Below are 57,671 nucleotides of genomic sequence, written 5' to 3' on the forward strand. Positions count from 1 at the left end.
TTTATATTGTAGCAGAAAACGTCAATATTTTTCTGATGTTTTTTATAAATAATTAATTTAAAAATAAATTTATATAAATGAATAATAAAATTAATTTTTGTTAAATATATAAATAATAAGTTCCAAAATAGAACTTTTATCATATATTACTATTGAACAAAGAAAAAATGTTCTATATAATTTAAAATATAGGAGTGATATATAATGAATAAGTACACAAATATTGGGGATGTAATAACTACTTTAAGGAAAGAAAAGGGGTTAACTCAAGAAGGACTTGGTGAAAAAACAGGATTAAGTAGAACTACTATAGTTAAAATAGAAAATTCGCAAAGAGCACTTTCGCTAGATGAAGCAATAAAGATAGCTAAAGTATTTGACTTAGGTGTGGATACTATGTATTCATATATTAAAGATCAAGAAGATAATGATTATAAGGAAAGCTTTGTTATAGCATTTAGAGCGAACGGTATGAATTCAGAGAATTTAAATGAAATAAAACGTATTGAGCTTTTAGTAGATGCATTATTTACACAAAGCGAAATTAGAGGTGAATAATTTGGATGATTTAAAATCCCTAGCATATGAACAAGCGATAAATTTTAGAGATAAGCATTCATTAGGTAATTATTGTGCAAAACAATTAATTGAAATTATAGATTTACTTCAAATAACTGAGAGAGTTCCTATTAAAATAATAAGAACAGTATTTGATAATGAAAATCTATCTGGTTTTATTGGATTTAAAAAAGGAACTTTTATTATAGTTACAAATACTAACCATAAGTTAGGTAGTGAAAGATTTACTATTGCACATGAAATTTGTCATTTAATAAACAATAGAACTTCAATTAAAAAAAATCCTATAATTGAAGTACTTAGTTGTGATAATAATGATCCAAAAGAAATTAGAGCTAATGCATTTGCTGCAGAATTACTTATGCCAAAAGATGATATAAAAGAACAATTAAATACTCTTACTAAAAATATGAATAAAGATATAACTTCAAGTATTATAGTTCAATTACAACAAAAATATGGAGTAAGCTATATAGCAATTACAAAAAGATTAAATGAAATAGGAGTAATAGATAATAAAAAGCAAAAAGAACTTGAAGAAATTGATTTTGATTCTTCAGCATTAGAAAATTTAACTAAAAATTTAGGATATACTAATGAGTTAAATGTTCCATCTAAAGAAATGTATATATCTCCAAAAGATTTAGAAAATATAAAGGTAAACTATGAAAAATGTCATACTACTTATGATGATTTAGTTAGAATTTTTAGTTATTTAGGATGTGGTCCTGAAAAATTTGGATATGAAAATAATCTTCAAATAACAGATAATGCAATAGAATTTATGAAAAGTTTATCTAAATAAGTGAGGAGATGGAACATTGTCACGAGTAAAAGCAATATTTGATGCTGATATTCTAATTCACTTAGTAAAAACTAATGCTATAGACTTTGCAATAAATACTATAGACTATATATACATTAGTGAATGGGTTTATGAGAATGAAATAAAAAAAACTACAGCAGAAGGAAAAACAATTAAAAAATTAAATAATGTTGGTAAAATAAAAATATTAAAATATGATAAGCTTACTAGTCACCAAAAGATAGTTTTTAAGGAAACATATAAATTACTAAAAGATAAAAATACTAGTACTAATCATGATGATAATTTTATTAATGAAGGTGAACGAAGCACAGCTAGCTTTGCAAAGGCATTAAATATTTACTATTATATGTCAGATGATAATAGGGCAGCACCTCATATACGTTCATTAGCAGCTATAGATATTATAAATTATTGTGATATACTTTTCATATATTTATATGCATATGGTAATATAGCTGAAAAAGATAAATTAGAAAAGTGTTATCAAAATTATATTAAGTTGTATGATGCTAATAAAATTCCCAAAATCCTTAGAAATAAAGATACTACTTATACATTTATTGAAATTATAGGAAGATGTTTTTCTAGATTTGAGCAAACACCGAATTTGAAAAAATTTTTAGATGATGTAAAAGAAAATATAAATAGAAAATTGGCAGTAGATGAATAAGCTTCTAGTTTTAGAAGTTATTAAAAAGAAATAAAGTTTATGCATTTGTCACGTGTTACATGAAAAGCTTTAGTAACGACAACAAATGCATGAACTTTATTTTTCATAGTTCTAAATTATTAATATATAATCACATTTATTCCAAATCTTATAATGAGAATTTTTCAACATGTTCAAATATAAAACTCTTTATTTTTTTAACTAAGTTTCTCTTTTTAAGAAATGGTGCTGTTATATCATCACTTATTTCTTTTTGATTTACTAGACCTGAATATTCATATTCTGATAAATAAGATTTTATATTTTCCTTTTCTAATCCAACTTTACTTGCAAAGTCTTCAACTTCTTCTTCTCTCTTTTCTTCATGATATTTACTGTAAGCTTCATCTATTGAATCTTCTGGTAAAAGGGTTGGAACTACTTTATTTAGGAAAGTTTTTAATAACTCTACCTTTAATCTTAGTTCTTCATTATCTGCTCTATCTAATTCTTTTAGAATATTTTTTACATCCTTATCTCTTTTCTCTTTATCTGAAAGATCTATATCCCTTATTAAATTCATTATATAACTAACATTAATTTTATCTGTATGCATAAGCTCAATACCAAAATCAATATCAGCTAATATAGAAACCTTATTTCCTTCACCTTTTTTAACAGAATCATAAATTAAAAAGTATTTACTCTTAAAATCTTGATAAGTTTGTTCGCTTATACCTAAAATATCCTCTTTAAATTCAAAATCAGTAAAAGTCTGCAATTTAACAAGGGCTTTTGATAATTCTCTAAAGCTAATTATAAATTTTTTCTTATCTTCTTCAGATTCTAATAAATCAACATCCTCTGGACTTTTTGTTAAGGTAAATAATCCCTTAAGTTCATTTTTAAATCTATCTAAGTAATATTTATAGCTTTCCATAAGTACTATATCAGTATTATGTGTTTGTGAAAATAAACCTATAGCAGCATCAGTATTCTTTTTCAAATTTCTATAACAAACTATATTACCATAAGGTTTAGTAGCTTTTTGTACTCTATTTGTTCTAGAAAATGCTTGAATTAAATCATGATACTTTAAGTTTTTATCAACATAAAGAGTATTTAAAGTTTTACTATCAAATCCAGTTAAGAACATATTAACTACAAGAAGTATATCAATTTGTGCTTTTTTTACTCTTTTAGATACATCTGAAAAATAATTAGAAAAAGTATCTGTAGAATAATTTGTATCAAAAATGCCGTTATAATCACTTATCATTCTTTCTAAGCTATCTCTAGAATGTTCATCTTTTCCCTGAAAATCCTCATTTGCTCCATAAGTAAATATACCTGCTATCTTTAAGTTATGATTTAATTTTTTAAACATATCATAATACTTTACAACCATTTCAATACTTTGAACAGTAAATATTGCTGTATATTCCATATTTCTAGTTTTAGCTGGATGATTTTTAATAATATGTTCTGCAACTAAAGAAATACGTTTATCATTCATAAAAACTTCATCTGTATCAATAGCATTTACCTTTGTATCATCATTTTCGTCATAATATCCATCAAAAGTCTTTATGTACTCAACTGAAAATCCTAATACATTTCCATCATTTATAGCATCTTTAATAAGATATGTATGTAAACATTTCTCAAAAAGGTCTGCTGTTACTCTACCATCTTGACTTTTATTTTCTTCAAATCTTGGTGTTCCTGTAAATCCAAAATATTGAGCCTTAGAAAAATGCTTATTTATAGCTTTATGCATATCACCAAACTGTGATCTATGACATTCATCTATTATAAATACTACTTTTTCATCTTTATACTTGTCCATAATATTAGCATATTTAGGTGTCTTTATAGCATTGGCCATCTTTTGAATTGTTGTAACAATTAAAGGCTTGTTTATGTCTTTAATTTGATTAACTAAAGTAAATGTCTTATCTGTTGTATCTACTGAATCAGGCTCAAACTTATTAAATTCTGCAAGTGTTTGACTATCTAAATCCTTACGGTCTACAAGGAAAAATACTTTCTTTATGCTAGGTTCATTTGATAAAATTTGACTGACTTTAAAAGAAGTAAGTGTCTTACCACTACCTGTTGTGTGCCATATGTATCCATTATTATTAGTTTCAAGTGCTCTATTTATAAGAGCTTCAACTGCAAATATTTGATAAGGTCTCATTACCATCAATGCTTTATCACTTTCATTAATAACCATATATCTTGCAACAACCTTTGCTATATGGCACTTTTCTAAAAAGCTTTCTGTAAAATCATTAAGATTGCTAATTCTTTCATTTTTAACATCGGTCCAGAAGAAAGTTTGACTAAATAAAAGTTCCTTATCTGTATTTGCAAAGTATTTAGTATCAACACCATTACTTACCACAAAAACTTGTATGTACCTATATAATCCTTGATATGAGTGCTTTCTATATCTTTCAATTTGATTAAATGCTTCCTTTAAATCCAATCCCCTACGTTTTAACTCTATTTGAATTAAAGGTAGTCCATTTATTAATAAAGTAACATCATAACGATTAGTATATTTTCCAATGACAGTAGTTTGTGTAGTAACTTGAAATCTATTTTTGCACCAATGTTTTGAATCAAAAAATTCTATATAAACTTTTTTACCATCTTCCCTTTCTAAAATAAATTTATCCCTAAGTATTTTGGCACTTTGAAATACAGACTTTCCTTCAACATGCCTTAAAATACGCTGAAATTCCTTATCTGTAAATCTAACATCATCTAATTTATTTTTATTATGTAAATAAAGCTGATGTCTAAAATTTTCTATTAAACCATCTTCATCATCTATCTTAACTTTTTCATATCCTTGACTTACAAGCTGCTTTACTAAAAGCCTTTCAAGTTCTGCTTCACTTTGATATGACATTTTAATACCTCATTTCAATAAAATTTACTCTTTTTATTAAAGATATTAATTCAATAAAAATTGAGTATATTGTTTATTATATGTGAATATACCTTTATTTTCTATAAGTAAATATAAATTATATGTTTAACGAACAAAGTGGCTGCGCCACGTTTTTTAGTTGAGAGTGGATAATTGAGAATTGAAAGTTTTGGTTGAAAATCCTAAAGATTTTCTAAAAATATATACTTTAAAATTTCCTCTAGGAATTTTTTCCTCAACTCTCAACTCTCCACTTTCCACTCTCAATTATCAACCAATATTTGCTTTAACTTAGATTTTATCAGCCTTTCAGACTTTGAAAATTCTATAATTTCCTATACATTAAAAAAGGATTACTAAATTATTAGTAGTCCTTTTTTAAAATATTATAAATCAATATAATAAATTAATATGGTTATCTAATATTAAATATCAATATTAAATATCTATGTTTAATATTTTTAAATTCCTTAAAGTTGAAAATCTTAATATAATAAAACTCCAAGTTTACTTTACTCTATACAGTAAAAGTTTTCTTTATAAGAATATATATTTATATCATGATAAAAAGATATATTTACATCATGATAAGAAGATAAGAATATATCATGATATACTGTTTCAGCTATTTTTAATTAAAATATAGTAAAAATACAATAAAGGAGTGTTAAATAATATGGCCGTTAAAGATGAAATTTGCTCTGTAGATATTATGAATGATGAAGATTTAGGTGAAGTGATTGGATTAGATGATGATTCAAATGATATTGGAACTGTTATAAATACTTTCTCCCTTGGAATCAATGATAATAATAATAGTAAAGACTTTGAAGTATCTAATGTAGAAAAAAATATACCAGATACCAATACTTTAGATTCTAAAAAAATAAACACTAACTCTTCCCCTAAAGGTCTTACAACCCCAATAGATGGAGAATTATTTAATATAAAGCGTAGTTATCAATTTAGAGCTTCTACTTTAAGAAAATTAATAGAACTTAAATCAAAAGATCCTGATATAAATATCTACTTAAATCAAATTATAGATAAAGCAATATGCTATTACTATGATAATATAAATAATAAAATATCCTAAGCTCTGCAAATAAAATCTATCCTTGCATATATATTTATAACTAAATGTAAGGAGGTTTTAAAATGGAAGATATGGTAATGTTAATAACTAATGTTGGATTTCCAATAGCTGTTGCTTCTTATCTTTTAATAAGATTTGAAGCTAAAATAGATGCTTTAACAATATCTATAAATGGCTTAACTAATGTAGTTTTAAACAAAGATAAAGGTGACGATAATGTTTGTAAATCTTAAACTAAAAAAATCCTTATGGCCATAATTAATTTTATAGCCATAAGGATCTTTTATATAACTTATATAAAAGTCTATTTCAGTTGACAATTTTAATCTGTAATTTCTAAATTATCTATACAATGTTGTATCATCATTACGATTAATTCATTTCTAGAATATTTTGTCTTTTTACATATATCATCTAATTTTTTTTGCATTGATCCATCTACATAAAGAGGAAATGATTTTCTAACACTTTTATCTTCTTTTTTCTTTCCAATTGTGAATTTTTTCATTGCTGTTTCATCTTCATTATCCTTAGCATGAGCTTTAATATTATTATCTACATTTAATGTTTTATTTTCCTTTTTAATATTATTTTTAATATTATTTCTTAAATTAATACTCATTTTAATATCACCCTTTAATATTATATTTTAATATACTATTCAGTATTTTATGCTGATATTAAATATTAATACTTAATATCGCTATTTATTTTATTATTTCATACGTTTAATTATCTCATAATATAAGTCTTTATAAGCTTTAGCATATTTATTATTGTACTCTTGCATAGTCTTATTCATTGTTGTAGCTTCTTTAAATTTAATACTATTATATATTATTGTTTTAAAAATATCGTCTTTAAATTCTTCTATAATAACCTCATTTATCTGCTTAGAAAATATAGTCTTTTTATCAAAATTATTTCTTAATATTCCAAGTAACTTTAAGCTATCATTTACACCATTTTCTTTTATGTTTTTAACCAGATTATCAACTAAATTTAAACCTTGCAGAGCACTTGTACTATTATCTATTACTTCAATATAATAATTACTTAAACACATGGCATTCATTGTACATAACCCTAAAAATGGTGAGTTATCTATTATAACTACATCATAATCACTTTTAAACCTTTGAAATTTATTTTTTAAAATAGTCTCTCTTGTTATCTTATTATGAAGCTCACTTTCTAATATGGCAGATTCAATTACGTTTGGAATTACATCAATCCATTCATTATATTGTGCTATACAATCCTCAAAATTTACTTTAGAATTAGAATATAAGTCATATAAATTATATTCAGATTCTACATTTAAAATCTGACTTAAATTAGATTGTGAATCGTTATCTATTAATAATACTCTGTGACCTTGCTTTGCAAACTGCCCAGCTAAATTAATGGCAGTTGTAGTCTTCCCTACTCCACCTTTAACATTAATTATAGATATAATATCACACATTTATATATCACCTCTTTATTAAATATGGTATTTCAATATCATTATATAATATTAAAATACCATATCAATTTAATATTGTAAACTATAATATTAATACTAAGTATTAATATTTATACCTTATAATATGGCTATGTTACCCTTTTTAGCTAAGAGTGAATAATTTAAAACTTAGAGTTTTGAGGTCAAAATTTATAATTTATAGTAACGAGTTTTGAGTTGAAAATACTAAAGATTTTCTAAAAATATATATCTTAAAATTCCCTAATGAAATTTTTCATTAACGATCCACTTTCCACCCTCGCCTCTCAACTAATATTTGATCTAACTTAGATTTTATCAATCTTTTAAATTTAAAAAATTTTATACTTTTCTAGAATATAAAAAGGACAATAAGGACATTTCACTATTGCCTTTTAATTATTTCAAATAGATATGTTATTTTCAAAATTGCTGTAGTAAATAGGCTACACCACCCCCCCTCCGTTAATATATGGTTGTATTTAATAATATTACTAGTTTTTAATATAAAAGAGAGTTAATAGAATTCTAGTGATCTATAATATTATTTTAGCATGTTTCTAAATTAACATTACATAATATTCCTAATGGAATAAATATGACTGTTACTGCTGTAAATTACACTGAAGTAGTCCCATTAGTTGACTATATAAAAAGCAAATATAATATTGAATTTGTTGCTCTCAATAGATTTATACCGAATAGTTATTTGCCTGAAAATATAAATAAAATGTTAATTCCAACCATAGATCAACTTGAAAGTACACTTTCTGATTTAGACATATTAAATTCAAAGTATCCAGATATGAATCTAAAATATGCTATTCATTTTCCACATTGCATAATAAAAAATGAGAAATTAAGAAAATATATTGGCAGATGTGGATTTGGTGAACATTATTGTAGTATTGATATGAATGGAAATATGCAAATGTGTTCTTATGGTGGACCCATATTAGGAAACGTATTTAGCGAAAATTTAATAGATATTTGGAATAATAATTCCACTTTAAATTCATACCGAAGTGAAGATTGGATGCCTAAAAAATGTAAAGATTGTACTTATAGAAATAATTGTGTAAGTGGCTGTAAAGTATCCAGTGGAATTGATCCATTTGCACCAGATATACTTTTAAATGCCTAAAGAAGGTAAGTCATATGATTAATATTTTAGATAAACCATATATAAAAAATTTAATTATTAGATTAGAGAATGATAATGAATATATTCTATTAAATTTATATGGAAAGCCATTAAAAATAAATGATATTGGTAAAAATTTCTTAGAACTATGTGATGGTTTAAAAACAATAGATGAAATAAGTTCTATAATTTGTACTAAATACAATGCAAGTAAAACCCTTGTTATAAAAGATGCTCTAACATTTTTCAATCAAATGGATATATGTAAAGTATTAAAATTTAATGAGGTATAAATAAATGTTAGAAATAAAAAATTTAACTAAGAATTATAAAAGTTTAAATGTACTTAATAATTTTTCTTTAACAATAAATAATAATGATTTTTTAGGTTTAGTAGGTCCCAATGGAGTCGGGAAAACAACTTTAATAAAATGCATAACTGGGATATGTAAAATACAATTGGGAGACATTTTAGTTGATAAAAAATCACTTTTTAAATATCCCTATGAAACAAAACAAAAAATCGGTGTTTGTTTCCAAAATGATACATTCGATAGATTTTTTAACATATATGATACACTAAAATTTAATGCTATGTATAATGGACTTTCTAAAAATGAAGCTATTCAAAGAACTGATGAAGTCTTAAAATTAGTTAAACTTGAAAATAAAGCTAAATGCTATGGAAATGAATTGTCAGGTGGTATGAAAAAAAGATTTCAAATAGCACAATCTATTATTCATAATCCTGAAATAATTATTTTAGATGAGCCTTCTGCCGGAGTTGATTTACAATTAAAAGAAGACTTATATCAATTATTATTAGATCTACATTCAAAAGAGAATAAAACTATATTACTAGTTAGTCATTATTTAGATGAAATCGAAAATTTATGTAATAGAGCTATCTTCATTAAAGATTGTAAACTATTTTTGGAATAGTGTTGGTGCTATAGAAAATTATATTTTCCATCCATTATTATATTTAAGTGGTAGCTTTTTTTCTTTACAATACGTGCCTAAATTTTTATATCCAATCTTCTATATAAATCCATTTTTTCATTTTACTAATGTATTAAGATATACATTTGGAAATGTATATGAATTAAATATTCTTTTATCATTAATAGTATCTATATCTATATTCTTTATTTCAACAATAAGTTGTCTAATTATATTTCATAAAGGATATAGATTATTAGAATAATATTCAAGCCCTATTAATGGGTTTGAATATTATTTATATTGCATTCTCCAAAAATAGTCTTCTCCCAATAAAGTATTTTTCTTATAAAAGCTAATTTTTTTAAATCCATTTTTAAGATAACATTTTATTGCACGTATATTAAATGAACGTACTTCTAATATAATATCTTTGTCACCATATCTTTTCTTACATTCGTCTACTAGCAATTTTACTAACAAATCACCTAAATTTTTTCCACATAAATATGGCTTTAATCCTAAACCAAGCAAAATAAAATTATCATCATTAATAAACCTTCCATATCCACATAAATTATTTGAGTAATCCACAACAGCTATAAATTGTTTTAATCTCTTTTTCTCATCAGTAATTGCCCATTTATCTTCTATCATTTTATCCCAACTAGGACAATTATAAACAAAATAAATATCATTATATTGCCAATTAGATAATTGTTTAGCGTATTCTTCATTTAAACTACTTAACTTTAAATTCATAAAATAATATCACCTCATTAATATATAAATTCTACCGACAAACTAAAAAAATAAACAGACAAAGCTCAATGTATATTCTATTAATTCCCAATTCTTTTACTACTTTATTCATATTATAACCTTTATTTATTCTTTCTTCTATGCTATTCATTTAGTTCTGTAACTCTATGGTAAGTATAAGAAATATGTTGATATAACTTTTTTCCCCCAAAAAAAGTAAATAGGCTAACTCTCCACTAATATAAGGATGTGTTTCATATTCCTTATATTTAGTATGATTTTTATATTATTATCTACATTTAATGTTTTATTTTTAATACTGTAGTTTTTAGCATGTATCTAAATTAATATTATTTAATTTTTAAATCATGTTATGGTATGAAATATGATAACATGACATTTTTATTAATTGTAATTTTATTGATTTTATAAAAAATAAAGAAATTATTCTATCTTTATTAATATAATGTTAAAATATACCATATAGGAAAGGGGATAGTCTTACATGGAAAAAAGACTTATAAAAAATATTGCATTCGCATTATTAATTGCTACAACTACATTATTAGGAGGAAATATTACACCAGCAAATGCTCAAACAATGGACAATGAAGTGAGACTGGAAAATAAAGTAGAAAATCAAATGCAAACTATCCACGTTAAAAACGTAATGGTATTAATGTTAAATGGGAGGTTGTGCGTGGATTATAATTTCATAGAAACAATGGATAAAGGTTATAATTAAATATGAGAAATAATAAAATTTTTCTTTTAAGTATATCACTAATCATTGTAACAGCTATTATGATTCTTTCTAATTGCTTCAGAAGTAGCATAAATAATAATACTTTTGATAATTTAATGATTATATCTGGAATATTATATGCAGGTATAATTATAGTTGCAATTATATTTTTTATAATCAAACATAATTAAGCATAAGACAAGCTGTTAGAATATACTATGTAGATTGTTTGTATCCCAACAACTTGTCTTAATATTTTTTATTTTTTAGTAGAATATATTTATACTTTAAAATTTATAATAAGAATTATTTTATGTACTTTTCATATTTATAAACCGTTGTATCACTAACATATTTCATATAAAAATCCACTAACCGAATTCTATTAGATTCCATTTTCATAATATGTTCTTTTGTTGTTTAACTTTTATCAATATAGTACTATATTAGTATATTAAAATTTTCTATTTAATTCAATTTAATGAAAATTGATACAAATAGTCACTGTTACTAATATTTTTATCCATAGATAAATTGTATTTTTAAATATAAAAATCAGTTTGAATAAAAAGGGTTATTTTAATAAATAAAGATAATATATATCCCTACATAAATTACTTACAGGTGGTGAAACTTACATGGAAAATAAATCATTATTATCAAATATAGGAAATAAAATCGGTATTATTTCCATTAGCATTCCCATAATTCTTCTTGCGCTTATACTAAATTGGTTTTTTCAAATAACACCCTATCAAAAATTAGAAGGGTTACCATTAATGATTACACCTTTTATATGTCCAATAGCCATTATTATCGGAATTATTTCAATAAAAATATCTCCTAAAAAATTATGGAAATGGGGTATTATTCTTAATATAATTTTATTTTTTGCTCCATATATATATTGGCATTTGGGAACACTTTTTTTTGGTGTTTAATATAAAACTTAGTTATGAATTTAGATTTTTTATTTTAAGAAAACTAATGGCCCTTAAATCAAATTACATTTAAATTTTTATAATATTTAATATTTCTTTTGGATTATTCAATTTTATTGTAGCATTTAGATCTTGGTTTTTTGCACCCCATAAGGCAAGTGCACAATCAATTCCAGCATTTTTAGCACATTGCATATCATAAATACTGTCACCTATATAAATTGTTTCAGAAGGAATTGTTTTTGTAAGCTCTAAGCACTTTAAAATAGGTTCTGCTTCTGGTTTATGTTGTACTGTATCATCAGCACAAACAATATAATCAAAGTAATTATTAAGCCCAAATGGATAAAAATCATCAATTAATTCCTGTTTTGTTTTAGAAGTTACTATACCCATTTTTACATTTGACTCATAAAGTTTTTCAATAACTTCCTTTAAACCATTAAAAACTTTTATATCACTATAAAATTCTTTTAAATATTCATTCCATTTTTTTGTTGCATTATCAATATCCAAAATATTAAGCTTTTCCAATGCAACAAATCCAGGAATGCCTAAAGCAAAGGATAATTCATCTGCTGGATATGTTGTACCTTTTTCCAGTTTTAATAACTTTTGTAGTGAATTAATTACAGCTTTTTCTGTATCAATAATAGTTCCATCAATATCAAATAATATACATTTATACAAATGCTAGTCCTCCAATCAATTTAGTAATTAACCAATATGAAATTAGAAATATTGGTTAATTTGTTATTTTTTCATTATTTTAGTTAATTAATTAATGATATTATAACATTACCCAACTACTTCTAAAATAAAATTTATTGTTGGATCTAGATTATTAATATTATGATTATTTTTCATTCTTTAGATTTTATTTCTTAACCTTTAAGCAAAAATATAATCTAAATTATTCACAGATTTTAAAAAATATAATTTTCTAAAGAATAAAAAAAGATACACAATAATATTATGCAGTGAGTTTAATACATTTTATGAAGCAAGATTTACTAAAGCATTTTTTTCTTCTTCTAAAAATTTATCAAGCAACATAATCATACGTAAGTTATTCTCCTCTACCGAATACTTTGTTGGGTCATAGCCTCCTTTTGGTGGCATATATGGTATGAACTCTTCCATCTCAACAGGATACCCAACATCAGCATAAACTTCGGATACTTTACTTAATAGTTCTTTATTATTGTTTATTGTATTTCTTACAACCCTAAGCAAACAATATCTTAGCTTTCTTAACTCATCATTCCAACTAATTGTACCTTTCTCTATTTCTTCAAAACCTAGCTTAATGGGCATTTTCGACAACAGTTCTTCTTTTGAGAATTCTCCTTCACCCCAAGTTAGTTCATTAATAAATTCATTGTCTATATAGGATTCATTAGACATTTCTTTAACAGAGTAATTAGCTAACGCTGAAGTATCAATAAAATTTAAATATAGAGCCACATAGAGAGTTTTCCAATCATATTTAATCTCGGCATCTTCTAATTCATTAATTTTAAGTAACATTGTACATACTCCTTATTTATAATCCCAAATTCTTCTGGTACTCCAAATCCGCCTTTTAGAGGTACAGTACTTTTAGTTCCCTTAAATCCCAAAATAGCGGATACTGTCCCCACACTATTTAACCAGTGTTCTTTTGATAAAGGATCTTTAGGAGATTATTTTTAATTTTTTACAATAACTCAACTCCAATTTGGTTTTTAAATTTAACTTTTATTATGCTTCTTTCTTTGTTATTTATCACCATTTCATCATTTACTTTATTAATGCTTTCTATATTTTCAATATTACAAGTAAAAACTGTTAATTGTTGATAAGTTATTGTTATTTCACATTTTTTTCTATATATATCCATAAACATAACTATTTCAAATCCCTTATTGTCCTTTAAAGAATAAATAAGTTCACCAGTTTCTAAATCCCCAATACTAACAGGTTCATTACAAAACAACTCTAATAATTCAAATTCATCATATTTAATATACATATTATTATTTCTCCACCTACATTTAGTTTTAATCCAGTTAGACTTGTAAGAGTTACCCCTGTTTCATCTTCAAAATTTATACTTAATGGGTCTTTACTTCCACCTTTTATATTTAAAGCTCCTGGAAGCATTGCTATTTCACTTCCATGCTCTGAAGCAAAGTATCTATTTGTTGTATCTGATGTACCTTTACAAGTATGTCCATTTTTTCTTATGCAACCTGTAACAATTGGTTCTCCTCTATTTTCCTTTGGAAAATAAAGCCTTGCCCTTTCTCCAACTATAGGCATTGAATACATTATGTTTACTGATGGTGGTGCATATCTAAACCAAAAAGCTTCTTCTTCACTTTGATTTTCGTCTATGTTTAAATGAAGTTTTATTAACTCTTATTTTTATTTAACTTATATCTTATATAAAAGTTACAGTGATTAATATTCTAAAAAATATTCATCTAAAAACTCTCCTGAAGAATTATACTCTATCTCATAGGTATACTTAGGAAGTTCATCTCCATATTCATACAAATAAAATTCTAATCTAAAAGAAGGCATGCTTCCTAAATTATTTATTAATAAATGTGTCCTATTATATTCTACTTTTAATTCTTTGAATGAATGAGTTTCATCTGTAACATCTTCAGCCAAAAAATTAGTATCACTTTCTAATAATATTTTTTCAATATATTGGGTTGCATCTTTTAGCAAATTATCAAAATCAAAAAGTTCATTAAATAATGCTTCAACTTTTTTTAAGTTCATTTGTATCCTTCACCTCACTTTTTTAGTATCAAATCAAATATTAGTTCACCGCTTTCATTAATACGTCCATATACTCTTGTATGTCCACCAGCTTTAGGTACTTTAATCTTGTAGACATATTCATATCCTCCTTTATTTACAATTTCATTTTCTGTTAACTTTATTATACCAGAAGTCCCCTCTCTTCTAGGAGCTAAACCTTTATTCATAGCATTATTAAACTTTTTATCAAGTCCCATTTTTTTTAATTCTTTAAGAACTTTACTATCTATACTTCTAGTACTGGATAATCCAGCACCAGTCTCCCCTTTACCTAAATTTCCAATACCACTTCCAGCAATAAATTCACTCTCAGAATTAAAATTACCCGATATTACGTTTTTAGCAGATTTAATACCAGTGATTGATACTGTTAATCCCGTTTCAGCCAACATTCCTACTGAAAAATCTCCATAAAGTTCTGCATATTCTGGAGTCAAACCATAACAGTTAGCAACAAAAGTCATATGTTCCTTAAATGGTAACGAAAACCTATCATAAACGCCTTTAACTAAATATTCAAGTTTATATTCTCCAGGTAATTTGTGAAGATTTATATTATCATTCATATATTCTGGTATTGGTTCAAGACCTGTAGTTTTTTTTGTTATATATGTTTCTCCAGAAATATATGTTTTTTTAGGAGGAACATATGTTTTTTCTAAAATATATCTCTTTTCTAAATTTAGATTAACTTCTTTAATATTTTCATATGAATCATCACAATTACTTTTTGTGTTTGGTAAACCTGAACCAAATCTTACGATAGAAGCTCCAACCAATAATTTAAACTTCTCCTCTAAAAACTCCTCAGCATCATCAATGTCAAGTTCTCCATCTTCGTTAACATCTACAACTCCAAGTGCAGCCATAGCCCCAGAAAGAGCAGGTCCAACCGCTCCGGCAACTGATGAAAACATTCCAGAAATTCCTGATATTGCAGAGTTTACTGTATTAACTACAGCCGTTGCTACATTTGCAATTGCTCCCACAGCACCACTTATTAAATTTCCAATACTAAAGTCCATTTTATACTCCCCCTTCTTAAAAAGGAGCATAAGTTTTATCTTTAAAAGATTCATAATCCATATTAGCCTTTAATTCATAGCTATGTTCATGGAGTATTCCAAAATAAAACATATTATTCAAATTTATTATATCATAGTATAATTCTGAATTTAAATCACTTGCTATTCTCTTTAAAAAGTTCCAATCTGTTTCTTTATATTGAAATAATGTATTACCTATTTTAGTTTTATCGGTAACATTATCTTCAATTGCAACATCACTATATTTACTATTTTTTGGATTAAAAATATCACCATAAGTAATATTAAAATTTTGGAATGAACCATTGGTTTTTCTTATATCTATTAAAGATGTTTTATTTAAAGCTTCTATTTTTAGAGTTCTTACATGATTTTTTGCCTCTCTTTTTTCTGCTTCATTTATAAAATCTAATATCTTCTCATCTACTCTTTGATCCATAGTTTCCTCTCTTTCAAATATGTATATAAAAATCACTTTATATTTTACTTTTTTAATAAGTATTGAGTTTTATTTTACATAAAAACTATTATTTTCATATTATTACAACCATATTTATTACTATCGTATAATTTATGGATATATTTACTTTATTTATATTTAAATAAATAAAATGGAACCTATAAAAATAGTCTTTTTAACTGTCTATTTTTATAAATTCCATTTCACTTTTTGTAATAGCTTTCTTTTTTAAACCATTATCAGGTAATGCTTATCTTAATAATAAAATACCATATTAATGCGAATACATTTAAATATAAACAATCTACTCTCCATTAATATCAGAACGTGTTTTGTCTTCCTTATATTTAGTATGATTTTTATATTATACAACCCTTCCCCGCAGAAAAAAAAGGAAACAGGCTAACGCCCCATTAATATAAGGGACCATTTCATGGCACCAGTAAAAATTTATACATTCCAATATCTTTTTATTGTTCTAATACCTTTTCCTAACTCCTTTGAAACCTTACTTTGACTTAACCCTTGATTTTTTAATTCTTGTATTAATCTTATTGTTTCTCTTTTTTGTTGCTCTCTTTTAGTTAATCCATCTTCATTTCTTCTATCTATTTTTCTTTTATTATTTTTTCTTCTAAGTTTTTCACTTGATCCTATAATTGTTGTCATTAATTTCATTTCATCTTCTGTAATGTTTAATTTTTCTATTAATGTTTCATTTTTATAATTATAGCCACCACGCTTATAAACTCCGCTTGGACTATCTAATATCCACTCTTCATAAGCTTTTTCTGCTTGAATAGTTATTTTTTCTACTTCTTTACTGTCTAATGGTTTTTTAAATCCTTGATTAAACTCTAAAGTATTTTCTAAAGCTTGTTTAATATCATTAGAATAACAGCAGTTCCAATACCTATATAAGAAACACATAAATTCTCTCTGTCCAGTTTCAATAAGTATTCCATCATTGTTTCTACAGTATCCATCTCTAATCTCAAGTAGCTTTAATATATCATTAAGCCTTGCATAATGTAGAGAATATAAAGTATAAAAATTTACTATCTTAGCTTTTCTACCTCTCCCCTTATATGCAGGATTCTTAACATATGGAGTTAATTTAGGTAAATAATTCTCTTGTATATCTTTTAATGTATAAATTAAATTTTCATCATACATATAAAGCAGAGCTCTTTCTCCTGTTTTATGATTAATACTACCTGCAAGTCTCATTATTCTAGCTGAATCAATGCTCTTTGAATCTGCCCCCATATTCTTAAGCTTGCCCAAAAAATGTTTTTGAATTGCATTCCAAAGTGGAAGTACTTTTATTGGTACTGGTTCAATAAGCCAATATACTGCTAATCCCTGTCCAGTAAATACAGCAAAACTTGGTTCAGGAACATCATGTCCAAAATAATCGTTTTCTAAAATTACAAGTACTTTTTCATGATCATATGTCTTTAAATTTTCAATGTTATAATAATCTATATCTATGTATAATGCATTTAATTTTCTTATATTTTCAATCTTTCTTTTAGGAATAAAAAAAGAATTTGGTGTCATATATATATTTGCATTAAGACTTATAGCCTTTCCTATGTTATAAGTTAAATCATCAACTTTATAATGATACTGAATATATTCCTTCCCTTTTTTAGCAGCTATAGTAATAAATCCATCATCATTATTATGTAACATAGAAATATTTTTTACAGCTACTTCTTTATACTTAGGTTCAATAGTATCTTCTATATTTTCTGTCAATTTTCTAATTGCCCCAAGCAAGTTGTTTCCCCCTTTGTTTCTTATGCCATAATAAAAAACAAAAAAAGCTTATAAATGGCTATTAAAACAAACATTTACAAGCATATATTTAACTCAATTATTGACTTAATATGTCGCATATTGTATAATTCTTTATATAAAATCATAAAAAATTATTGAGTACTCCCTATAGTGTTTAAGTTTCTCAGGCTATGTACACTTTAGGGGGCTTGTTTTTTATATGGATTTATTTGGCTTTATTTGGCTTTTTATTAGTTATATAATACAATATTCTTTAATATTATACAAACTTTTAACCCCTTCTTTATCTTTAGTTCATCATTAATATTTACTTTAAAAATCATATTCCTTGAAACATAAAAAATCAGGAATAAACGGAAATAATTTATATTTTTATCCCATGTTTATCCAAAATCATTCTTTTCATTCCCTAAAATGTATATTTTATGCTAATATTATTGTAAATTTACTTATTTATTGGATTAGTAAATTAGAATCTAAATTCCATAAATAAAAAATGTAATAAATTAACCATCTTAACTAAAAATATAACTTAATTGCAAAAAAATAAGAGTCTAAACCAAACAGACTCTAAACTGGGAGTATAAATTTAAATATACAGATGACAACTTATCTAATGGATTAAAACCTCTAAATATTACTTAGCGTTGTTAAAAACCTTAATTATAGCGTCAGAAACTGCTTAGCGTTGTAAATCCGCATTTTGCTGACGCTACCCCTTTTAAAAAAATAATGGTATCATATATTTTAAATTTATTTAACAGCTGAATAGTCACCTATTAACTTATTTTTAATAATATGAAAAATAAGTTAATAGATTGAAGTAAAAAGTGATTAATCAACAATTGTGGAGAAAAATAAATTATTTACTTAATAATACTTAATTCCAAATTTTAAGTATATCTCTATAACTACTTTGGGCATTAAGATTCATTAAATATTTTCAACTAAATTGTGTATCCATTTTCTTGAAAGAAATCTACTTGATCCACTAACAAGTTTAACAATTTCTTCACTAATACCAAAAAGCATAACAAAATAAACAGGAAGATGACATACAAATGCTCCGATATATGTTAAAGGGACACCAAAAATCCACATTGCAATAAAACTTTGCAAGAAGGTATATCTTGTATCTCCACCTCCTCTTAAAATACCTTGAACAAGTATTATATTTAATACCTTTATACCTAGAACACAACTCATTATTATTAAAATATTGTGAGCATATTCATATGTTATTTTTGAAACTTTATAAAAAGATAAAATAGTATTAGATCCAAGTAATAAAAATACTCCCATTATAATGGCTCCCAATATTCCTAAAACAATATATCGCTTTCCATAATTAAAAGCTAAAACTTCTTCATTACTTCCTATTTTATTTCCAATCATAATATTACAAGCACTGGATATACCTATAAATACAACAAATGCCAATCCTTCTACCGTAGATGCAATATTAACAGCAGCAATTGATTCTGTTCCTATCCTAGCATAAATTATATTATATGTAGTTATTCCAAATGACCATAAAACTACATTACAGATAAGTGGTAATGTAGTTTTAAGATATTCTTTTAATATTTCTAAATTACACATAAAAAATTCTTTTATTCTAACTGCAAGAAGAGACTTGCTAATATAAACATACAATAATAAAATAATACACTCAACATATCTTGAGATACATGTTGCTACAGCTGCTCCTTTTGCCTCCATAATAGGTAGACCCCAATTTCCAAATATTAATCCATAGTTTAAAAATGTATTTAAGCCTAAAGCAAAACCACTTACAAAAAGAGGTGCTTTTACATTTCTAATACTTCTTAAAATAGCTGAATAAGGAAAAGTGATTGAAGTAACAATATAACTAAAACCCATTATTCTTAAATATTCGCTTCCAAAATTAATAACAGATAAATCCTGTGAATAGAACTTAAGAATAGTTTTAGGAATTAATATGGCTAGTATAGAAAATAGTACTCCTACTAATAAACATATATCTAAGCAAAATCCAAAAACTATTTTAATATTTTTTGTATCTTTCTTGCCAAAAAACTGAGAAGTAAAAATCGCAGCACCTCCACTAATTCCATTTAAAAGTAACGATAGTAAAAAGAATACTTGATTTGCTAATCCTACTGAAGCAATAGCAGTAGAACCTAATTGTCCAATCATCAGTGTGTCAACAACATTAAGTGAAGATGAAACCAATGTTTGAATAACGATAGGCGTTGAAATTTTAAACATGCTTGAAAAAAATTCTTTGTCATTAAATAATTTATGCATCTATTATTAATCCTTTCATTCATCTCATAAAACTGAATTTTATGAGATTTATTCATTCAGCTAACTTATAAGCATGTCTTATAACCACACTATACCACAAAATCCAATTATGCAATTATATATAACTTTCAATCTCACTTATATTATAGATAAAAATAGTCAAAGCTTTACTTATTCATGGTAATCTTTATCATAAGTAACTGATTTTTCAATACATCTATTTTTATTTAATTTATCATAAATAGTAATTATATCATTAAGAAGCTCTGTTATATTTACTCGTCCTTTATTACTAAAAATGCAATTTTTTAATCTAATCTATTCCATAGATTTTCTTGTGAATTCAAATCATGTGAATATGGTGGTAAATCTGCAAATTCTGGTCTGCTTACAGTATTTAAGACACTTTGATATTCTTCCTTAGAAAGCTTATTTTTAGGCACTGGTCTTATACATGTTTTTCTTTTATCTTCTTTCACCGAGCCGTGCTTGCACCATCTTTCAAAAGTTCTTTTGCTTATACCAACAACATCACAAGCTGGTATTAACCTAGCTCCATTTTCATTAGCTTCTTTTATCAGCTCTACAATAATTCTGCGATCTTCAATGCTGATTAATCTTCCTCGTTTTCCCCGAAAATCGCATCTAACTTTTTTCTAAGAACTAGTAATGCTGCTGTTTCAGCTAAAGCTTTTTCTTTTCTTCTAAGGTCTTTTTCAAGTTCCTTAGCTTCTCTTTTTCTTCTTTTGTATATTTTCTATTTTTACTATTATCTCTTGTCATAGATTATCTCTCCTTATTGTATCTCTTACGAGAATAACATTAATTACTCTCTACGACAACTATCTTACCACCCAGGGCCCCCTTTAACGTAAATATATTATTTATGTTTAATAATTAAATTCTCTATTTTTGAATATATATACCCCTATGAAATAGAATACAATTAAGTAAATTATTGATACCATATTAGAGATACACAACTGACTTAAATGTATATTAAGTGGTCTTATATTATCCATGATCCCCAGGATTCCAATTGGTGAAAAGTTTCTAGTATTTGTAATTCTATCTACCACAGTTAAAAGAATTGAACTTGAAATTCCTATTACTAAACTAACTTTTTTATTTTGTATATACATGGATATTAATCCTATAATCAGCGAAAATGTAACAACTGGAATAATAGAAGATAAATAAATAATTATAATTCTAAACAGTCCATTAAAGCTGACACTAAAAAATAATGAGCTAAGCACAAATCCTAAAATTATGTTAAGAGCTACTATAAATAGTGCATAAACAAATAAACTTAGTACCTTTGCAATAAAAATATTGATGCCCTTTTTGTCTATATTCATAAAAAACTTCATATTTCCGCTAAATAGATCAGTTCCAAAAAGTTCAACTGAAAATACAACCATAAAGAATATGAAATAAGGTACTATTGGTCTGAATACGAATTCTGTAGCAAATAATCTTAAATATGCAGCAGTATTCATATTTAGAATATCTTGCTTACGTTCTTCGCTAAGGTTTTGAATTTGAGGCATATTGTTTATTATGTTTTTTTGATTCATAAATGTTATATAGACTATAGATAAAATCATAAATATTAAGCAGCCTATTAATACATAATTTCTCTTTGAATGTGTCATTTTAATAAGTTCATTTTTTAAAAATTTAATTATCAATGTAGCATCTCCTTTTTAGAAAAAATTTTTAAGTTCAATAATAAGAATATTGCTAAATATGATATGAATAGAATTATTGAAGTATTGTCTATTGCAGTACCTTTAGTTAAAAAAACTCTAAAAAATCTTGTAGGAGTTATGTCTGCAATATATTTAACAAATAAATCTGACATCATTACTAATAGGAATATTAACAATGAAATAATCATACTATTTTTACAAATTATAGAAATTGAACAGTATATGAATATAATTGGCATTACTGCTAATATGAACAACAACATTTTTTTAGATATCGAAGGCACTTGATTACATAAATCACTTACCATTTGTGGATTTTGAATAATATAAACAATAGATAGTATCATAAATGAAGCAATAATCAAAATAGCTGATATTATTATCAAGGCAACAAGTTTAGATACAAAAACTTTCTCTCTTTTTTTATAAATCATAAAAAACTTCATACAGCCTAATTCATAATCATATGTGAAAACATCTGAAACTACTGTTGCTAACATAATTGGAATTACAAGTATTAATTCATCGTTCATGTTTCCACAAATAAAGTCATATGGATCTGTTATAATATTATCTTGAAATAGTACAGACGGTATTATTGTGAATATTGCCAAGAAACCCAAATATACAATAGCCTTTAGCGGTGTGAAAAATTTTATCAACTCATTTTTAATCATGTTATACCCCTATCTTGTTTAAAAAATAATTTTCTAATGAATTTTTATTTTTTGAAATAGTAGTAATATTAATGTTATTTTTCACTATTAAGCTATTAACTAAGTTAAAATCTCCTTCATTAATTTCAATTTTTACACCATTATCTATATCTATTATCTTTAATGCTACATCATCCAATATTTCTTTTACTTTGGTTTTTTCCTCAGTTATTATTTCATAAGACTCACTATTGCTATTTAATAAATTTGAAATCTCATCCTCAACAAGAATATTTCCTTTATTTATAATAGCTACTCTGTTACATAAATTTTGTACTTCATTTAAAATATGTGAACAATATATAAAAGTAGTATTGTTAACCTTAGCTAATTCCTTTATTAATTCTCTCATTTCCTTGACACCTTCTGGATCTAATCCATTTGTGGGTTCGTCCAATATAACAATTTTAGGGTTTGTTAAAAAGGCTCTTGCTACTGCCAATCTCTGTTTCATTCCCATTGAATAATTGCTAACCTTTTTATCTTTTGCATGAGATAGTTTAACTATTTCCAGAACTTCGTCTACTCTTTTTTTACTCAAGTTCAAAACATTTGCATACAACATTAAATTCTTATATCCAGATAAGTTTCCATAAAAGCTTGGATAATCTATCATTGCTCCAATATTTGCTCCAATATTCTTATCATTTACAACATTTTTTCCTTCTACATAGACCTCTCCATTAGATGGTTTTAATAAACCTAAGATTGTTTTTATAGTTGTAGTCTTTCCAGCACCATTAGGTCCTATAAAGCCATATATATCTCCCTTAAATACATTCATATTTATATTTTTTAATACTTCTTTATTTTTGTATTTTTTACTTAAATTTTTCACCTGTAAAATTGTTTCCATTTAAATCTCCTCCTTTTTAGCTCTGCCCTTTAAAATATCTATCATCCTTTCCTTTTTTAGCAGCTATAGTAATAAATCCATCATTATTATGTAACATAGAAATATTTTTTACAGCTACTTCTTTATACTTAGGCTCAATAGTATCTTCTATATTTTCTGTCAATTTTCTAATTGCCCCAAGCAATTTGTTTCCCCCTTTGTTTCTTATGCCATAATAAAAAACAAAAAAAAGCTTATAAATGGCTATTAAAATAAACATTTACAAGCATATATTTAACTCAATTATTGACTTAATATGTCGCATATTGTACAATTCCTTATATAAAATTATAAAAATTTATTGAGTACTCCCTATAGTGTTTAAGTTTCTCAGGCTATGTACACTTTAGGGGGGCTTGTTTTTTTATATGGATTTATTTGGATTTTTATTAGTTATATAATACAATATTTTTTAATATTATACAAACTTTTAACCCCTTCTTTATCTTTAACTTATTCTATTCTTATAACTAGTAACCTTTTATCATTACAATATAGAAAATTCCCTATTTTCAGGTTTTAATAAATATCATAATGAAATTAAAAGTGGAAAGTTTTTTCAGAAAGTCTTAAAGACTTTCTAAAAAAAATATCGCAGATCTATTCATAGCTAAAAATAGATTTGCGATATTTTTTAGTATTAAATTTTTATAAATCATTTTGTCAAAACAAACCTGTAACAAATTACAACAATTTAAATTTCTATTGTTAATTTTTCTAAATTTATTATAGCTTCAAGATTAACAAGAACATCTAATCCTATTAATCCATTTATTTCTCCACTATTGTCTATCAATCCAAAATCTATATCTATATTACTAATGCTTTTACTTCCGACTCTAATTTCATCTATATTTTTTACAAAAGCACTGTGAGTACTTCCTCCAACACCATAATACTCCATTATTCGATCATTCATTTCTGCATATACTCCAATATCATCTACACAATCAGGTGAAATAATAGAGCCTGATGCACCTGTATCAATAACTACATTATTAATTGTCTTTGACTGGCCTTTATATGTTATTTCTATAGATGCAAATAATAGTCCTTCTTTATAATCTAGTTTCATTATATTCTACCTCTATAAGCTCTAATATTTTTCACTTCAATAGTTATATTTTCGTTAGCTGTATGATAAACTACTGTTCCCTCACTACAATTCATAAGCTCTTTTGTTGCGATTTTATTATCATTTATAGCTTTAATAACTGCCATATCATCTATAATTTTATTAGTTCCTTCTAAATGCGAAGCTAATATTTGAAGCTTCACAAAGGTATTCGGATATGTTCTTCTAACATCTTCCCATTTCATAAACACTACTCCTTTCTAAAAAAACATTGAGCATATTTTAATTAAACAATTCATCTTTAAATACTCTTTTCATTAAGAATTAAAGTTATTTTCTAATTATTCTAAACTGTTTTATATTTTAAATTTCAATTTATATTTTAGCTAATTATAACATAAATTATAAATATCACACTATTCAATTTTAGTAAATAAAACATACTCTATTTTTATATTTGATTAAACAAAAAAAAGTATGGTTTATTGGTGCTAACCCTTCCCATACTTTTAAAAATTATTATTATATCAATCTGCTAGAATAAATGTTAAATTATCTGTAATATTTTTGTTTTTGCCTGTACAACTTACTTCAATAGAATGTGAGCCATCACTTAAATTACTTATTAGTGATTCATCTAAAGTTATAACTTGTGCACAAACATCATCAATAGGTTGATTTTCATCTATTTGTCCCTTGGCTACTAGAGCTGATTTTATTGCAACTCCATCTATTGATACTCCTGTTATCTCTCCATAACCTTCTTGGTAAGTAAGTATACTTAGTGGTAAATTACTCCTATGAATAGTTTCATTATAATCTTTATGAACAGTTCCATGTTCGATATAAGAATAAACACCAAATACTGTTAATTTAGGCTTTTGAGTAGTTATAGTACTAACAGTTTGATATTGTTTCTTCATATTTATTTCATTTAAAATTTTATTCATTTTTAGTTGTTCTGTTTTCATTGTTTGAGTTGCTCTTATAATCATATTAAAAGGATTACCTAATGATCTTTTTCTCCTATTATTATGGGTAGAAATATTACTTTTTTCTATATTTTCATTCATTTGATTTAAGTAATCACAGCTTGTTTCGTTGTTTTCTAATTGGCTTTGTAATTCTTTAACAAAAGAATTACTAGATTTAATATCTGCCGCAAATGCTGTACTAGTTAAAGCTGTAAAACACATACTTGATGCTAAAAATAGACTCAAAAATTTTAATTTCATAATGATTCTCCTAAATAAATTATTATTAAAATGTTGCAACATTTCTACTGTTATATATTAATCCAAATGGTTTAATTTGTAAATATATAATAATACATAATTATATATTTTTATAATAAAAATACAAATTATAAAAATATATTTATTTATGGAGGAATTTTCAATTTATTGACGAATTAATACTTGGTAATATTAGAAGATAAAACTTAAACTAGTTTTAACTTTTATTTTGTATGTTCTAAAATATTTTGAAAGGAATGTTAACTTATCATGAAAATTATTCCATTATTATCAAAAAATAAAAATTACATAAAACAATGCGCAATGCTACTTAAAACTAATTTTAAAGACTTTTATAATATTGAAATTGCAAAGAAAGCAGTATTTAATTCTATAGATGAACGTAAAATTAGTATAATTGCAGTAGATGAAAATAATAATGTATTAGGATGGATTTGTGGTGTTGAAGAATACAATGCACATGTTTGGGAAATCCAACCTTTAGTAATACGTAAAGAAAATCAAGGAAATGGCATTGGAAAATTGCTTATTGGTGAATTAGAAAAGTTAGTTGCTTTAAGAGGAGGAATCACAATTATTTTAGGTACACAAGATGAGGGTAATAGCACAAGTCTAAGTGGAAAAGATATATATACAGACATTTTTAAGCAAATAGAAAATATAAAAAATTTAAACCATAATACTTATGAATTCTGTTTAAAACTTGGATATAAAATAGTTGGTGTAATACCAGATTCAAATGGTTTTGGAAAACCAGACATTCTAATGGCTAAAAGAGTAACATATAATTAATCTTTTTAGTTTAGGATAATAAATTTATAATATTTCAATTTTCATTGAAGGTAAGCAAAAGAACTATACTTTTTTACTAAATTCACTTTAGTTTCATATGATAATTTTAACACTTAAATTCCCAACTTACCTATCCTAGTCATAAGGCACATTCAAATAAATAAATAGCATCTTTTACTTGTTATTTATTTTCATATGCATAAATAAAGAGTCATAACAATAAAAATTATTACAACTCTTTATTTCACAAGCTTTCATTTCCTATTCGTTTACATTTTATGGTATAATTATACTATATCATATTAATAAGTACAAGCAATCATTATTTCCTTTTCGTGCATATTTATTATTAGGCGTGTAAAGTTAATCACTAATTAAAGATTCATAAAATTTTTTAAGCTAGACAAGGAAGTCATAGCTATTAATACTGCAGTTACTAAAACATTTAGTATAAAAAAGATAAGAAGAATTAACTTTAGTTATTTACTTTAAAAATGCCTTTATAAGATTTAGAAAAGGATGGGGTTTTTATGAATTTTAAAGAAATTGAAAATTTAGTTATAGAAGCTAAAAAGGGAGATGATGAAGCTCTATTAAAACTTATGATTCAGTTTAAACCATTTATATTTAAAACAGCTAAAAGTTTTAATATAAAAAATTATGATACCTTTGATTTAGTGCAAATTGGATACATTGCATTAATTAATGCAGTAGATAAATATAAAAATGGATCAAACTCATTTTGTAGCTATGTCTATGCTTCAATTAAAAACTGCATGAGATGTACTGCTAGAAATAATAAAAAGCATAAAAATACTTTAAGTATTAATGCACCAATTAAAGAATGTAATTCAATGAATGACTTTACAGAATTATTTGAAAGTAACATTAATTTAGAAGATGATTTTATAAAAAAAGAAAAAGCTCTAGAAGTTCAATCAATCATATCAAAATTAGATCCAAAGGATTTAGAGCTTATTTTCTTAGTTTATTACAATGGATTTTCTTTTAAAGAATATGCCTTAAAAAAAGGATTAAACTATTTTCAAGTTATAAAAAGAAAAAATGCTATATTTAAATATATAAAAAATGAATTACTTAAATCTTCAGATGATGAAATTATTGCTGAAGGCTAAATAAAAATACCTGGATTAATCCAGGTATTTTTATTTGTTAATTACTTATGGGAATGTATTTAGATTTGTGTAAATGCAAATATAACTACATCCCCTAAATATAATTCCCTACTTTTTTGATTTTAATCTGGAAAAAAGGTATATGTTAAATAAAATACCTAAAATATTAATGAATCCAACTATAATAAAAATCAAATCATTTCTTTTTCTCCATTCAATAACACAAATTATACCCGCACATATTATTACAATAGATAAGATAGAAACAATTATATTAACAAGCTTGTTATTTAGACTTTCTTTATTATTAAGATTTTTATTGCTCATAATATTATCCTCCACTAATGTTTGCAACATTAAAAAATATAACTCAATAATACATCTCATTAATAATCATATTAGATCCAGGATATAATATCTTTCATTTAGTTACTTTTTTAATTCTTCAAAATTAAATCTAGGTAATAAGTATATAGGAATTGTATATATTTTATTCGCAATTCCACCTTCTGTTAATCCTTTAAAATAAACAGCAAAATCTATTTTTCCTTTTGCATTACAACTCTTCCTAAATAACTTCCTGTCATAATAAAGTGTGTGTTAAACTCTCTTTATGATACTACTTTGTCTCCTTGCCTGATGAAAAATATTCATGTAAGTTTTGGACTTGTTATTTTATTTCATGTGCCTAAAATCATTATATACTAATTACTTTTTTCTTTAAACTTAAAATAATATAAGTAATTATTCTTGTATTAAACAATTACTTATATTATCTTTCCAAATCAATCATATATAATATATCTCATAATGTTTTAGCTTTCTTTTTCGTAGTCATATAATGAATTTAAAAAATATAATGAAACGAGTATTATTAATATAGTACTTATATATTTTATTACAAAAGTAGATTTAGTAAAAAAGAAATTAATTAATGATTATGATAATCAAATTAGTATTACATAAAAAGTTTTACAAGGTGCAAAAGCTGATTTAGCTAAATATAAAAATAAGTCAGCGTTAGATATAAAAAGTAAATTAGATGATGTAAATAAATCTATATAATAAAAGATAACAGATTATAATAGTGATAAAACTAGTTTAAATCTTGGAATTTTTTTGTTGAATTTTGCGTAATTTTATAGTATTATTGCATTGTGGTAATACTTTACATAAATATTAAAATTAACTACGATAGGTATTTTTATGAAAAAATTTAAAGAATTAAATGTTAAAGAATTACAACAAGTTTCTGGAGGAAAAGTTACCAAATATGTAAACGGTGTTTCTTGTGATGGTGAGACTGGAACATGAACTGTTGACTGGAAAGAAGCAAAGGCAGTAATTGGTCAAATTGTTGTAAATGGTTCGATACAAAATGGACTTTGGGCTCATAGATAAAAATAATTTACCTAGAAAGGTTATAATAAAATGAATAAAAAATATTATAATTTAATAAACGAATTACAAAAAACATTAGATGATCCGAAAGTTAAAAATAATCAAGAATTAACTCATATTTTAACATCATATAAAGATAAATTAGAAAATGGAGAAGAGTACAGATTAGTTTGTACAAAATTGACCAATGATATAACAACATATGTGCGATATCATAATTTTAAAGCTCCAGAATCAGTTTTAAAATTATATAATGATTTAGCAAATGTTGCAGCTCAATACAGAGGATTCCGTTCATTTATTACATGGTTCTAAGCTTTTAAAGTACAGAGCTGTAAAAATAAAGTTTATTGAAGTTTTTTATTTTATTCAGTTGTAAGATTGTTCAAGCATGAACCACATGAGATTTAAGTTTTTAAATAAATCTCATGTGGTTCATTTGGTATTTGGTCTTATGTCAATATTTTGAACATAAAAAGTCAAACTTTTTTATGCTACACTTCTGGCTAATAATTTACATTTATCTAGAGTCAGGTAATTAATAGAAGAATGTAGCCTTGTTCTGTTAGAGAATGTATTTTAGACTCAAATGTTATTATCGTAAGAGATACAATAAGGAGAGATAATCTATGACAAGAGATAATAGTAAAAATAGAAATACAAAGTAAATATATAGACTTTAACTATTATGTTACATGTATCAAAAGTAACATATTTCTAAGTTATTTCCATTCTTTATACAAATAGTTCCTGTACCACACATACGTTTATTACTTAAATAAAGTCATTTATTAGAATTTGGAAAGAATTTAATATTAGTATATTATAATAATATTAAATATTTAATTAAGAATTAGTGAGATAGTTATATGAAAAATTATTTAATTCTGCTGCTAATATTAAAACTATTTATTTTTATTGTAACAATATTTATTCCAATGAATCTATTTATTAAAGGAATTATATTGGGAGGAATGTTTTTACTTTTAGTTTTTGAATATATCAGTTTAAAAAATAAAAGTAAATAACGTACATGAAAATAAATAACAAGTCTAAAGTTGCCATGAATATTTTTCATCAGGTAGGGAGACGAATTGCTCTCATAGTAGGTCTATTATGACAATTTGCCGATGAGCAGAGAACCAAAATCTATGATTTTGTGTGAATCGCTTACTCAGTGAGCGTAACGAGTCAAGCTTCATTTATGATGGAAAATATGCTGGCAAATGGACTTGTTATTTTTTTGATTGTGCCTAATATTTTTGATGTTCATCTAAATAAGCAAAAGAGGGGAACAATTATGGAAGTTAACGTAATTAAAAAAAAATTGGCAGAAAAGATTGCTTTTAAATTAGCAACAAAAATCAATAACCAAGCTGAAACAGATAATTTGCATTTTGTAAAAATGAAGTATGGACTAGAGGTATTGGTTATTAATTTATCTAAAATATTTTTAATTCTTATGATGGCTGAAATTCTAGGAATACTCAAGGGAACTTTAATCATTATGTTAAGCTTTGCGCTTATAAGACGTTATGCTTTTGGTGTACATGCTAAAGGTAGTATAAATTGTACAATTACAACTTCTCTTTGCTTTTTTATTGGTGCATGTATACCTAAATTTTTAAATATTACAAATTATATAATTTTAATTATATTTTTCCAAGTAATACTTTTACTTTATTTATATTCTCCAGCAGATACAGAAGCAAGACCTTTGCTTGGAAAGAAATTAAGAAGCAAACTTAAAATGAAAGCCCTATTCTCAGCATGTATTTTAATGATACTGTCATTTAGTATAAATGACTCTGATTTAAAGTTTTATATTAGCTATGGAGTATTGTGTGAGTCAATAACCATAACTCCCATTATATATAAATTATTTGGAAGGGGATATAAAAATTATGAACGTTATAAAGAAGCCATTCATTAAAACTTTAATTGATGCATCATTACATCAACTTGGAGAATTATCTGTGAAAATTGCTGAATATTCTACAGAGTCATGCTGTTTTGCTGGCGCAATGTATGAAACTAAGTTCCCAGAAGAGTTATTAAGATTAGAAGAAGAATAAAAACAAGTTTTATACACCTGTTTCTATTTGTTGTAAAAAAGTAGTTTATATTGTAAAATTATAATATAAACTACTTTTTTTACTTATTTAAACAAAATTTATATTTTAAAGACAATATAGGAGGAATTATGAATATAAAAGTAATTACTTCATTTATATCTATACTTACTTTTGTTCTTGTCACTTATAATTTAAAAATAATAGAATTTAAGAAGAAGAATTTTCTTAAAAATTTAGCTATTGTGTATTTGGTAGCAGGTATTGGGTGTTTAAATTTTGAGATGATTTCAATCCCTCTATTTTTAATAACTATGATGATTTTACTGTTCTTGGAAGATAAACAAATAATTAAAAATTTTATATCAATTTTTTTTTCTATTATAATTTTTATTCTATCAGATATAATACAAGGCACTTTTTTTATAAAAGTATTGAATCAAGATATTGATAAAATTCTAAGCAATAAAATTACACTTATCTCCATGCATTTAGTATTATTTTTTATTGCTTTTTTAATTAGTTCTCTTGTTGCTTATATCTTAAAAAAATTAAAATTTGATTTGGAAATAGTGAATTTTAAAAACAAATTTGCTGTAGTACTCTTTACACACATTGTACTAACATGCTTAATATTTTATATCAGTGCAATGATGATGAAATTTTCACATATAGATAATCTAATAGTTTGTTTGGATAGTATATTATTTTTATCTTACTTTATATCTACAATTATAATTACATATGTTTTTTATACTGATTTAAAAAAGGAAATGGAGTTTAAAAATAAAAAAATTGAATTTCAAAAATTACAAGAGTATACCTCCACTTTAGAGAGTATGTACAATGATATGAGAAAATTTAGGCATGATTATATAAATATACTATCTTCCATGACAGGATATATTGAACAAAAGGATTTAGAAGGATTAGATAAATTCTTTAATACAAAAATATTACTCTTAAATGATAATATTTCAAGGAAAAATTTTAAGCTTGATAAGCTTCAAAATATTAAGATTATCGAATTAAAAGGTTTATTATCATCAAAAGTCATTCGAGCACAGGAATTAGGTATAGATGTATTTATTGACATCATGGAGTTTATTGAATTTATAAATATGGATATTATAGATTTATGCAGATCTATGGGAATACTTTTAGATAATGCAATTGAGGCAGCGGTGCTATGTAAAGCCCCTAGTCTTAAGCTCGGTATCATAAATAATCAAAATTCTATCATAATTTTGATTATAAATTCTTGCTTGAAAGAGAATCCACCTATTTATAAGATGTTCGAAAAAGGATTTTCAACAAAAGGAATAAATAGGGGCCTTGGACTTAGTAATTTAAGAGAAATTGTAAGCAATTATAAGAATATATCTTTTGACACCAGTATTAAAAATCAGGAATTTATTCAAAATTTACAAATATTAAATAGTTAGGCATTGAAAGAAGTGTATTTTGCAAAATGGCAAGTAATGATGTTTCATTTTTGAATGTGCATTAACTTAATATTTAAGGAGGAATTAAAGACATGCTCAGCATAATGGTTTGTGAAGATGATACAGAACAGAGAACAAGAATTACAAAGTATATTGAAGACAGTATTATGATTGAAAATTTAGATATGGAAATTGTTTTATCTACAGAAAGTCCAGAAGAAACTATAGAATATTTGAAGAAAAATACAATCTCTGGTTTATACTTTTTAGATGTAGATTTAAATTCTAATATAAATGGTATAAAATTAGCAGAAATGATAAGAGAGTATGACCCAAGGGGGTTTATTGTGTTTGTAACTACCCATGCAGAAATGAGTTATCTTACTTTTATGTACAAGGTAGAAGCAATGGATTATATCATAAAAGATAATTATGAAACTGTAAAAGAAAGAATACATGAGTGTATTTTAAATGCGCATAAAAAGTATTCTTCAAAGGTAACAGAAATGCAAAAAAACTTTACCATTAAAGTAGAAGATAAAATTATAAATATTGAATATAGCAAAATTTTATTTTTTGAAACTTCAAATATTATACATAAAGTACTTATTCATGCAGTAGATAGGCAAATTGAATTTTATGCAAAGATGAAAGATATTGAATCAAAACTAGATGAGCGTTTCTACAGATGTCACAGATCTTTTTTAGTTAACAAAGATAATATAAAAGAAATAGATAGAAGTAATAGAGTAGTTCATATGATAAATGGACAAGAGTGCTTAGTTGCTACTAGATTGCTTAAAGGACTGCTGGAATAAAAAGATTTGTATGAATTATTCTCATTAACTCTAACTGACTTTGCAGCATCTTTAATATATTGAGAACCTGCTATCTTCTAAGAGCTTTATTTTCACCTTCTTTACTCTTGAATATAAAATGTTAAAGTTAACAAAAATGAAGGAATATATCCCAAATAATTAAAAAATACATTCTCAACTATATAAATCCTTAGTACAATATATAAATATATTGTACTAAGGATTTATATGATTAATAGTATAGACCAGAGTAATTTCAATTTCAATGCTATTGAAGAAATAGTTTATAAATGAAAGTTTATGAAGGATGGAAGGTAGAAAAAATAGGAAGTAAAAGATATAAAACTAAAAATACTTTATACTTTGCTGGATATGAAAAACCTAGAAAATTCTCTAATAACGAATTCCATATAAAAGTTTTTGATAACAAATTAATGTAACTTTTTAGTGTTGTAAATTTTCTATTGTAGAATTGAAACTTTTAAAAGTAAAAAATATTTTTAAATTTATAGCGATATTTTATTCTTAAATAAATATAAAAAGTTTAAACGCTAAAATTATGATAATAAACTCAAAAAAAAAATCACATATTATATAAATTTGTTAATTGATTATTAATTTCAATTTTTTTGCTTCCTAGAAGGTAGAATTATACCTGTAAACAACAATAAATATAAAAATTTAATTTAATTCTTAGTTGGAATTAAATAGGTTACATTATTAGGAGGATGAAATATGAACAACAAATTAAAAAAAGGAATAGTATCTTTATTAGCAGTGGGAGCAATTCTTGCACCAACAACATCAACTGTATTTGCTTCAGAAGCAAATAGTGGAAATGGTGGATATGAGGTTATTAGTGATAAAACACAAACTGGAGTAAAATCAAGTGAAAAGTCTGGTGGATATTGGATTAGAGGCAAAAAAAATGGTGAGGTAATATCTAAATATAAACATTATACAGAACAAGGTTATGCGTCAGTTATTAATGGAGAAGGCGATACTGATGACGGTGGTTGGCAACCAGCAGGCGAATGGAGTCCAGCTTCTGCAGAATGGACTTTCTGGGGTACTAACAAATCATTTTATAATCATAAAGCATAAACAATATAAGACAACTAGTAATATTAATAAGGAAGTATGAATTATGTTATTCATATTTCCTTATTCAATAAGGAGAATAATATGAAAAAAGTTATATGTTTATTATTTACATTTCAATTAATAGTTATATCAATATGCGGTCTAGATATTTTTAAAGATAAAGAAATGAACAATATTTTATTCCAAAACAAAACTAGTATCCTTCTTAATTTTGATTCACCTAGAGAGCATTCAAATAAATTTGGAAAGTATATACAAGATTTAGGTAAAAAAAAGCATGTTAGTATTTCAAAATATGTATTTAAAGATAAAAATAATATTGTTATTTATACATCAGATCCCAGTTTAAATGAAAAAGTAAGTTTAACTAAGGGAAGATTTCCAAATGAAAATTCTAATGAATTTATCAGTAATACTTATACAGAAGATTTAAATCAAAGTGGAACATTTCAAAGAATAGACCCTAAAACTAAAATTATAATAAAAAATATAGATATAAATAATAATTTTAGTGGTGATGGAATTTATTATATCTCTACAACCAATGAAGAGATACTTAATGATATAGTAAGTGATTTAAATGAGAATGTAGCAAGTGCTAAGATATTTGATTCAATTACTTCTTCAAATATTAAAATTGACTTAGAGGTATTAGGTACTATGGCATTAGTATCATTATGTGTTCTAGTTGCTATTGTGCAATACTCTGTTGATCAATTAAAAGAAGTTTCAATTTTATGTATAAATGGATTTAGTATAACTAAAATTTTGAGTAGTATGAGTAAAAAACTAATAAAGGTAATGATACTTGGAACTGTTATAGCATACATTATGTGCAGTATTTATTATATATCCATAAATAATTTTAATTATTTTGGATTGCTATCAATTTACTTTGGAGCTTTAGCAATTTTATATATTTTAATATCTATTTGTATATTATTTTTTGTTATCATAATACATTTAAAAAAATCAAATAAATTAAGTGTGATTAAAGGTAAAAGAGCTTATGGTATTGTTAACTTTATGCATTATAGTTTAAAAATTATTTTTGTTTTATTTTTATTATTTTCTATTAATCAATTAGTAATTAAATCAAACATATTGAATCAACAATTAGAGGGTTTATCTAATTGGGAGAAGGCACAAAATTTATATACTACAGTAGTAACTTATACTGGAGAAAATGAAATGAAGAAACATTTTGAAGTAAGTAAAAAGATGAAAGAATTTTATAAGAAAATGAGTGATTCAAAGGATGCATTTATAATTAGAGCTTCTAATTATAATAAGGAAGATGAGAGCTATAACTATGAGTTAGACTCTGAAGGTAAATCTCCAGAAACTTCACCATATGGCAAATGTATAACTATAGATGAGAATTATCTAAAATATAATTATATTGAATCTGTTGATTCATCTATAGTTAATCAAATTAATCATAATGACAATGTACTTAATATTTTGGTTCCAGAAAAACTTCAGATTTATGAACAAGAAATTAGAAAAAATTATCTTGATTACTTTTACTTTCAAAAAGTAAAAGTAGAGAACATTTATAATGAAGAATTGAATTTAGACCTGAACAAAACTATTGAGTCAAATTTAAAAGTTAATATTATTTATGTAAAAAACAATCAAAACTACTTTTCTTATAAGTCATCAATTGAACCAGAACAAAAAAATTTAGTTAATGATCCTATTGCTGTAATATATACAGATAATGTAGATAGTTCATATTGTTTCTCATATATGACTAATAGTTTTTATTTTTACTCAGATACTGAAGATCCATTCGGGGAAATATTCCCAATAATTGCCAAATATGATTTACAATCATCTTTTCAAAAGGTGGTTTCAGTATATGATAAGCACGGTAAAGAAATTCAAGAATTGCAGAAAGAACAGCGTAATCTTATAACCTTCATTGTTATTTTATTTATTTCTAACTTAATAATTACCTATAATTTGATAGCTGGTTATTATGAAAAAAATAAGTATAAATTATACATAAAAAAATTGTTTGGTTATAGTAATTTCAGAAAAAATCGTATATTTATACTTTTATTATTCTTAATTAATATAATTCCAGTAGTAATTATGACAATGATGTATGGAAGTAAAATAATTTTAACGGGAATAGTATTAATTTTAATAGAATTTTTGGTAGCATCGATTATAGATAGATTATTAGCAGCAAAATCTTTCAATAGTATTATAAAAGGAGAGCATTAATTATGATTGAGATTAAGAATGTTTCAAAATCGTTTAACAAAAGGAAAGTGATAGATAAATTTAATTTAAAAATAGCTGATGGAGATTTTATATGTATTACAGGTGAAAGTGGTAAGGGTAAAACTACTTTGCTTAATATAATAGGCTTATTAGAGCAACCAGATGAGGGAGATATAATAATTAATGATATAAAAAATCCAAATAAGAAACAAATTTTATTAATGCAAAGAAATTCATTTGGATATTTATTTCAAAATTATGCATTGATAGAAAATGAAACGGTTGAAAAGAATTTAGCTATATCTCTAGAATATCAAAAAAATTTAGATAAGCCAAAAGAGATTAACAAAGCTCTTCAATCTGTTAATCTTGAGGGATATAACAAAAAGAGAATATTTGAACTTAGTGGTGGAGAACAGCAAAGGGTTGCTTTAGCTCGTATCATTTTAAAAAAATGTCAATTTATTTTTGCAGATGAACCAACAGGTAATTTAGACAAAAAAACAGAGATATCGTATTTGACATTTTAAAAAAATTAAATGAACAAGGTAAGACTATTATTTTTGTTACACATGATCAAGAATTAGCAAAGCAAAGCAATACATTAATCAATATATAATTTTTCTATTTGTAATATTAGAACAGTGCAATAAAGAAGACAGAAAGGGATATGATTATATATGAAAAAGATAAGAAAATACAAAATATCTTATAGATTAATTACCATATTAGCATTATTTTTTATTGTGTTAAATATTAATGTTAGAACAAATGCAGCAGAAGTAAAATCAAAAAATGTAGAATTAATTATTTTATTTAATGATAATAGTATTGACAAAGATGTTGAAGATATTATAAGTGAATCAGGAGGAAAAGTATTAAATGAATTTTTAGATTTAGGTTCAGTAGAAGTTCAATGTAAAGCTGAATTAATACCTAAAATTAAAGAAAAAACTAGTGTTAAATCATTATCCTTAAATCATATCATTAAAATGGAAAGTGAGAAAAAAATAAAACCAGCACAATTTAAAAATCATTCTCACGGTATAACTGATAACTTGGATGATAAATATCAATGGGATGTCAAAAGGGTAACTAACAACGGAAAAAGTTATGATTTAGAGTCAGGAAATCATAATATTGTTGTTGGAATTATTGATTCAGGTATAGATGTAGATCATCCAGATTTAGCAGATAATTTTTTAGGTGGAGAGAATTTAGTCCCTAAGGGATTTAATAATAATGATTCTGAAACAGGAGATCCAAATGATATAGATGATAGACTAGGGCATGGAACAGAAATAGCTGGCATTATAGCTGGTAATGGTAAAATAAAAGGTGTTGCTCCAAATATAGGATTTAAAAGTTATCGTATTCTTGATGAAAATGGAGACACTAATGCAACAATAATTTCATCAGCAATAATTAAAGCAACTGATGATGGAGTTAAAGTAATTAATTTAAGTATTGGAGGATTCAAACTAAAAGGAAAATCTTATTGGACTGATCCCAAAACAGGAATTAAATATGATATGGGTAATGGCACAGCAGAATATTCTTTATATAAAAGAGCAATTGAATATGCTATTAAAAATGGAGTTACAGTAGTTTCAGCAGCAGGAAACGATGGTTTAGATTGTTCTAATAAAAAGAAATTAACTGACTATCTCAATAAAAAAAATGGGAAATATGGTTTCAAATATAGTGGAATAACATATGAAGTACCAGGTAGTATTAAAGGGATTATAAATGTTTCTGCAACTTCAAAAGATGATAAGATTGCACCATATTCAAATTATGGTAAGGATTTTATAGATATCTCAGCACCAGGAGGAGATTTATTAGACATGAGTGAAGATGATATAGAGTTATCACAAGAAAATATGTGTTTTACTACAACACTTGAAGGTGATTACATATTTGTAAATGGAACATCAATTGCAGCACCTAAGGTATCAGCTATAGCAGCTCTTATTATTTGTAAAAACAAATATATTACACCTAAATTGGTAAAAAGAAAAATATGTAGAACAGCTGATAGTTTAGGTGTAGATAGTTCAAGTAAATATTATGGACAAGGACTTGCTAATGCATATAATGCTCTGAATAATTAATATTTGGCAAAATGTCAGATTGTTCTTGCTTAATAAAGATCATATAAATGAAATGGATATAGTTCTAAAAATAGTGGAAGAGTAATCAACATAAATTTTCTGGAATTTATGCGACAACTACCTTGACAAACATCGATATTACTTCTAGATATAGAAAACATGTCTGAATATTTACCATGAATAATTGCTTTCGTTTGCAAAAGGCTAAGCACTTATTTTTTAGTACTTAGCCTTTAATTTTGATTTTTTTAAGCTTGAAAAACCATATAATTTCTTATAAGATTATAAGTTTATTAGTGTGGTTTTAAAATTATAGTATAAATTCCTTTACTTCTTCCTGAACCATTGCTTATAGTATAGTCTGTATAAATTTCAAAAGTCAATTCCCCATTTTTAAATATAAAATCTATGAAATAAGGATTCTCAAACCATCCTTTTCCAGTAAATAAACTAGCTTTTAAATCTGGATTATTTTCTATGATTTTTTTTACAACTATCTTAGCTTTTTTACTAATTTTACTCATAAATTCTTTATCTAAAATTCCATTATCGTTAATTCCATATTGTTTTGAATAAAATAATTTTATATCTTTTTCTTCAATTTTTAAATCTTCTAATATTTTTTTATTTTTTTGTAGTTTATCTTTTTCAGTATATACAAGTAGTCCTGCTATAATAAATTCTACTCCATCTATATATTTTTCAAAAGCATTCTTAAAAGTATTATTCGTTAGTTTTATTATTGTATATTTTTGTGAATCAGCTCTTTTTACTGATATTCCAGAGTTTTCAACTATATCATAATTTACGATACTAGCTAAATCCTTTTCTGTTATTTGATATTCGCATTGTAACAAATAATCTTTGCTAAGATTAGCTTTTATAATAAAATCGTCAGTTTTACATTTAACCTTTTTACCAGTAAGTTTTGATTCCTTGTTTCCCTCAACTTTTACTATATAATAACTATCTTTGTTATCTTCTAAATTACATTTTGCAGAAAGTACTTTCCAAAATTTATGTTTCTTATTTTTATTCATAAATTTTGATAAATTAAACTCTTCTTTATCACCTTCAAATGTTCCTATGTTACTGGCTTTCATAAGCATAAGCTTTTCAAAATCATCTATCATTGAACTATACTTAAACTGTATTTGCCCTCTTTTATTTTCAGTATTACCTTTTAAACTTACATTCCAAGCTTGTACTGTCAATTTTCCTACACTAAGAGTTGGTACATTTTTAGTATCTTTTGATTTAGGATTTTGAATGTTAAATGTTAAAATTTCTTGTTTTGAAATCCATACACCATTTGATGGATTTCCATGGTAAACATAGTCTACTTTACTATTGTTTTTTCCTTGAAATATAGCTCTATTCAAAATAATAGCTACATTCTTTTCTAAAAATTTCTGCAATTTTTCTCTTTTTTCTGGATAGAACTTTTTAAACTCTTTACTACCAAATCTTCCAATAATATTTCCATCTTCATCTTTTACAATTGGTGCTTGTCCATTTGTTGAACCATCTGCCCAAATAAAAAATCTTAAACAATCTTTTATTTCATTCGTTACTTCTTCTATTGAAATTTTACTCAACCATTCAATAAATTCTTCTATTTTTTCTTGGTGTACACTATTACCAGTTCCCATTTTCAGACTAATTCCAAATTCTTTTTGTTCTAAAATTATGTAAAAATCTTGTTTTAATTTATTGTTAGATTCTATCCTAGCTCCTACAATCATATTATCTGAAATTGATATTTTATTATCTACGCATATGTCTTTTATAAACTTTTTTAAATTTGAATTTAGATTTTTTAGCTTTTGTCCATTTAATGATTGTACTATTAAATTCTCATTATTAAATCCATGAGAATTTGAACCTATAACTCTTTCCCCCATAAATTATTCTCCTTTAGTTTTAATATATGATTTAAATTATATATTAAAAGCCATACCTTTAACAAGATATGGCTCAATTTATCTGCTCTTTAAAAAAACTATTAAATTTTTAGCAATTTGTTCAATCAACTTTACTACAACACTATTTCCTAATTGCTTATAAGTTTGACTATAATTAGCCTTTATTTTATAATCTTCTGGAAAACTCATTATTCTAAGACATTCTTTTTCTGTGAGTTTTCTGCCTAATGTATATATTACCGGTACATTATTGCCACCAGTACCCATTTTAGCTGTTAGACAAGGTGATATTCCAGTTGCACTAAATGATACTTTAGATGGTCTTATATTATTTGCAATTATAGGTTGATTTTCTTTGCATTTTCCTTTTTCTAAAAAAGCTGTTATATGTATTTCCATATTTTTTTTAGCAATTTCTGATACATTATAAGATGAATTTACATTTTTTTCAATAAAATCAGATATAAAAGTTGCCAGTTTTGTTTTAGCTGGAAATATATCTTTTTCTGAAAAATTGCTAAATATTCGCTTATCAACCCCAACACAATACCATCTATTTCTATTTTGTGGTATTCCATAATCTTTCGCATTAAGTACTTTCCATACTACTGAATATTCTAATTCTCCAAGTATTGATATAATAGTATTTAACGTCTTACCTTCATCATGACTAACAATACCAGCTACATTTTCGAGAATAAACGCTTTTGGTCTTTTATCCTTTAAAATTCTAGCAACTTCAAAAAATAATGTTCCCCTTGCATCTTCAAATCCTAATCTTTTTCCTGCAATAGAAAACGGTTGACAAGGAAAACCTGCACAAAGGATATCGTGATTTGGAATTTCTTCTGATTTTATTTGAATAATATCTCCTGATGGTTCTTCGCCAAAATTATTTTTATAGGTTTCTCTTGCGTATTTATCTATTTCACTAGAAAATACACACTTTCCTCCATTATTTTCTAATGCTATCCTAAAACCACCTAATCCAGCAAATAAGTCTATAAATTTAATTTTCTTGTCTATATTTTTAAAATTAATAAATTTGTCTATATGATTAAAAATTTCTCTTACAACTGGTGGACTTACAGCATTTCCTGATTGTTTATAAAGTTGAGTATCACTTATGCCTGACTTTTTAAGTTTATCAATAAACTGTTCCTCAAACCCTTGTACTCGTAGATTTTCTATAGGAGTAAATTTTCTAAGTCTTAATTCTTCCTTTTCTTTAATTAGTATCTTAGTTGAATCAGATCTTGCAAGAACTGTTGGGGAAATACCATTTACAGAATATACTCTTCTTTGCCTTTCTTGATCGTTATGAACTTCTCTTGGCAAATCAAGAATTTTAATAATTTTCATTTCTTCGTCAGTATCATTAATATTAATATTTTTTAAATATTTTTTAACTCTCTCATTATCTATAAAATACTTCTTATCAACTTTATTTTCTAAAATATCTTTTATAAAAATTCTTCTATTTATTGATTTCAAACTATCAAAAAAATTAAATCCACTGAAATCTTTTCCATTAAGTTCTTGTTTTAATTTATTAATTTTATTACTTCTATAATCTTCTTTAAATTTTTCTTTTTTAATATCTTTTATTCCTACTATATAAGTTCTATCTCTACTTTGTGGAACTCCCATTTCAGAAGAATTTATCACGGTAAAATCTACTGTATAACCAAGTTCATTTAATGTATTTAAAATTACTTTTATTGTATTGGAATTATCGTGGCTTACTAAATTTTTTACATTTTCTAAGAATACCACTTTCGGTTGTTTTTCTTTTATTATACGTGCTACATCAAAAAATAGTGTTCCTCTAGTATCAGCAAATCCATTCCTTTTTCCCGCTATACTAAACGCTTGACAAGGAAATCCTCCCATAAGAATATCATGATTAGGAATTTCTTTTGCTTCTATTTTAGTTATATCACCATTTAAATTATGATTAGAATAATTTGCAAGATAAGACTTTTGTGCAAATTTATCAATTTCAGAAGAAAAAACAACTTCGGTCTCTATATTAGAACGTTTCAACCCATCCTCAAAACCACCAATTCCAGAAAATAAAGATACTACTTTATATTTTTGTCTTTTTTCGTTCATTTTTTTCCCTCTATAAATTTATAGTAAAATTAATATTATATATAAATTCCAATGAAGTTTGTTAATTACCAGTATCATGAGGAACTTATATAAAAAAATTTATGATATATATTATTCTAATTAGATATTATTAATTAAATACATAACTTTCTATAAAAATTCTACAAAAGATTATATATGTAATAACTTAATTAGAACTTATATACTAAATCACTAAACTAAAATTATTTTTTAGTTTAAATACTAGATTATTATATATTAATCTAAATTCATAACTTTATCAACTAAATTTAATTTTCTAAACAAAAGAGAGTGTTTAATTGATATTTTTCCCTTTAATAACTTTCATTATTACTTGTATGAATATAAAATCTTAATAATTCCTTAGAAGATAAAACAATATACTTCATTTCAAAAGAAATATTCTTTGAAACAAAAAAATAATAAATTATAAAAGTAATCTTTTGAAATATTTGAACCAAAACCAAATATAGCGCGAAATTTTACTTTAGCGAAAAGTTTTTGTTGATTTTAGTGTAAAATATATGTTTTTATTGGAATTTTATACTATTTTTATATTTTAGGGGCTTAAATTTTAAAAATTATCTTCTATTGTCCGTTATTAATTTTTAATATTTATAAATTACATATATTATACGAATATTTATTAAAATATTTCATATATAATTCGTATTAAAAATTGTTTTTTCTCCATCAATTTTTTTTACTAATGCATATATATTAATATAAAAAATAAAGGAGGTATTTTTAAATGAGTAAAATTGATGACCTTATAGTTGGTTGCTCTCTTAGCATGGAAGTTCAAAATGGAACTGATAAGTTAGGTGATCCAGTTTATAAGAAAAAAACATTTTCAAATGTTAACCCAAATATAAAATCAGAAGATTTATTTGAAGTTGCTACTGCACTTGAAGATGTTATAAACGCAGATTGCAGAAATTTCTTCAAAAATAATACATTTAAATTAATGAATAATCCTGAAGAATAATTAGTTTAAATTTCAAAAAAAATAAAGGAGGGATTTTTAAATGGAATATATCTTATCATTAACTTTTTTTAATGAAATTGGTTCTAAAAGCTCATTAAATATCACTGGAGTAAGACCTGATCTTAAAGATTCAGATGTAACAAATCTAATGAATTTAATAATTGAAAAAGAATTTTTATTAACTGGTAAAGGTAAATTAGTTAAAATTGATTCTGCTAAATTAACTCAAAGAGAAATAAAGAAATTCCATGTTGCTGCTTAATTTAAATCTAAAAAAAAGGCTGTATCAGATTGAGTAAAAAACTCTAATTTGATATGGCCTATTTTTCTATTGAAGAACAAAATTACTACACTTTGATAATCTCTAATCATTGATTCATCTTCAAATATAATTGTATCAATTAAGCCATTAAGGTGTTTTTTTAGAACTTTAAAATCATTTTTTAATTAAAAATTGATAATTAAAAAGCTTAAAGTTTTCATTTAAAATTCTAAATGTTTTCTGAAAATATATCTAAAATTTCACTAATATATTTATAGTTATAGCTTTAGCACTTTCATATTTAAAAATTCTATATGATAATTTTTATTAGCTCTTAACTTTCCACTCTACCATATCAGCTTTTTACTCTATTATCTCAACTAATATTTAATTAAACCTAGATTTTATCAGCCTTTTAAGCTTTAAATATTCTATAACTCCCTAAACTAAAAAAAGAATTACTAAATTATTAGTAGTCCTTTTTAATATTATAAATTTATACAATAACTTAATATCACAATTTAATATTAAATATTAATATTAGATATTTATTTTTAATTTTTATTTTTGATATTTATTTTTGATTTTTGTTTTTTGTATTTATTCTTGATATTTATTTTTCATACTTGTTTTTTGTATTTATTTTCGATATTTATTCTTGATATTTATATTTATATATAGTTTAAAGTTTAATATTATCTCTTTTGTGTCCTAATTAATATTTTGCTTTTTAAATTAGAATTTTAATATAAATATATAAAAAATAAACCTAAAAATATATTTCACTATGAAAATGTAATAGTAATGTAAAAAAATATTAATTAGTTTAATCCAGGTCATATCAAGCTTTTATTTAATCTTTCATGTGCCATACATCCATAAAAATTAATTCTTATGTTCAATTATATATTCTAATTCTGATATTACTATATGAATATCCTCTCTATAGCATTTTATAAAATCTAATAAATCTGCCATGGAAGGCTGTTTATATCTATGACAGGCTGAATTTCTATATTTAGTTAATATAAGAAAGAATTCCTTTTTTATATTTAAAAAATAACCATTTTCCACGCATTTATCAAATATCTCTTTATTACCACTTAAACTATTAACAGATATATTAGAACATTTTAATAAAGATGCAGCTGCATCAAATATAGATTCTCTTAATTGAACAATACTCATTCTTAAACTATTTTCAAATATAACTTTTATCTTCTTATCACTTTTATCATATTCTATTAAGGTATTATCTATATCACCAATGCTTTCTCTAATATTGGATAATACTCTTTTTAATTTTCCATAATTTATATGCTTAGTCATAATTTCTTCTCCCTCACATTAGTTTCAGTAAATCTTCTGCCTGATCTTGAATATCTGTTATATTGTCATCAAACCATATGCAAAATTCATCTGACAGCTCACCAATCCACTGGCCTGCAAGAATTTCATTTAATATTAATATTTTATTCTTATTTGGTATTACTAAGTCCACAGCTCTTCCTATCTTTTCTTCCAATTCATATTCTAAAAGAACTCGTTCCTTCTCAGTTACATTTTTACAAAACCATCCTATATCTATATCAGAATCCTCATCAAAGAATTCTGTATTATAACTTCCAAATATATAAATAGCTTCTGTTTTATCCTTAGGAATAGTATCTAGTATGATTTTTTCAATTTCTTTTTTTTCTAACATAAATACCTGAATACCTCCATCTGTAACTTAGTTCATGTAATTTAATATTAGTCTATAGTATTATAACACAAAGCTCTAATATTTTTATTACATTAAAGCTGTAAATCTAAATATTGTCTCATCCCTATGTCACAGTGCAATTACTTTATAATTCTTAAGCTTTATAATTCTTAAGGCACAATGAAAAATTGAATTTTCACTAAATATGTAGTCTATTTTTATGCCCTAAGCTTCCCTATGCTGTAACCTTATTTATGCCAACCAAGCAACTTTTTCTCTAAATCCTCATAATCATATTCCCTAGGTTCAAAATTATTAAATCTTAATTTTTTAACATTATCTATCTTATTATCCTTAGGATTTTTATCTAAATTTTCAAGTATTCCCTTTAAATACTTAACTGGAGCTGTTATTTTTTGTTGTTTTGCTTTATTACATAATATAGTAATTGCATTATCAATATTCTCATTTCCATATTCTTCTTTAAGTCTATTTATTGTTGAAATGGCTATCTTTATTTTAGATTCCTTTAATCTCTCACTAATAAGGTTTATTTCTTCAAAAGTTACATCCTGTATTTCTTCTATTTCTTGTACTAACACATTAGTTGCTGCTGTATCATCAAAATTATAATGCCTAGGCTCATTATCAGTAAAATTAAATTCTATTGCAGTTGTCTTATTTCCAACTTTTATAGGTGTAAAACTAATTTCCATATTAAATTTTTTATTTATTTCCTCCATTGATGGATCTAAAACTCTTTTTCTAAAATCCTTATAAGTATTATATCTACCCTCAAGAGATAATAATTCTTTTAATTTGTATAAACCTATACGTAATGTGTTCTTATTTCCACTCCATTTTCGTAAATATTCATAAATTCTTGTGGCATAAAAGCTTTTACTGTTTAATTTTAAATTTAATGGTGTATATCCTGTTTTTAATTCATCATAATTCAAAATTAAATTAACTATTTCCTTATCAACTGTTATCTTATACGTCATATTAGTTTTATCAAACACTGTACTATTTATTAATCCTACAGAAATTATTAAATCTTTATATGTCCAAGTTATAGTTTTTTCTCTAAAGTTATTATTTAAATAATTTTGTACTTTTTCTGGTGCAGAAATATTAACATCATTTATAATTTTTTTTATTTCCTCTAAAGAAACAATAGCCATGAATTCATTATTAGCTTTTTGTATTTGTAAATCACATAATATCTTATTAAAAACATTAAAATCTCTTATATTTGAATTTCCAAAAACTCCTTCAATAATAGGATTTGGCTTAAATAATATCATTTCCATAAAATCACTCCATTTATTAATTATGCTTACATATTTATATATTAATATTAAGGGACATAAATGTAAATAGTCCACTTGGATTCATTTTTTGTCCCCCTTAATTCATTTTTTGTCCCTCGCAATTCATTTTTTGTCCCCCGCAATTGATTTTTTGTCCCCCGCAATTGATTTTTTTGTCCCCCCGCAATTCATTTTTTGTCCCCTTTTCTCTTAGCTAAATCAAGTTATATCAATACTTTAGACCGTGTCTAAATACATTAAATACATAAAAACAATAAATACAAAAAAACAACAGTTGTTTTTTTTAGATAAAATAAATTAAAACATCTTTTTAATTCCTTTAAATTATAAAAATCAAAAGCATTGAGATTATTTTTCTCAATGCTTTTTTCTTACTTAAAATTTCTATATTTTCTACTATAGTCTCCGAATTCAAAAATATTAAATTCATATTAGTCTATAGTATAATTAAAACTACCAATCTTCAATTAAGTAGTTTTAAATCCTTAAAAAGTAGTTTTAAAGTCTAATTTAATTTCATAATTTATTTCTTTTATATCTGGAGCCATCATTGAGTCTTTTTTAGATGAAAATGAATGTTATTATAGACAATTATTAAAAAGTTTAGAGGTGAAATAGCTTTATTTCAGTTCAAATTTTATGTTCATTAAAGGAAATAGCAAATTAGAATATACATTTATATGATGATAAAAAGATAAGAACATAAGAATATATAATGATATACTATTTAAGCTATTTATAAAGGATTTGTTTATTAATATCATAAATCAATATTAAATATTAATATTTGATATTATTATTTAATATTTATTTTTTATATTTGTATCTATATATAATATTACTATTGTTATTCAAAATAGTGTATCTGCCTGTTTATCTGCCCATTTATGTTCTGCTGTAAGAGGAATAATAACACGGATTTAAACTTACTGAGTATATGATATTTTTCTTTAATTCGGAATTGATAATTGAGAGTTTTGGTTACACTGGCTTTTTCTAAATATATATTAAATGTATTATAAATATAAAAAAATATAATGGCATCAATATTTTTATTGGTGCCTATTATATCTTTTATAAGTAAAATAATTTACTATAGTAGATAAACATATTAAAAATATAGGATATATATTCATTACAAAATAGGTTGAAGTTATTATTTCAAAGAAAGGTCTATTACTAAAATATTTAACATAAATTTCCACCTGTATTTACATGAACTTTTTCATCTTTTCTAGTTTCTATGGTTTCAGGTGATACAGATATACCACTAGACGCATAAACAATTTTACTACAATTAAAACTTATTAAAGTAATACTTAATATTAGTGATAAAGTAAAACTTAATAACCGTTTCATATTTATATTTCCTTAAATTCAATAACTACACGAATAACTGCAAATTCAGATCCTACATCATTTACTGTTTTATGAAGAATAATATATTTATCATATACATAATTTGCATTGGATTTATAATCTACAACATTACTTTTTTGTGTTACTACATCTTTTTCATTACCAACACCGATACAGTCTATATTTTTAAATGCTTGGGAAAATACTTTTATATCATTTATCATATATTTATTTCCAATAACTTTACCTATACATTGATTTTTTGCTTCTGATATATATAATTTTTCTTGTGCTAAATTAGAAGAAATAAAATTTAATATTTTGTTATCACCATTATTTAATGATATATTACATGATGATAATGAATTAGCTAAGGATTCTTGTCTACTATTTAGACTTAAATCGTCTCTAGGTACATGAGATATTGTTAAATCATCAAAAGTTAAATTCCCTCTATTACTAATTATCCATGCTCCATCATTACCTATTGTATATCCATTTATAGTTGTATTAGAAAGCATTTTTCCTGATTCATTTAAGTAATACCACTTTCCATTAGCACTTTGAATCCATGTATTTTTAGCCATTGTTCCATCTGACCACATATAGTACCAAATTCCATTATCATTTATCCATCCAGTTTCTACTTTTCCTGTACTGTCCATATAATACCAATTACTATTAATTGATTTCCAATGTGCTTGTCCGGCTGCATAACTTGCTTTAGGAGTTATTACACCTAAGCTTGATATAGATAATGTTAAGGCTAATGTTTTTATTAATTTAAATTTAATTGTTTTACTCATTTTTATTCTCCTTAAATCTTTTCAATTATATTACAATAATTAATTTATGTTTGCTGAGTTTGTGTCTGACTTTACTTTGCTAAGTTGAAAAAAAATACCTCCACCATAAAGTATTAATGTATTATCATCTTTTATAAAAAAAGTACATGCTGGAAGATCTTTTGCATCATCTATCTCAACTTCTGTTACAGTGTTGCCATTTATAGTCAAATCCTTTATAGGTACACCCCAATTGTTTAAAAATTCATCAGATGTAATAACTGATTTTTTGTAATTAGGATTTTTCACTGTATCATTTATGTAACTTAGGTCATCTCCAAAACAACTTGACTGCTCTTTTGAAAAACTTAATTTTTTTCCTACTATTTTCTTAATATCATCATTACTATAACTTGCCACTTTACAATATGCTACCTCTTTTTCTATAACCCATTGTCCATAAAATGATTCTTCATTTTGTACTGTTGTAATATTATTTTCAGATTGCACTGTTGTAGCATTATTTTCAGAATTGTTATTTACAGCAGTGTTGCTATTACTATTATTATTAGAATTTACTTTATTGGCAGTGTTATCTTTTTTAATATTACTTTCTTTATCTTTTACATTATTATTAGTATTGGTATTAGATTTCCTATTGTTGTCTATCTTATTGGTACTAGCCTCAGTAACTGTATCATTATTTGCTTGGCTATTATTGCTTTGTGTTTTTTCATTTCCACAACCAGTTAGTGTTACTAGTAGCAATGCTACTGATATAAAAGTTCTTATACGCTTCACTTGTAGTTCTCCTATTAATTATTTTATTAATATTACTTTATTTACTGCTAAATCCATGCTTATATTAGCATTACTTAGATTTTTTGTAAATATATTGATTGAAGGCATAATAAAATCTGACATAATAAAATCTACTACATCCCCAAATAAAAGACTATGCCTTTTTAGTTTAAAGTGAATAGTGGAAAGTTGAAAGTTATTGTTAAAAATCACAGATTTTCTTTAATTACATTTTTCAAATCTTCCTTAAGAAGATTTATCCTTCGCTCTCCATTTTCAGCTTTCAATTATGAACTTAATCCTTTATTAGTTGATTTATTTATACCATCCAGATTACTAGGTTCATCTTTTAAAAATACTAATGCATCACATATTGTTTTATGCTATTTCTATTTAATTTTTAATAAATATTTAGTATGTTTTTATGCCTAAGCTTCCCTATACTGTAACCTTATTTATCCCACCCAAGTAACTTTTTCTCTAATTCATCATAATCATATTCTCTAGGTTCAAAATTATTAAACATTAACTTTTTAGTATTGTTAGATTCTTTATTATAAGAGTCATTAGGATTTTTCTTTAAATTTTCAAGTATTCCAGTCAAATATTTAACTGGAGCTGTTATTTTTTCTTGTTTCAATCTATTACATAAAATAGAAACTCCACTTTTAATAAGGTCTTCTCCATATTTCTTTTTAAGTCTATTTGTTGTAGACACAGCTATTTTAACTTTAGCATTTTTTAAAAATTCTTGAATTTCATCTAATTCATCTTTTTTATTATTTATTTTATTATTTAATAAATCTTTTGATCTTTTATTTTTAGTTCTATTTAATAAATGAAATTCATCATTTTTGCTTTCATTTGAATTTAAAACTACACTATCATTATCTGTTATAGCTAAATCCAAAGCTACTTCCTCCATTGAAATTTGTTCTTTAATGATCTTATCTTTACTAAAATCATATTGTCTAGGCTCTAGATCTTCTACAATGAAAGTAAGGCTTTTTACAGACCTTCCTACTTTATTTTCTTTAAACGAAACACTCATATTAAGTTTTTCATTTATCTCCTTTAAAGCTGGCTCAACTACTTTAACTTTAAAATTATAGTATCTATCATAAGACATTCCTTTACTTATCATAAGCCACTGTTTAAGATTATCTATTGTATAAGTGACTTCTTTATTAAGACCACTCCAAACTCTAAATAATTCATAAAACCTTTGAGTATAATATCCATTAGCTTGCTTTATCATTCTTAAATTAATAGGTGAATAACCAAGTTCCTTATATGCCATAAGTACTTCATAAAGATCTTTATCTAAATAGCAATTAAAATTAAAAGTTTCCTTATCTACTGTAACTTTATTAATAAGTGTTGTTATTACATAGGTCTTTTGCTTTTCAAATCTAATTGGAATCTTTATAAACTTCTCTAAACTTTCAGTTAATGCTTTTATTGTATTTTCATTTTTATTTTTTACAATACTACTTAACTCATCAAGTGTTAGCACTGCTCTTAGCTGCTGTTTATTATCTTTTTGAATTTGACATTTATATAAAATCCTATTAAAAATTTTGTATTCTACACTAGTTATATTAATATTACTTTTAATTAAGGTATTGCTCTTAAAAAGTACCTCATTAATATCTTGCCCTTCATCAATTATGCTCATATCTGAACCCATATTAACCTCCACTTAAACATATAAAATGCTATTTTTAATGTTTCATACTATTTGTTAAACTTATAGTACCATTAAAACTACCAATGTTCAATTAAGTAGTTTTTAATCTTTAAATTCATCCTTAAAAAGTAGTTTTTCGTCCTTAAAAAGTAGTTTTAGCTCCTTAAAAAGTAGTTTTAAATCCTTAAAAGGTAGTTTTAAATCCTTAAAAAGTAGTTTTTAACTTAAAAAAATGGCTTGTCTACTGGATTTGAAGGGTGTCTAAATACATTAAATACAATAAATACATTAAACACATTAAAACAACTGTTGTTTTTTTGTGAAAAAATATATTAAATCATAACATAGATAATCCACTATAGATTTTTTAATTATAACAATATAATCACCTTCTATATAGTTAAAACCATACTTAATATCCTTTATTTATTAAAAATTAAAATATTTGTGAAAATATGATATTATATAAAATACATGGAAGAATTTATAATATATTATCTTCTAAATAAAATTTATATTAGGCACATGAGAGAAAATAATAAGTGAAAAATGCCATGTATATTTTGTATCAGACCATTAGCTAAAGCTTTTTAATAGTGAGCGATAGTGAGACTTGGTCATGAAGTATGATGCAAAATAGATAAGCATAGTGGTCCATTGTTTTTTCAATGTCTTAAAATCTAAGGAGAACTTTAAATGAAACGAAAAGCAATATTATGTTTAGTTTTAATAGGATTAACCAGTTTTAACTTCATAGGGTGTACAAGCAGTAACAAGGATATTACCCCTAAAAATGAACAACAAGAAAATATATCTACTGAAAGTAGTAAAACAGATAATAATACTTCAGATACTAAACTTACTGAGACTACTACAAATAAGGGAAACAACACTTCTAGTAATAGTGATGCAAAAAATGCAAATAGTAATACTAATAAATCGAAAGACAAAAATAGTACTGAAACAAAAGTTAATACAAATGCTACAACGAATAAGACTGCCAGTTCATCTACTGCTAGCAAAGATACAAATATTACAGTGGATAACGATAGTAATAGTACAAATAATAATGCCAGTTCACAAAATAATACTAAAGAAACTAGGAGCGATGAAAAATCATTTTATGGTAACTGGCAAATAACAAGAGTGGTACGGCATTCTAGGATAGTTGCTCTTCCAGATGAATCAAAATTTATTGGACAGATAATGAATTTTTCTAATAATGAAGCAAAATTTGTTGACATAGACATAAAAATTGATAATGATCAAACAAAAATTATCCCTATATATTTCCCGAATCCTAAATATACAATAACTAATAAAACTAAAAAAGAATTCATACGAGAGTGTCGCTGTGATCCTTCAGAATTAGGTATTGATTCAGATACTATAACATTTTTTACAGCAGAAACAACAAGTAAAAAGCCTAAAACTTCACCTTCAATTATAGTAAAAGATAATGACACTTTAATTTACATTAATCAAGGTGTAGACTTTGAACTTAAAAGAGTAGTATAAACATATCTATCAAAATAGTAAAAGAGGCCTGTAAAAAAAATCTACAAGTCTCTTTTATAAGGTCATATACAATTTTTAGTGAGTAGAATCATATATGCCGTGTAAACACATATTAACTCTACCTTTGCATCTGCCTTTTAGTCCATGTGAAAATTGACCATTAGCATTAGTCCACATCATTATTGCCTTAGTTATCCTGTCAGCATCACCACTTATAACTGCGTTAAGTGTAATACATTTTCCATAAAGTAAATCTGCTGTACCTGCATTATATCCAATATCGCAAAGACAATCGAAGGCTTGTTGTGATATTGAAGCACCTTTTTTATGTAATACTGATTTAACTTCATGTGCAACTTTATTCATTTCTTCTTTTAACCATACTAATGCTTGAGGTTTTGTACATGTACTATCTAAACCATTTGGAAAAGCTGAAGGTTTAACTTGGTAAGTAGTTCCGTATCCGATAGTCCAACATGACTTATCACCACGATGATATTCATCTTCATAAGCATGTGGACTAAAATATTCCCATCCTGCGGCAAATTCAACTAACTTATTTGAAACTAGACCATTTCCAGATATAGTAGATTCTTGCATAGCACCATTTTTATCAAATGTATATGCTTTATTATTAATAGTAAGTGTTGTAGATGTAGCCATTTCTCCTTTAGGATGAATCTTACCATCATGTTCAGTTCTCTTTGGATATAAATAATACCATTTCCCTGAATAAGGAGATTTTAACCAGCCAATAGCCATCTCTCCTCTATAATGAGTGTTACCATCCTTTTCAGTTTTTTTAGTATATAAGTAATACCATTTGGAGTCAATTTCAGTCCAATCTGTAGCCATTTCTCCTTTAGGATAAGTAACACCATCTTTTTCAGTTCTCTTTGAATATAGATAATACCATCTAGAATCAATTTCAATCCAGCCAATAGCCATTTCTCCCTTATAATGAGTGTTACCGTCCTTTTCAGTTCTCTTTGGATATAGATAATACCATTTAGAGTTAATTTCAATCCAACCAGCAGCCATCTCTCCTTTAGGATAAGTAATACCATCTTTTTCAGTTCTCTTTGGATATAAGTAGTACCATCTAGAATCAATTTCAATCCAACCAGTAGCCATTTCTCCTTTAGGGTGAGTAATGCCATCTAATTCAGTTCTCTTTGGATATAAGTAGTACCATTTAGAATTAATTTCAGTCCAATCTGTATCCATTTTTCCACTATGTTCATTTAGATGAAACCATCTTCCATTTTCATCTTCTACCCAGCCTTTAACTAGCCTTCCAGACTTATAGCAATACCATTGTCCATTTTTTTCTTTCCAATCTAACATTTGTATATCATTTCCTTTCGTATTTGAATTGTTAATCATATACTAAAAGGAGTTATTTTGAAGTTTTGTAAACCTAAGTTTTATTTTTTACATTTTAGATATTTAAATTTATTGAATCTATTACATTTAGTTTTTCAATAAGTTTTTAAAATTTTTTCTAAATGATCTATATATTTAAGATGATTAACTTCACACTGATATAGATATCTAAGATAAACGCCAAAAAAACAATTTCAATATAAATACTTTCTATATAGTTAAAAAATACTAAATATCCTTTATTTATTAAAAATTAAAATATTTGTGAAAATATGATATTATATAAAATACATGGAATAATTTATAATATATTATCTTCTAACTAAAATTTATATTAGACACATGAAAGAAAATAATAAGTGAAAAATGCCCTGTATATTTTGTGTCAGACCATTAGCTAAAGCTTTTTAATAGTTGGTTATAGTGAGACTTGGCCATAAAATATGATGCAAAATAGATAAGCATAGCAGTATATTATTCTTTCAATGTTTTAAAATCTAAGGAGAACTTTAAATGAAACGAAAAGCAATATTATGTTTAGTTTTAATAGGATTAACCAGTTTTAACTTCATGGGATGTACAAGCAGTAATAAGGATATTACCCCTAAAAGTGAGCAACAAGAAAACACATCTACTGAAAGTAATAAAACTGATGAAAATAATAAAACTAAAACAGATAGTAATCTAGATAATAAAACCACTGAAACTGATAAAGCAAAAAATAATACTGATAATAAGAATTCACAAAATTCCACTAAAGAAGTTAATAATAAGAAAACAGAAAAATCAGTAAAAGAAAATAATGATACCCAAAAAATAAAACAAAGTACAAAACAAATATATAAGAATAAATTAGATAATATTGAATTAGGCATGAAGGATTTAAATAAAATGGAATCTACGGGTATTAATGGAGAAATGATTTCAGCAGCAGGCAAAAAACATATAAGATGGGATAATGCTTTAAATGAAATATATGGTGTATTAAAAAAACAACTATCAGCTGATGATATGAAGAAATTAGAGAATGAAGAAATTAAATGGATATCAGATAGAGATGATAAAGCTAAAAAGGACTCATCACATTATAAAGGTGGAAGATTATATGAATATATATATAGATTAAGTTTAGCACAAACAACTAAAGAAAGATGTTATGAATTAGTAGAAAAATATATGAAATAAAGTTTAACTACATCCCCAAATAAAAGGCTATGCCTTTTTTTAGTTGAGAGTGGATAGTGGAAAGTTGAAAGTTTATGGAAAAATTCTTTAGGGAATTTTAAAATATAAAATTATTAAATACATCTTAATAAATAGGTTAGTAGAATTTTAGATATATATTTTTTAAAATCTTCCTTAAGAAGATTTATCCTTCACTCTCCACTTTCAACTTTCAATTCTCAACTTAATCTTTAATCTAACTTAGATTTTATAAGTCTTTCAAACTTTAAAAATTCTATAACTTTCTGTACATAAATAAAAATATATTATTATAACAATATATATTTATATGATGATAAAAAGATAAGAATATAATAAGATAAGAACATAAGAAGATATCATGATATACTATTCAAGCCATTTATAAAGAAGTGGTATTTAATATCACAATTTAATATTAAATATTAATATTAAATATTTTTGTTTAATATTAATTTTTTATATTTATATCTATAGTTGATTTTGTATAAAAGGTGTTAATTTTTAACCACTACCATCCAACTTATTTAGTTGAGAGTGGATAGTGGAAAGTTGAGAGTTGTTGTTGAAAATCACAGATTTTCTTTAATTATATTTTTTAAAATCTTCCTTAAGAAGATTTATCCTTCACTATCCATTTTCAACTTTCAATTATGAACTTAATCCTTTACTAGTTGATTTATTTATAACATCCCGGTTACTAGGCTCATCTTTTAAAACTACTAATTCATCACATATTGTTTTATTCTATTTTTATGAATTTTTAATAACTATGTAGTATATTTTTATGCTCTAAGCTTCCCTATCCTGTAACCTTATTTATGCCAACCAAGCAACTTTTTCTCTAAATCCTCATAGTCATATTCTCTAGGTTCAAAATTATTAAATCTTAGTTTTTTAGCATTGTTAGATTCTTTATTATAAGAGTCATTAGGATTTTTCTTTAAATTTTCAAGTATTCCAGTCAAATATTTAACTGGAGCTGTTATTTTTTCTTGTTTCAATCTATTACATAAAATAGAAACTCCACTTTTAATAAGGTCTTCTCCATATTTCTTTTTAAGTCTATTTATTGTAGACACAGATATTTTAACTTTAGCATTTTTTAAAAATTCTTCAATTTCATCTAATTCTTCTTTTTTATTCTTTATTTTATTATTTAATAAATCTTTTGATCTTTTATTTTTAGTTCTATTTAATAAATGAAGCTGATTATTTTTACTTTCATTTGAATCTAAAACTACGCTATCATTATTTGTTATAGCTA

At 24.9% G+C, this 57,671-nt stretch carries 61 protein-coding genes and 1 pseudogene (1 of these 62 running past the window's edge); 28 read left to right on the top strand and 34 right to left on the bottom strand.

The window, feature by feature from the left end:
- Positions 1-204: 204 nt before the first annotated feature.
- From BGI42_RS14800 to BGI42_RS14810, 3 genes are read left to right on the top strand one after another with little or no spacing between them, the layout of a single operon-like run.
- Positions 205-558: a helix-turn-helix domain-containing protein gene (locus BGI42_RS14800; protein WP_069681107.1), complete on the top strand. Its 354-nt coding sequence runs from the start codon at positions 205-207 to the stop codon at positions 556-558.
- Positions 551-1,384 carry an ImmA/IrrE family metallo-endopeptidase gene (locus BGI42_RS14805; RefSeq protein ID WP_242984772.1) on the top strand — a complete coding sequence of 278 codons (834 nt, stop codon included), beginning with the start codon at positions 551-553 and terminating at the stop codon, positions 1,382-1,384. The genes BGI42_RS14800 and BGI42_RS14805 overlap by 8 nt, the downstream gene beginning before the upstream one ends.
- A 16-nt stretch (positions 1,385-1,400) precedes the next feature.
- A complete protein-coding gene (locus tag BGI42_RS14810; RefSeq protein WP_069681109.1) occupies positions 1,401-2,078 on the top strand; it encodes a PIN domain-containing protein in 678 nt (225 codons plus the stop codon).
- Between the two features lie 148 nt (positions 2,079-2,226).
- Here the strand turns inward: BGI42_RS14810 and BGI42_RS14815 are convergent, their stop codons facing one another.
- Complete coding sequence (locus BGI42_RS14815) at positions 2,227-4,980, bottom strand: type I restriction endonuclease subunit R (RefSeq protein WP_069681110.1); 2,754 nt, start codon at positions 4,978-4,980, stop codon at positions 2,227-2,229.
- 697 nt (positions 4,981-5,677) lie between these two features.
- Here BGI42_RS14815 and BGI42_RS14820 point away from each other — a divergent pair.
- Positions 5,678-6,097, top strand: a complete 420-nt coding sequence (locus BGI42_RS14820) for a hypothetical protein (RefSeq protein WP_069681111.1) — start codon at positions 5,678-5,680, stop codon at positions 6,095-6,097.
- Between the two features lie 62 nt (positions 6,098-6,159).
- Positions 6,160-6,330 (top strand): YvrJ family protein, encoded by a 171-nt coding sequence (locus BGI42_RS14825; protein ID WP_069681112.1) that lies wholly within the window; start codon positions 6,160-6,162, stop codon positions 6,328-6,330.
- Positions 6,331-6,419: 89 nt separating this feature from the next.
- Here the strand turns inward: BGI42_RS14825 and BGI42_RS14830 are convergent, their stop codons facing one another.
- Positions 6,420-6,719: a hypothetical protein gene (locus BGI42_RS14830; RefSeq protein ID WP_069681113.1), complete on the bottom strand. Its 300-nt coding sequence runs from the start codon at positions 6,717-6,719 to the stop codon at positions 6,420-6,422.
- 93 nt (positions 6,720-6,812) lie between these two features.
- On the bottom strand, positions 6,813-7,565 hold the full coding sequence (locus BGI42_RS14835) for a ParA family protein (RefSeq protein WP_069681114.1): 753 nt from the start codon (positions 7,563-7,565) through the stop codon (positions 6,813-6,815).
- A 616-nt stretch (positions 7,566-8,181) separates the two neighbouring features.
- Between BGI42_RS14835 and BGI42_RS14840 the strand changes: the two genes are divergently transcribed.
- The 3 genes from BGI42_RS14840 to BGI42_RS14850 are packed head-to-tail and all read left to right on the top strand — an operon-like array spanning position 8,182 to position 9,669.
- Positions 8,182-8,727, top strand: a complete 546-nt coding sequence (locus tag BGI42_RS14840; protein ID WP_069681115.1) for an SPASM domain-containing protein — start codon at positions 8,182-8,184, stop codon at positions 8,725-8,727.
- A 14-nt stretch (positions 8,728-8,741) separates the two neighbouring features.
- The gene (locus tag BGI42_RS14845; RefSeq protein ID WP_069681116.1) at positions 8,742-9,020 is read left to right on the top strand and encodes a PqqD family protein; all 279 of its coding nucleotides are present in this window, start codon (positions 8,742-8,744) and stop codon (positions 9,018-9,020) included.
- A gap of 4 nt (positions 9,021-9,024) precedes the next feature.
- Complete coding sequence (locus tag BGI42_RS14850; RefSeq protein WP_069681117.1) at positions 9,025-9,669, top strand: ABC transporter ATP-binding protein; 645 nt, start codon at positions 9,025-9,027, stop codon at positions 9,667-9,669.
- Between the two features lie 294 nt (positions 9,670-9,963).
- On the opposite strand, the gene BGI42_RS14860 is transcribed toward BGI42_RS14850, so the two are convergent.
- On the bottom strand, positions 9,964-10,431 hold the full coding sequence (locus BGI42_RS14860) for a GNAT family N-acetyltransferase (RefSeq protein ID WP_069681119.1): 468 nt from the start codon (positions 10,429-10,431) through the stop codon (positions 9,964-9,966).
- 505 nt (positions 10,432-10,936) lie between these two features.
- Between BGI42_RS14860 and BGI42_RS14865 the strand changes: the two genes are divergently transcribed.
- From BGI42_RS14865 to BGI42_RS14875, 3 genes are all read left to right on the top strand, one after another.
- Positions 10,937-11,176, top strand: coding sequence for a hypothetical protein (locus BGI42_RS14865; protein ID WP_069681120.1), 240 nt, complete (start codon positions 10,937-10,939; stop codon positions 11,174-11,176).
- Between the two features lie 2 nt (positions 11,177-11,178).
- Positions 11,179-11,367, top strand: a complete 189-nt coding sequence (locus tag BGI42_RS14870) for a hypothetical protein (RefSeq protein ID WP_069681121.1) — start codon at positions 11,179-11,181, stop codon at positions 11,365-11,367.
- 447 nt (positions 11,368-11,814) lie between these two features.
- Positions 11,815-12,117 carry a hypothetical protein gene (locus tag BGI42_RS14875; RefSeq protein WP_069681122.1) on the top strand — a complete coding sequence of 101 codons (303 nt, stop codon included), beginning with the start codon at positions 11,815-11,817 and terminating at the stop codon, positions 12,115-12,117.
- A 69-nt stretch (positions 12,118-12,186) separates the two neighbouring features.
- Here the strand turns inward: BGI42_RS14875 and BGI42_RS14880 are convergent, their stop codons facing one another.
- The 18 genes from BGI42_RS14880 to BGI42_RS14955 all read right to left on the bottom strand — a co-directional run bounded on the left by BGI42_RS14880 (position 12,187) and on the right by BGI42_RS14955 (position 26,174).
- Complete coding sequence (locus BGI42_RS14880) at positions 12,187-12,807, bottom strand: HAD family hydrolase (protein WP_069681123.1); 621 nt, start codon at positions 12,805-12,807, stop codon at positions 12,187-12,189.
- A 306-nt stretch (positions 12,808-13,113) separates the two neighbouring features.
- A complete protein-coding gene (locus BGI42_RS14885; protein ID WP_242984773.1) occupies positions 13,114-13,584 on the bottom strand; it encodes a DUF2247 family protein in 471 nt (156 codons plus the stop codon).
- A gap of 38 nt (positions 13,585-13,622) precedes the next feature.
- Positions 13,623-13,760: a hypothetical protein gene (locus BGI42_RS16105; protein ID WP_158523408.1), complete on the bottom strand. Its 138-nt coding sequence runs from the start codon at positions 13,758-13,760 to the stop codon at positions 13,623-13,625.
- Between the two features lie 56 nt (positions 13,761-13,816).
- Positions 13,817-14,131, bottom strand: coding sequence for a hypothetical protein (locus BGI42_RS14890; protein ID WP_069681125.1), 315 nt, complete (start codon positions 14,129-14,131; stop codon positions 13,817-13,819).
- Complete coding sequence (locus BGI42_RS14895) at positions 14,098-14,430, bottom strand: hypothetical protein (RefSeq protein ID WP_069681126.1); 333 nt, start codon at positions 14,428-14,430, stop codon at positions 14,098-14,100. Before BGI42_RS14895 ends, BGI42_RS14890 begins: the two co-directional genes overlap by 34 nt.
- Before the next feature lie 132 nt (positions 14,431-14,562).
- On the bottom strand, positions 14,563-14,892 hold the full coding sequence (locus tag BGI42_RS14900) for a hypothetical protein (RefSeq protein ID WP_069681127.1): 330 nt from the start codon (positions 14,890-14,892) through the stop codon (positions 14,563-14,565).
- Positions 14,893-14,906: 14 nt separating this feature from the next.
- On the bottom strand, positions 14,907-15,959 hold the full coding sequence (locus tag BGI42_RS16435; RefSeq protein ID WP_069681128.1) for a hypothetical protein: 1,053 nt from the start codon (positions 15,957-15,959) through the stop codon (positions 14,907-14,909).
- 16 nt (positions 15,960-15,975) lie between these two features.
- Positions 15,976-16,419, bottom strand: a complete 444-nt coding sequence (locus BGI42_RS14910; protein WP_069681129.1) for a hypothetical protein — start codon at positions 16,417-16,419, stop codon at positions 15,976-15,978.
- A gap of 471 nt (positions 16,420-16,890) precedes the next feature.
- Complete coding sequence (locus tag BGI42_RS14915) at positions 16,891-18,225, bottom strand: replication protein (RefSeq protein ID WP_069681130.1); 1,335 nt, start codon at positions 18,223-18,225, stop codon at positions 16,891-16,893.
- A gap of 954 nt (positions 18,226-19,179) precedes the next feature.
- A complete protein-coding gene (locus tag BGI42_RS14920) occupies positions 19,180-20,538 on the bottom strand; it encodes an MATE family efflux transporter (protein WP_069681131.1) in 1,359 nt (452 codons plus the stop codon).
- A 308-nt stretch (positions 20,539-20,846) separates the two neighbouring features.
- On the bottom strand, positions 20,847-21,017 hold the full coding sequence (locus BGI42_RS16110; protein WP_158523409.1) for a hypothetical protein: 171 nt from the start codon (positions 21,015-21,017) through the stop codon (positions 20,847-20,849).
- A 411-nt stretch (positions 21,018-21,428) separates the two neighbouring features.
- Complete coding sequence (locus tag BGI42_RS14925; protein WP_069681132.1) at positions 21,429-22,232, bottom strand: hypothetical protein; 804 nt, start codon at positions 22,230-22,232, stop codon at positions 21,429-21,431.
- Positions 22,229-22,930, bottom strand: coding sequence for a hypothetical protein (locus tag BGI42_RS14930; RefSeq protein ID WP_069681133.1), 702 nt, complete (start codon positions 22,928-22,930; stop codon positions 22,229-22,231). The genes BGI42_RS14925 and BGI42_RS14930 overlap by 4 nt, the downstream gene beginning before the upstream one ends.
- A gap of 1 nt (position 22,931) precedes the next feature.
- Positions 22,932-23,825, bottom strand: coding sequence for an ABC transporter ATP-binding protein (locus BGI42_RS14935; protein WP_069681134.1), 894 nt, complete (start codon positions 23,823-23,825; stop codon positions 22,932-22,934).
- Positions 23,826-23,841: 16 nt separating this feature from the next.
- The gene (locus tag BGI42_RS14940) at positions 23,842-24,009 is read right to left on the bottom strand and encodes a hypothetical protein (RefSeq protein WP_192875410.1); all 168 of its coding nucleotides are present in this window, start codon (positions 24,007-24,009) and stop codon (positions 23,842-23,844) included.
- Positions 24,010-24,558: 549 nt separating this feature from the next.
- Entirely contained in the window at positions 24,559-24,939 is a 381-nt protein-coding gene (locus BGI42_RS14945; protein WP_069681135.1) for a retropepsin-like aspartic protease, read from the bottom strand.
- Positions 24,939-25,184 carry a hypothetical protein gene (locus tag BGI42_RS14950; RefSeq protein WP_069681136.1) on the bottom strand — a complete coding sequence of 82 codons (246 nt, stop codon included), beginning with the start codon at positions 25,182-25,184 and terminating at the stop codon, positions 24,939-24,941. Before BGI42_RS14950 ends, BGI42_RS14945 begins: the two co-directional genes overlap by 1 nt.
- A gap of 282 nt (positions 25,185-25,466) precedes the next feature.
- Positions 25,467-26,174: a hypothetical protein gene (locus BGI42_RS14955; protein WP_069681137.1), complete on the bottom strand. Its 708-nt coding sequence runs from the start codon at positions 26,172-26,174 to the stop codon at positions 25,467-25,469.
- 270 nt (positions 26,175-26,444) lie between these two features.
- Between BGI42_RS14955 and BGI42_RS14960 the strand changes: the two genes are divergently transcribed.
- On the top strand, positions 26,445-26,987 hold the full coding sequence (locus tag BGI42_RS14960; protein ID WP_069681138.1) for a GNAT family N-acetyltransferase: 543 nt from the start codon (positions 26,445-26,447) through the stop codon (positions 26,985-26,987).
- 530 nt (positions 26,988-27,517) lie between these two features.
- Positions 27,518-28,123: a sigma-70 family RNA polymerase sigma factor gene (locus tag BGI42_RS14965; protein WP_069681139.1), complete on the top strand. Its 606-nt coding sequence runs from the start codon at positions 27,518-27,520 to the stop codon at positions 28,121-28,123.
- A 108-nt stretch (positions 28,124-28,231) separates the two neighbouring features.
- Here BGI42_RS14965 and BGI42_RS14970 read toward each other — a convergent pair whose 3' ends face one another.
- A complete protein-coding gene (locus BGI42_RS14970; protein WP_069681140.1) occupies positions 28,232-28,450 on the bottom strand; it encodes a hypothetical protein in 219 nt (72 codons plus the stop codon).
- Between the two features lie 879 nt (positions 28,451-29,329).
- Between BGI42_RS14970 and BGI42_RS14975 the strand changes: the two genes are divergently transcribed.
- From BGI42_RS14975 to BGI42_RS15020, 11 genes and pseudogenes are all read left to right on the top strand, one after another.
- A complete protein-coding gene (locus tag BGI42_RS14975) occupies positions 29,330-29,437 on the top strand; it encodes a bacteriocin (RefSeq protein WP_084023918.1) in 108 nt (35 codons plus the stop codon).
- A gap of 117 nt (positions 29,438-29,554) precedes the next feature.
- Positions 29,555-29,839, top strand: coding sequence for a bacteriocin immunity protein (locus BGI42_RS14985; protein ID WP_069681141.1), 285 nt, complete (start codon positions 29,555-29,557; stop codon positions 29,837-29,839).
- Positions 29,840-30,728: 889 nt separating this feature from the next.
- Positions 30,729-31,457: an accessory gene regulator B family protein gene (locus tag BGI42_RS14990; protein WP_084023919.1), complete on the top strand. Its 729-nt coding sequence runs from the start codon at positions 30,729-30,731 to the stop codon at positions 31,455-31,457.
- Positions 31,429-31,599 (top strand): AgrD family cyclic lactone autoinducer peptide, encoded by a 171-nt coding sequence (locus BGI42_RS15985; protein WP_125461025.1) that lies wholly within the window; start codon positions 31,429-31,431, stop codon positions 31,597-31,599. Before BGI42_RS14990 ends, BGI42_RS15985 begins: the two co-directional genes overlap by 29 nt.
- A 128-nt stretch (positions 31,600-31,727) precedes the next feature.
- On the top strand, positions 31,728-33,041 hold the full coding sequence (locus BGI42_RS14995; protein WP_069681143.1) for a sensor histidine kinase: 1,314 nt from the start codon (positions 31,728-31,730) through the stop codon (positions 33,039-33,041).
- Positions 33,042-33,133: 92 nt separating this feature from the next.
- On the top strand, positions 33,134-33,859 hold the full coding sequence (locus tag BGI42_RS15000) for a LytR/AlgR family response regulator transcription factor (RefSeq protein WP_069681144.1): 726 nt from the start codon (positions 33,134-33,136) through the stop codon (positions 33,857-33,859).
- Positions 33,860-34,149: 290 nt separating this feature from the next.
- Positions 34,150-34,299, top strand: coding sequence for a hypothetical protein (locus BGI42_RS16115; protein WP_158523410.1), 150 nt, complete (start codon positions 34,150-34,152; stop codon positions 34,297-34,299).
- Between the two features lie 295 nt (positions 34,300-34,594).
- Positions 34,595-34,963 (top strand): lactococcin 972 family bacteriocin, encoded by a 369-nt coding sequence (locus BGI42_RS15005; RefSeq protein ID WP_069681145.1) that lies wholly within the window; start codon positions 34,595-34,597, stop codon positions 34,961-34,963.
- Between the two features lie 81 nt (positions 34,964-35,044).
- Positions 35,045-37,198, top strand: a complete 2,154-nt coding sequence (locus tag BGI42_RS15010; protein WP_069681146.1) for a bacteriocin-associated integral membrane family protein — start codon at positions 35,045-35,047, stop codon at positions 37,196-37,198.
- A gap of 2 nt (positions 37,199-37,200) precedes the next feature.
- Positions 37,201-37,817 (top strand): annotated as a pseudogene (locus tag BGI42_RS15015) (putative bacteriocin export ABC transporter).
- 61 nt (positions 37,818-37,878) lie between these two features.
- On the top strand, positions 37,879-39,312 hold the full coding sequence (locus BGI42_RS15020) for a S8 family peptidase (protein WP_069681148.1): 1,434 nt from the start codon (positions 37,879-37,881) through the stop codon (positions 39,310-39,312).
- A 293-nt stretch (positions 39,313-39,605) separates the two neighbouring features.
- Here BGI42_RS15020 and BGI42_RS15025 read toward each other — a convergent pair whose 3' ends face one another.
- Both BGI42_RS15025 and BGI42_RS16440 read right to left on the bottom strand, forming a co-directional pair.
- The gene (locus tag BGI42_RS15025) at positions 39,606-41,216 is read right to left on the bottom strand and encodes a hypothetical protein (protein ID WP_069681149.1); all 1,611 of its coding nucleotides are present in this window, start codon (positions 41,214-41,216) and stop codon (positions 39,606-39,608) included.
- A 78-nt stretch (positions 41,217-41,294) separates the two neighbouring features.
- Positions 41,295-43,352 (bottom strand): DNA cytosine methyltransferase, encoded by a 2,058-nt coding sequence (locus BGI42_RS16440; RefSeq protein ID WP_242984771.1) that lies wholly within the window; start codon positions 43,350-43,352, stop codon positions 41,295-41,297.
- A gap of 772 nt (positions 43,353-44,124) precedes the next feature.
- Here BGI42_RS16440 and BGI42_RS15040 point away from each other — a divergent pair.
- Both BGI42_RS15040 and BGI42_RS15045 read left to right on the top strand, forming a co-directional pair.
- Positions 44,125-44,361 (top strand): DUF1659 domain-containing protein, encoded by a 237-nt coding sequence (locus BGI42_RS15040; protein WP_069681150.1) that lies wholly within the window; start codon positions 44,125-44,127, stop codon positions 44,359-44,361.
- A 40-nt stretch (positions 44,362-44,401) separates the two neighbouring features.
- Positions 44,402-44,623, top strand: coding sequence for a DUF2922 domain-containing protein (locus BGI42_RS15045; RefSeq protein WP_069681151.1), 222 nt, complete (start codon positions 44,402-44,404; stop codon positions 44,621-44,623).
- An 885-nt stretch (positions 44,624-45,508) separates the two neighbouring features.
- On the opposite strand, the gene BGI42_RS15050 is transcribed toward BGI42_RS15045, so the two are convergent.
- The 7 genes from BGI42_RS15050 to BGI42_RS15075 form a co-directional block, all read right to left on the bottom strand.
- The gene (locus BGI42_RS15050) at positions 45,509-45,952 is read right to left on the bottom strand and encodes a hypothetical protein (RefSeq protein ID WP_069681152.1); all 444 of its coding nucleotides are present in this window, start codon (positions 45,950-45,952) and stop codon (positions 45,509-45,511) included.
- A gap of 13 nt (positions 45,953-45,965) precedes the next feature.
- The gene (locus tag BGI42_RS15055) at positions 45,966-46,328 is read right to left on the bottom strand and encodes a nucleotidyltransferase family protein (RefSeq protein WP_069681153.1); all 363 of its coding nucleotides are present in this window, start codon (positions 46,326-46,328) and stop codon (positions 45,966-45,968) included.
- 248 nt (positions 46,329-46,576) lie between these two features.
- Complete coding sequence (locus BGI42_RS15060; protein ID WP_069681154.1) at positions 46,577-47,641, bottom strand: replication initiation protein; 1,065 nt, start codon at positions 47,639-47,641, stop codon at positions 46,577-46,579.
- A 1,209-nt stretch (positions 47,642-48,850) separates the two neighbouring features.
- A complete protein-coding gene (locus tag BGI42_RS16120; protein ID WP_158523411.1) occupies positions 48,851-49,021 on the bottom strand; it encodes a hypothetical protein in 171 nt (56 codons plus the stop codon).
- 2 nt (positions 49,022-49,023) lie between these two features.
- The gene (locus BGI42_RS15065; protein WP_069681155.1) at positions 49,024-49,827 is read right to left on the bottom strand and encodes a hypothetical protein; all 804 of its coding nucleotides are present in this window, start codon (positions 49,825-49,827) and stop codon (positions 49,024-49,026) included.
- A gap of 39 nt (positions 49,828-49,866) precedes the next feature.
- Positions 49,867-50,607 carry a hypothetical protein gene (locus tag BGI42_RS15070; RefSeq protein WP_069681156.1) on the bottom strand — a complete coding sequence of 247 codons (741 nt, stop codon included), beginning with the start codon at positions 50,605-50,607 and terminating at the stop codon, positions 49,867-49,869.
- Positions 50,608-51,058: 451 nt separating this feature from the next.
- The gene (locus BGI42_RS15075) at positions 51,059-52,297 is read right to left on the bottom strand and encodes a replication initiation protein (RefSeq protein WP_069681157.1); all 1,239 of its coding nucleotides are present in this window, start codon (positions 52,295-52,297) and stop codon (positions 51,059-51,061) included.
- A 696-nt stretch (positions 52,298-52,993) separates the two neighbouring features.
- On the opposite strand from BGI42_RS15075, the gene BGI42_RS16300 reads away from it, so the two are divergent.
- A complete protein-coding gene (locus BGI42_RS16300; protein ID WP_069681158.1) occupies positions 52,994-53,815 on the top strand; it encodes a hypothetical protein in 822 nt (273 codons plus the stop codon).
- Between the two features lie 75 nt (positions 53,816-53,890).
- Here BGI42_RS16300 and BGI42_RS15085 read toward each other — a convergent pair whose 3' ends face one another.
- Complete coding sequence (locus BGI42_RS15085; protein ID WP_069681159.1) at positions 53,891-55,162, bottom strand: glycoside hydrolase family protein; 1,272 nt, start codon at positions 55,160-55,162, stop codon at positions 53,891-53,893.
- Positions 55,163-55,714: 552 nt separating this feature from the next.
- Between BGI42_RS15085 and BGI42_RS15090 the strand changes: the two genes are divergently transcribed.
- A complete protein-coding gene (locus BGI42_RS15090) occupies positions 55,715-56,386 on the top strand; it encodes a lysozyme inhibitor LprI family protein (RefSeq protein WP_069681160.1) in 672 nt (223 codons plus the stop codon).
- 833 nt (positions 56,387-57,219) lie between these two features.
- On the opposite strand, the gene BGI42_RS15095 is transcribed toward BGI42_RS15090, so the two are convergent.
- Positions 57,220-57,671 carry the end of a replication initiation protein gene (locus tag BGI42_RS15095; protein ID WP_069681161.1) on the bottom strand. 760 nt of this gene lie beyond the right edge of the window, so only the last 452 of its 1,212 coding nucleotides appear in the window; its start codon lies beyond the right edge, outside the window; the stop codon is at positions 57,220-57,222.

This window comes from Clostridium taeniosporum (assembly GCF_001735765.2).
GTDB classification, from domain to species: domain Bacteria; phylum Bacillota; class Clostridia; order Clostridiales; family Clostridiaceae; genus Clostridium; species Clostridium taeniosporum.

Coding starts and splice junctions, on each gene's coding strand:
- BGI42_RS14800 (WP_069681107.1), top strand. CDS start 205: ATGAATAAGTACACAAATATTGGGGATGTAATAACTACTTTAAGGAAA.
- BGI42_RS14815 (WP_069681110.1), bottom strand. CDS start 4,980: ATGTCATATCAAAGTGAAGCAGAACTTGAAAGGCTTTTAGTAAAGCAG.
- BGI42_RS14820 (WP_069681111.1), top strand. CDS start 5,678: ATGGCCGTTAAAGATGAAATTTGCTCTGTAGATATTATGAATGATGAA.
- BGI42_RS14825 (WP_069681112.1), top strand. CDS start 6,160: ATGGAAGATATGGTAATGTTAATAACTAATGTTGGATTTCCAATAGCT.
- BGI42_RS14830 (WP_069681113.1), bottom strand. CDS start 6,719: ATGAGTATTAATTTAAGAAATAATATTAAAAATAATATTAAAAAGGAA.
- BGI42_RS14835 (WP_069681114.1), bottom strand. CDS start 7,565: ATGTGTGATATTATATCTATAATTAATGTTAAAGGTGGAGTAGGGAAG.
- BGI42_RS14840 (WP_069681115.1), top strand. CDS start 8,182: ATGACTGTTACTGCTGTAAATTACACTGAAGTAGTCCCATTAGTTGAC.
- BGI42_RS14845 (WP_069681116.1), top strand. CDS start 8,742: ATGATTAATATTTTAGATAAACCATATATAAAAAATTTAATTATTAGA.
- BGI42_RS14850 (WP_069681117.1), top strand. CDS start 9,025: ATGTTAGAAATAAAAAATTTAACTAAGAATTATAAAAGTTTAAATGTA.
- BGI42_RS14860 (WP_069681119.1), bottom strand. CDS start 10,431: ATGAATTTAAAGTTAAGTAGTTTAAATGAAGAATACGCTAAACAATTA.
- BGI42_RS14865 (WP_069681120.1), top strand. CDS start 10,937: ATGGAAAAAAGACTTATAAAAAATATTGCATTCGCATTATTAATTGCT.
- BGI42_RS14870 (WP_069681121.1), top strand. CDS start 11,179: ATGAGAAATAATAAAATTTTTCTTTTAAGTATATCACTAATCATTGTA.
- BGI42_RS14875 (WP_069681122.1), top strand. CDS start 11,815: ATGGAAAATAAATCATTATTATCAAATATAGGAAATAAAATCGGTATT.
- BGI42_RS14890 (WP_069681125.1), bottom strand. CDS start 14,131: ATGTATATTAAATATGATGAATTTGAATTATTAGAGTTGTTTTGTAAT.
- BGI42_RS14895 (WP_069681126.1), bottom strand. CDS start 14,430: ATGTATTCAATGCCTATAGTTGGAGAAAGGGCAAGGCTTTATTTTCCA.
- BGI42_RS14900 (WP_069681127.1), bottom strand. CDS start 14,892: ATGAACTTAAAAAAAGTTGAAGCATTATTTAATGAACTTTTTGATTTT.
- BGI42_RS16435 (WP_069681128.1), bottom strand. CDS start 15,959: ATGGACTTTAGTATTGGAAATTTAATAAGTGGTGCTGTGGGAGCAATT.
- BGI42_RS14910 (WP_069681129.1), bottom strand. CDS start 16,419: ATGGATCAAAGAGTAGATGAGAAGATATTAGATTTTATAAATGAAGCA.
- BGI42_RS14920 (WP_069681131.1), bottom strand. CDS start 20,538: ATGCATAAATTATTTAATGACAAAGAATTTTTTTCAAGCATGTTTAAA.
- BGI42_RS14930 (WP_069681133.1), bottom strand. CDS start 22,930: ATGATTAAAAATGAGTTGATAAAATTTTTCACACCGCTAAAGGCTATT.
- BGI42_RS14935 (WP_069681134.1), bottom strand. CDS start 23,825: ATGGAAACAATTTTACAGGTGAAAAATTTAAGTAAAAAATACAAAAAT.
- BGI42_RS14945 (WP_069681135.1), bottom strand. CDS start 24,939: ATGAAACTAGATTATAAAGAAGGACTATTATTTGCATCTATAGAAATA.
- BGI42_RS14950 (WP_069681136.1), bottom strand. CDS start 25,184: ATGAAATGGGAAGATGTTAGAAGAACATATCCGAATACCTTTGTGAAG.
- BGI42_RS14955 (WP_069681137.1), bottom strand. CDS start 26,174: ATGAAATTAAAATTTTTGAGTCTATTTTTAGCATCAAGTATGTGTTTT.
- BGI42_RS14960 (WP_069681138.1), top strand. CDS start 26,445: ATGAAAATTATTCCATTATTATCAAAAAATAAAAATTACATAAAACAA.
- BGI42_RS14965 (WP_069681139.1), top strand. CDS start 27,518: ATGAATTTTAAAGAAATTGAAAATTTAGTTATAGAAGCTAAAAAGGGA.
- BGI42_RS14970 (WP_069681140.1), bottom strand. CDS start 28,450: ATGAGCAATAAAAATCTTAATAATAAAGAAAGTCTAAATAACAAGCTT.
- BGI42_RS14975 (WP_084023918.1), top strand. CDS start 29,330: ATGAAAAAATTTAAAGAATTAAATGTTAAAGAATTACAACAAGTTTCT.
- BGI42_RS14985 (WP_069681141.1), top strand. CDS start 29,555: ATGAATAAAAAATATTATAATTTAATAAACGAATTACAAAAAACATTA.
- BGI42_RS14990 (WP_084023919.1), top strand. CDS start 30,729: ATGATGGAAAATATGCTGGCAAATGGACTTGTTATTTTTTTGATTGTG.
- BGI42_RS15985 (WP_125461025.1), top strand. CDS start 31,429: ATGAACGTTATAAAGAAGCCATTCATTAAAACTTTAATTGATGCATCA.
- BGI42_RS14995 (WP_069681143.1), top strand. CDS start 31,728: ATGAATATAAAAGTAATTACTTCATTTATATCTATACTTACTTTTGTT.
- BGI42_RS15000 (WP_069681144.1), top strand. CDS start 33,134: ATGCTCAGCATAATGGTTTGTGAAGATGATACAGAACAGAGAACAAGA.
- BGI42_RS16115 (WP_158523410.1), top strand. CDS start 34,150: ATGAAAGTTTATGAAGGATGGAAGGTAGAAAAAATAGGAAGTAAAAGA.
- BGI42_RS15005 (WP_069681145.1), top strand. CDS start 34,595: ATGAACAACAAATTAAAAAAAGGAATAGTATCTTTATTAGCAGTGGGA.
- BGI42_RS15010 (WP_069681146.1), top strand. CDS start 35,045: ATGAAAAAAGTTATATGTTTATTATTTACATTTCAATTAATAGTTATA.
- BGI42_RS15020 (WP_069681148.1), top strand. CDS start 37,879: ATGAAAAAGATAAGAAAATACAAAATATCTTATAGATTAATTACCATA.
- BGI42_RS15025 (WP_069681149.1), bottom strand. CDS start 41,216: ATGGGGGAAAGAGTTATAGGTTCAAATTCTCATGGATTTAATAATGAG.
- BGI42_RS16440 (WP_242984771.1), bottom strand. CDS start 43,352: ATGAACGAAAAAAGACAAAAATATAAAGTAGTATCTTTATTTTCTGGA.
- BGI42_RS15040 (WP_069681150.1), top strand. CDS start 44,125: ATGAGTAAAATTGATGACCTTATAGTTGGTTGCTCTCTTAGCATGGAA.
- BGI42_RS15045 (WP_069681151.1), top strand. CDS start 44,402: ATGGAATATATCTTATCATTAACTTTTTTTAATGAAATTGGTTCTAAA.
- BGI42_RS15050 (WP_069681152.1), bottom strand. CDS start 45,952: ATGACTAAGCATATAAATTATGGAAAATTAAAAAGAGTATTATCCAAT.
- BGI42_RS15055 (WP_069681153.1), bottom strand. CDS start 46,328: ATGTTAGAAAAAAAAGAAATTGAAAAAATCATACTAGATACTATTCCT.
- BGI42_RS15060 (WP_069681154.1), bottom strand. CDS start 47,641: ATGGAAATGATATTATTTAAGCCAAATCCTATTATTGAAGGAGTTTTT.
- BGI42_RS16120 (WP_158523411.1), bottom strand. CDS start 49,021: ATGAAACGGTTATTAAGTTTTACTTTATCACTAATATTAAGTATTACT.
- BGI42_RS15065 (WP_069681155.1), bottom strand. CDS start 49,827: ATGAGTAAAACAATTAAATTTAAATTAATAAAAACATTAGCCTTAACA.
- BGI42_RS15075 (WP_069681157.1), bottom strand. CDS start 52,297: ATGGGTTCAGATATGAGCATAATTGATGAAGGGCAAGATATTAATGAG.
- BGI42_RS16300 (WP_069681158.1), top strand. CDS start 52,994: ATGAAACGAAAAGCAATATTATGTTTAGTTTTAATAGGATTAACCAGT.
- BGI42_RS15085 (WP_069681159.1), bottom strand. CDS start 55,162: ATGTTAGATTGGAAAGAAAAAAATGGACAATGGTATTGCTATAAGTCT.
- BGI42_RS15090 (WP_069681160.1), top strand. CDS start 55,715: ATGAAACGAAAAGCAATATTATGTTTAGTTTTAATAGGATTAACCAGT.